The organism is Providencia sp. PROV209 (genome assembly GCF_028479485.1).
Classification (GTDB): domain Bacteria; phylum Pseudomonadota; class Gammaproteobacteria; order Enterobacterales; family Enterobacteriaceae; genus Providencia; species Providencia alcalifaciens.
On sequence record NZ_JAMPNR010000017.1, the window covers coordinates 57,672 to 113,967 of the forward strand.

Sequence of the window (56,296 nt, forward strand, 5' to 3'; positions counted from 1 at the left end):
TCTCTTTACCCACTTCTTGACCCGCTACACCTTCAACAGGTGGTAAGCGGATCATGATGTCACGGCTGCTACCAAAGTTTTGGATTAATGGATCTTTATGATTCGAGTTAGATAGGCTATCACGAATTTTATCCAAATCAGCAGGCTGGCTAAGGTTGATTTCAATGACGGTACCGCCCGTAAAATCAAGTCCCCAGTTAAAGCCTTTAACACCGATAATCACACAAGAAGCGATCAGTAAAATGATAGAAATACTAAAGGCAACGTTGTCCCAGCGCATAAAGTCATAAACTTTACGACCATAGTTCAATTGTTCAACAGTATAATCCTGTGCCACAACGTGCTCCTTAAATTGACAGCTTATTAATACGTTTACCACCGTATAGAAGGTTCACGATTGCACGTGTACCAACAATAGCTGTAAACATAGAGGTTGCGACACCAATCGCTGTCGTAATCGCAAAGCCTTTAATCGACCCTGTACCCACTGCGTACAAAATAATTGCCGTGATCAGCGTCGTTAAGTTTGCATCGGTAATACTTGAGAAGGCGCCTTTATACCCTTCGTGGATCGCTTGCTGTACCGAGCGCCCATTACGCAGTTCTTCTTTGATACGTTCATTTATAAGAACGTTAGCATCGACGGCAACCGCAAGGGTTAAGACGATACCTGCAATACCTGGCATAGTCAGTGTTGCCCCTGGTAACAGAGACATAATACCCACGATCATCACCAAGTTTGCCATCAAAGCACTACTCGCGATCAAACCAAATTTACGATAGTAAATAATCATAAACAGGATAGAGGCTAACAGACCTGCGATACACGCTTTCAGACCTTGCTCAATGTTTTGCATACCCAATGTTGGACCGATTGTACGTTCTTCAACAATTTGGATTGGTGCAATCAGTGCACCTGCACGCAACAGCAAGGATAATTGACGCGCTTCGTTTGCGTTATCAATTCCTGTAATACGGAACTTACTACCGAAACGAGCTTGAATACGTGCAGCGTTAATCACTTTCTCATCTTTGACTAAAATCGCACGACCCGCAGCATCTTTTTTACCACTGTCTTTGTACTCAACGAACAGGGTTGCCATCAGCTTGTCTTGGTTGTCACGGGTAAAGTCAGACATGATAGAGCCACCTGCACTATCAAGACTAATGCTGACCTGAGGGTAACCATTTTCATCCGTTTCAGACGTTGAGTCAGTGATGTGGTCACCCGTTAAAACAACACGCTTATACAGAACATAAGGCACGCCATTACGGTCAGATTTGAGTTCTGAATCACCCGGAATACGTCCACTTTCTGCAGCTGAGCTATCCACACTTGTATTGACTAAACGGAATTCTAAGGTTGCAGTTGCACCTAAAATTTCTTTTGCACGCGCAGTATCTTGGATACCTGGCAATTCAACAACAATGCGATCCGCACCTTGGCGTTGAACCAATGGTTCAGCAACACCTAATTGGTTAACACGGTTACGGATGATAGTGATGTTTTGAGAGACGGCATAGTTACGTGCTTCACGTAAGCGCTCATCAGTCATAACAGCAATCATGGTGTTATCGCTGCCATCAGAAAACACTAAGTCTGGGTATTTACGCGCCAGTGTTTTCTCAGCAAGACTGCGATCATCAGCGTTACGGAAGCGAACTTCGACGCTATAATCACTGCCTTTACGAATAGAAGAGTACGCAATACCTGCTTGACGCAAGTCATTACGCAAACCATCCATGTTTTGTTCCTGCAATTTACCTAATGCAGTGTCCATATCAACTTCCATCAGGAAGTGAACCCCACCACGTAAGTCCAGACCCAGCTTCATCGGTTCACCACCGAGAGCTTCAAGCCATTTTGGTGTAGCAGGTGCAAGGTTTAATGCAACAACATACTGGTCACCCAACGCGTTCATGATAACTTCACGAGCACGTAACTGAACGTCAGAGTTGTTGAAACGGGCTAAAATCGCCCCATTCTCAAGAGCAACAGATTTGCTCTGAATTTTATCTGTTTCTAAAGCTTTTTGGACTTGGATCAGCGTTTGTTCATTGGCGGCGGTTCCCCGCACGCCAGTGATCTGAACAGCCGGATCCTCACCATATAGGTTTGGAAGTGCATACAGCAAACCGATGAGGATCGCAGTGATCAACATCAGATACTTCCATAAAGGATAACGGTTTAGCACGGCAGTTCCCTTCGGGAAAATTCAGAATTAGATTGCTTTCATTGTGCCTTTAGGTAGAACAGCAGCAACGAAATCACGTTTGATAGTTACTTCAGTGTTTTCACTCAGTTCAAGAACAACATAACCTGTTTCAGACACTTTAGTTACACGACCGATTAAACCACCCGTTGTTAAAACTTCATCGCCTTTAGCGATTGATTCCATCAGTTTACGGTGATCTTTAGCACGTTTTTGCTGTGGACGCAGGATCATGAAATAGAAAATCAGCGCGAAAACAACCAGCATAATAATTAGAGAGTACGGGCTACCTTGAGCGGGTGCGCCTGCTGATGCAGCTGCTTCAGAAATAAAAAAACTCATTCAACTTTCCTCATTGTTATTGAAAGCAATTTCAAACTTACACTTTAACTAATTCAAGTTACATAAAATACATCAAACCATTATGTAACTAGAACTAAAAACTATAATTTGCACTAAATAATTCTTTTGGCTGATGCCAATAACCACAATTCAGCTGCAAGAACGAAGGGTACAGCCCGATATGCTACACAGATCGGGCTAACTTCGCACTTTAAATTCACGCTCTATTTAATGAAGGCTGAGGTTTCCCAATCTTCTGATAGAAATCGGCAGCAAACTGCTCAAAATTGCCAGCTTCAATCGCTTGGCGAATACCTGCCATTAAGCGCTGGTAGTAACGTAAATTATGAATGGTATTGAGACGCGCACCCAAAATTTCATTACAACGGTCAAGATGGTGCAAATAAGCACGGCTATAATGACGACAAGTATAGCAGTCACACTCTTCATCAAGTGATGAAGTATCTGACTTATACTTCGCATTACGAATTTTTACCACGCCGTTAGTGACAAACAAATGCCCATTACGTGCATTTCGAGTTGGCATCACACAGTCAAACATATCAATGCCACGACGCACGCCTTCAACTAAATCCTCAGGTTTACCAACGCCCATTAGGTAACGCGGTTTTTCCGCTGGAATTTGCGGGCATACGTGTTCTAAAATGCGGTGCATATCTTCTTTTGGCTCACCCACTGCTAGGCCGCCTACAGCGTACCCATCAAAGCCGATTTCCACCAGCCCTTTCACGGAGATATCGCGTAAATCTTCGTAAACACTGCCTTGAATAATTCCAAACAGGGCATTTTTATTGTTTAGCTCATCAAAACGTTGGCGGCTACGTGCAGCCCAACGTAATGACATTTCCATTGATGTTTTGGCGTAATCCCAATCGGCTGGATATGGTGTACATTCGTCAAAGATCATGACGATATCAGAACCAAGATCGTACTGAATTTCCATCGATTTTTCAGGACTTAAGAAGACTTTTTCGCCGTTAATTGGATTACGGAAATGAACGCCTTCTTCTTTAATTTTACGCATGGCGCCAAGACTAAAAACTTGGAAACCGCCGGAGTCCGTTAAAATCGGACCTTGCCATTGCATAAAATCGTGCAGGTCACCATGCAATTTCATGATCTCTTGACCCGGACGTAACCATAAATGGAAGGTATTACCCAGTAGAATTTGTGCGCCAGTTTCTTTCACTTCTTCAGGGGTCATCCCCTTCACTGTGCCATAAGTTCCTACTGGCATAAACGCGGGGGTTTCAACCACGCCACGTTCAAAAATTAGGCGACCACGACGCGCATTACCGTCGGTTGTCTGTAATTCATATTTCACGTTTTATCTCCTAGCATCAGAAAAACAGTCTGGTGCTATTGGTTACTGAATCTAAGCGAGCAGCGACGCCGCCACTTATTCTTGTTCTGCCGAGCCGACTTGCTCAAAACGAGCATTCGCATTTGGCGTAATAAACATAGCATCGCCATAACTAAAGAAACGGTATTTTTGCTCAACCGCTTCTTTGTAGGCTCGCATGGTGTTTTGATATCCCGCAAACGCAGAAACCAACATAATCAACGTGGATTCTGGTAGGTGGAAGTTAGTGATCAGGGCATCAATCACTTGATATTCATAACCCGGATAAATAAATATCTGGGTATCATCAAAGAATGGAGCAATTAAAGCATTTTGGCTGGCTTTCGCGGCGCTTTCAAGTGAACGAACAGATGTAGTTCCCACCGCAATCACACGATTTCCACGCGCTTTACATGCCAACACAGCATCGACCACCTCTTGCGGCACCTCTGCATATTCAGAGTGCATAATATGGTCTTCGATGGAATCAACTCGCACAGGTTGGAACGTGCCCGCACCGACATGCAATGTCACGAATGCCATCTCAACGCCTTTTTGACGTAATGCGTCTAATAACGGCTCATCAAAGTGTAAACCCGCTGTTGGTGCAGCAACCGCACCTGGACGTTGGCTATACACCGTTTGATACAACTCTTTATCAGACTCTTCATCTGGACGGTCGATATACGGTGGCAATGGCATGTGCCCAATTTGGTTAAGAATGCTCAACACATCACGGGCATCATCAAAGCGCAATTCAAATAGAGCACCATGACGAGCAACCATTGTTGCGTTCACACTTTCATCTTCACCAAGCAATAATGCCGCACCTTCCTTCGGTGCTTTAGACGCTCTAACATGAGCCAAAACACGGTGCTCATCAAGCATACGCTCAATCAGAACTTCAATTTTACCGCCGCTCGCTTTACGACCGAACAATCTAGCAGGGATCACTCGAGTGTTATTGAACACCAGCAAATCCCCTGGCTCCAATTTTTCAAGAATATCGGTAAACACACCATGCGTAAGCTGTCCCGTGGCACCATCAAGACCAAGTAAGCGACATGAGCTACGCTCAGCCTGAGGATAATGGGCAATAAGTTCTTCTGGTAATTCAAAAGTAAAATCGGATACACGCATTGTATTAACATCAATCTAAAAAAATAAGGCGACTAGTCTAGTGCTGCACTGCCTTTGGCGCAAGAAATAAGCGCCATTTAGTATAAAAAATAAGCAATATTGCGCAAATATTTTCTGAAACCGCACGGAATGTGCCTGCACTCTTTTTTCTTTCATTTTTTCGTTTATAGTACCGACATGAACTACCTTGCTCATCTTCACCTTGCCCATCTCGCCAAAAGCTCTCTATTGGGAAATATGATGGCGGACTACGTACGCGGCAATCCCGCGGGGGAATATTCTGCCGATATTGTCGCAGGGATCCGTATGCACAGGGCTGTTGATAGAACGACCGATACACACCCACTCGTCAAACAAGCACGTCGCCTATTTCGTGAAGAATATCGCCGAGTTGCGCCTATCACATTGGATTTGGTCTGGGATCATTTTCTTTCTCGACATTGGACACGCTTCGTTCCTACCCTTTCACTCTCTGATTTCGTGCGTTTTGCTCGGCAAACCATTGAACCTGATTTGTGTCATACCCCTGAAAAATTTCAGGAGTTAAATGAGTACCTGTGGTCTCAGCAATGGCTGACTCGCTATGCAGAAAAAGAGTATATCGGGAAATCGCTCAATGGCATGGCAAGACGCCGACCGAAGCTGGCTGCCTTGGGTGGCTCTTTTGATGATTTTTTACTTAATTATCCAGAGCTTGAACATATTTTCTTTCAGTTTTATCCATTAATGATTGAGACGGCGGAACAACAGCTTTTTGCCCAAGAGTTCACATTACGTGCATCTGAATAAATTAAAACTTGCACTTTAATGGAATAAAACTATCTTATTGATATTAATTTGCCAAATTGATACCATTGATAGGTAAAAGCTATCATATTGATTGGTTTTAATGCCTTTATTCTCCAAGGATAAATCCTTATCCTTAGGTTATATTTATCCGCATGCCCCATTATGATTGCGGAGATAGAAACCCTTAAAACTCATAGGAGTACATTATGGTTCTGGTAACACGTCAAGCCCCTGACTTTACTGCTGCAGCTGTTCTTGGTAATGGTGAAATCGTTGATAACTTTAACCTGAAAAACCACCTGAACGGTCGTCCAGCTGTGATCTTCTTCTGGCCAATGGACTTCACTTTCGTTTGTCCTTCAGAACTGATTGCATTTGATCATCGTTATGAAGAATTCAAAAAACGCGGCGTAGAAATCGTTGGTGTTTCTTTTGACTCTGAGTTCGTCCATAACGCATGGCGTAAAACGCCTGTTGATAACGGCGGTATCGGTGAAGTTAAATATCCGATGGTTGCTGATATCAAACGTGAAATCATGAAAGCATACGGCATCGAGCACCCAGAAGCGGGCGTTGCTCTGCGCGGTTCTTTCTTAGTTGACAAAAACGGTATTGTTCGTCACCAAGTGGTTAACGACCTGCCATTAGGTCGTAACATCGACGAAATGCTGCGTATGGTTGACGCGCTGCAATTCCACGAAGAGCACGGTGATGTTTGCCCAGCTCAGTGGGAAAAAGGTAAAGAAGGCATGAACGCATCACCAAAAGGCGTTGCTGCTTACCTGACTAAAAACGCAACTGGTCTGTAATTCTACCGATTAAGTTTTCAGATGCCGGCTCAATGCCGGCATTTTTACATCTCTTATCTGCAATTTTTCCTACCTCGTTAACACTTTTCTACTTTTGCTGTTCAGCCCCCTAAATAATTCATGCTATATCTTAACGATACAAATATTTAACAAATTATTTATTTGTATTACATCTAAGCGTTACTTCCTTCATTTAATCGGGAGATACCAATGATAAAAAATGCATGGCGCCCTTCTTTACTACTGATTTCTTTGCTGACATCAAGTCAACTTTACGCCGCTTCCGAACCCGCTGTTGAAGCGACAAAAGGTATGGTTGTCTCCTCTCAACACCTCGCATCCCAAATTGGAGCTGATATTTTAAAAGCTGGAGGCAATGCGGTGGATGCTGCGGTTGCAGTCGGTTACGCGCAAGCCGTTGTTAACCCGTGCTGTGGTAATATCGGCGGCGGTGGGTTTATGACACTTCACCTTGCTGATGGCAAAGATATCTTCATTAACTTTCGAGAAACCGCACCAAAAGCCGCCAGTGCCGACATGTATTTAGATAAAGATGGCAAGCTTATCAAAGATGCCAGCTTATACGGCTACCTCGCCTCAGGCGTTCCAGGCACAGTCAAAGGTTTAGATTATGCCCTTGAAAAATATGGCACGATGAGCCGCCAACAAGTCATGGCGCCTGCAATTAAACTCGCAAGAGAAGGTTTTGTACTCACCCGTGGAGATACGGATGTACTCGACACCACAACTGAACGCTTTAAACAAGATCCTGAAGTCGCTCGTATCTTCTTAAAACCAGATGGAAGTACTTACCAACCTGGAGACTTGCTCGTTCAAACCGACTTAGCTAACACCTTAGAAAAAATCGCTAATAACGGTCCTGTCGCCTTCTATGAAGGGGATATACCTAAAATTGTAGAGGCAGCCTCGAAGAAAAACGGTGGGATCCTGACGGCTCAAGACTTTGCAGATTACACCATCGCAGACACAACGCCTGTTAGCTGTACATATCGCGGCTACAAATTTATCTCTGCCCCACCACCAAGCTCCGGCGGTGTGACTATCTGTGAAACCCTCAATATCTTAGAAGGTTATGACCTAAAAGAAATGGGCTTCAACTCAGCAGAATATATTCATACACTGACCGAAGCGATGCGCCATGCTTACATGGATCGCAATACATTCCTAGGTGATCCTGCATTTGTCGATAACCCGACAGGCAAATTACTCAGTAAACAGTATGCGGCAGATCTGCGAAAAGAAATTGTTCCGAACAAAGCGACGCCGTCTACCGAAGTCCAGCCTGGTATAGGACCACATGAAAAACCAGAAACCACCCATTATTCGGTGGTAGATGATAAAGGCAATGCTGTTTCAACCACTTATACGATTAATGGTCGATTTGGCTCCGTCGTTATTCCACCGGGTACAGGCTTCTTCTTGAATGATGAAATGGATGATTTCACCACCAAAGTCGGCGAAAAAAATCTGTATGGATTAGTACAAGGAGAAAGAAACTCCATTGCCCCCGGTAAGCGCCCACTATCATCCATGAGCCCAACAATTGTCACCAAAGATGGCAAAGTGTTCTTAGTTCTCGGCTCACCGGGTGGCTCTCGTATTATTTCGATTACCTTACAAACCGCGTTAAATATTATTGACCATGGTATGCCTCCACAAGAAGCGGTAAATGCCCCTCGAATTCACCATCAATGGCTCCCAGACGAGGTTTACTATGAACAGCGTGGCGTGTCTAAAGATACGTTAGCTCTACTAGATAAAATGGGATATAAGATGGTTGAACAGACGCCATGGGGCGCTGCGGAGCTGATTATGATTGGTATTCCTGATGGTGCAGGTGTCAGTGCAAAATCCTCAGGTAACGATTCTGCCGTTTCCGGTAAAGTTCGCGAAGGCTTTATCTATGGCTCTAACGATGTCCGCCGCCCTGCGGGTAGTGCTGTGGGTGTGAATTAATTCAGTCATCATGATAACGAAAAATGCCAGTGGGATTATCCTCCACTGGCATTTTTATTGCGTATTTACAAAATACTACGCGTGCTTATGATGTTCGCTAGATGGTGAAATGAATCTATCACACACAATAGCAACAACCAGCACAGCGACGGATGGTAACACCCAAGCTAAATCTTGTTGGTATAATGGGATAGACGTCATCCAATCTGGAATGTAGATCTTCAAACTATCCGATGCTTTCACTGCGCCAATCAAGCCAACCACAAAACTTGTTAACATCGTCGGTGCAATTACGATGGTTGGATTACGCCACCATTTCAATGTAAAGCTCATCAAAATCAAAACAATACAAGGCGGATAGATCGATACTAAAACAGGCAGTGAGAATGCGATCAGCTTACTGAGCCCAAGGTTTGAAATCACCATGGAGAACAGACCCAAAATTAGCACTAACTTACGGTAAGAAATTGCGACATAACGGCTGAAAAATTCAGCACATGCACAGGTTAAACCAACAGCAGTTACCATACAGGCAACAAAAATCAGCACCGCTAAGAAGAAGCTACCGTAGTTCCCAAAAGTGTACTGAACATATTCATGCAGAATATCAGCACCATCGGCAGGATTTGGAATTAATGAACCGCTATTCTCGCCCAGTTTAAACAGCGATAAATAAACCAGCGTTAATAAAACCCCTGCAATTAAGCCCGCCCACATAGTATAACGAGTTAATAATGAGGAGTTTTCGATACCTCGTGAGCGCGCCGCATTCACAATGACGATACCAAACACCATCGCACCTAATGTATCCATCGTTAAGTAACCATTGATGAAACCATTAGAGAATGCCATATTTTGATATTCTGGCGTTGCCACAATTGGTTGCCCTGCGGGCCACATCACCGCCGCAATACCCAATATAGCCAGTGCCAACATTTTTACTGGCGCCAGAATATGCCCCACGCTATCAAGTAACTTACCTGGATATAACGAAATTCCGATGACCAGTACAAAATAGATTGCACTATAAACCAATAGGGAGATTTCCGATTCACCACCAAGCAATGGCGCAATACCCACTTTATACGAAACGGTTGCTGTTCTTGGTGTCGCGAAAAGAGGTCCTACTGATAAGTAAGCAACGACAGCTAATAATAAACCAGCAGTTTTACCAATCGGCGTGCTGAGCGCTTCAATACCGCCCCCCACTTTTGCTAGTGCAACAACAGTAAGAACAGGAAGACCGACGCCAGTGACTAAGAAACCAAGTGCAGCAGTCCAAACCTGCTCACCTGCTTGTAAACCGACCATTGGCGGGAAAATGATATTTCCAGCACCAACAAATAGCGCAAAGGTCATAAAACCTAAGGCGAGGATATCTCTGGATGATAAACGATGAGCCATATTATGTTAATTTTTAGTAAATTATGAATTAAAAACAGGCTATCTCATAGATAACCTATTGGAACATATATGACGAAATAGAGTTCTGATTAACATGACTTTAACACTATAAAATGCATGCCTTGGTTAGCTTTGTAATACTAAACATCAAAAAACAGTAAAAATCGCCAATAACTGGCGACAAGTAAAACTTTTATAGGGAAAAAAGGCAAGAGCAAACCTGAAAACAAGAATAAAGTACCAAACTAAATTTAAGAACCAGTGATTACTGTCAGTAAATTTGCAATATCCCGTATATATTCAGGCTAAAAAAACAGCAACAAAACATTATTTAACCACTCATAATGTATTTTGGCAGGATAAGATGAAGAAAATTGCGGGATAACAATGAAAATATAGCGCGGCGATTAAAAATAACGTCAAAAAGGAAGAAATAGCAAAACAAAAAACCTTGCTAATGCAATGATTTTATTAGCAAGGTTTCATTTTTAGCGATTATTTGGCACACCTATTTTTTATCTGACACAATAAAAACAGGCGGTAACGTAAAGGAAAATTCACTGCCCTTACCAATCTGACTGGTGACCGATAATTGGCTGCTATGATGCTGAACAGCATGCTTAACAATCGCTAAACCTAGGCCCGTTCCCCCACCACCTTGTCGAGAGCGCGCCTTATCCACACGATAAAAACGTTCCGTTAAGCGAGGAATGTGCTCAGCAGGAATTCCAGGACCATTGTCACTCACGCTAAATTGTGCGCCGTTATTGGTTTTCTGCCATTTTACCTTAATTTTCGTCCCTTCCGGTGTATGGTTTATCGCATTATAAACCAAGTTAGCAACCGCACTGCGTAACTGTTCTTCATTACCATGCACTCGCAGTTTTTCATCAATCACGAATTCAAACTCATGTCGCCCTTGGCTTAAGCCAATGGCTTCTTGTTCAATCATTTTAAGAATGACCGGCATATTAATCTGTTCATCAAGATTAATTTGAGGGGCAACCTCAATTCGTGATAGTTGCAGCAATTGCTTCACTAAATTATCCATCCGATGGGTCTGCTCTTGCATCACCGATAAGGCTTTTTTATTCATCGGTGATGTTCCTTCTTGGTCATCCATCACCTCGAGATAACCTTGAATGACGGTCAGTGGTGTACGTAATTCATGGCTAACGTTGGCAAAAAAGTCTCTGCGTGCTTTTTCCAATCTGCGCTTTTCAGTCACATCTCGAGCCACCATCAATAACTGGTCACTGGTGTATGGCAAAATGCGAAACTCCACAATTTCACCGCTGTTCAATTCAATCGTCAGCGCTTGGTCATAACTCTTCACCGTGAAATAACGGCTAAAATCAGGATAACGTAATAAATTAAAAATATGCTGCCCGTTATCCTCTGGCCAGCGAAAGCCAAGAAGCTGTTGAGCGTGGCGGTTACACCAAAAAATATTGCCTTCCGTGGTCATCATAACGACCGCATCGGGTAGAGACTCAGCTCCACTGCGAAACCGTTTAATAAGTTGTCCTAATTCGCGGCGGCGCTTACGGTTACGCTGCTGCATTTGATAAATACCGTAAAATATTGGCTCCCAGCCCCCTTTACCATCTGGTGGCAACATACTTCTATCTAGCCACAACCAGTCTGAAAGTTTTAGCAGGTTATATCCATGCCAAATTAACGCAGCTAGTAATGAAATAACCAATAGCCACGGCAGGTGGCCAATAAAAATAGATAATATTAGTGCGGGTAAAATAAATAAAAACAGCCCCCAGATCAGCTGTTTTAAGGATAAGCGTTCAAGCACCCCTGTTTCTCCCTAATGGTTTCTCAATAACGCACAGAGAAGCGGTAGCCAGTACCACGAACCGTTTGCACCATTTTATCATGCCCATCTAGCTCTAACGCTTTTCTTAAACGACGAATATGCACATCCACCGTCCTATCTTCGACATACACGTTTGCACCCCAAACATAATTAAGTAACTGCTCGCGGCTATAGACTCGCTCTGGATGGGTCATAAAAAAGTGAAGTAACTTATATTCGGTAGGTCCCATATCGATGGGAATCTCATTACTCGTAACACGATGGGAAGTCGGATCAAGCACTAACCCATTCATTTCAATAATATCTTCTGTCGACATTGGCGAGATGCGCCGCAAAATTGCTTTAACACGGGCTATCAATTCTTTTGGTGAGAACGGCTTAATTAAATAATCGTCCGCGCCAACTTCTAACCCTTTCACACGATCTTCTTCTTCCCCTCTCGCGGTTAGCATCATTACGGGGACATCACGCGTAGCACTATCTCGTTTCATATGTTTGATCACTTGGATGCCTGAACCTCCGGGGATCATCCAATCCAGCAACACTAAATCAGGTAATGGATCAACCAATTGTGCTATTGCAGAATCATAATCATCAGCTTCTGTAGGCTGAAAACCATTCTGTTCCAATACAAAACAAACCATTTCTCGGATGGGCGCTTCATCTTCAACAACTAGAATGCGTCTTGCCATGATTGTTCCTGTAAATAAGAAGAGATTTTTAATGTGACCGCATTATGCGTCAGTTTTGTGACAGAATTATGAATATCTCAACGTAAGGCTACGATCCATCATTAGATTAACAGTTTACTGTCATGTAAGTGAAACATAAAAGCCATATCAGCCAAGCTTCCTACTTTCATTGCGAAGCGCTTCTCAACTATTTTTCATGCGCTTCCCTTCATATGGCACCGATGCGGTATACTGTGATACAGCAAACTATAGGGTTTGAATATTAGTATAGTAAAAGCGTCATAATCATAGGAATAGGTAGCTCATGCGCATCATCCACACCTCAGACTGGCATTTAGGTCAATATTTTTTCACCAAAAATCGAGCATCTGAGCATCAGCACTTTTTACTCTGGTTAATTGAACAAATCAAACTGCACCAAGTGGATGCACTGATAGTGGCAGGTGATGTCTTTGATACTGGGGCACCACCTAGCTATGCCCGTGAACTATACAATCAATTTATTGTTGATTTACAACGAACTAACTGCCAATTAGTCATTTTAAGCGGCAACCATGATTCGGTTTCTGTTCTAAACGAATCCAGTGCGCTATTACGTTATTTAAACACCCATGTCATCACCTCAAGCAGTGAATCTCATGTCATTACGCTAAAAGATAAACAAGGAAATCCGACTGGGCTAGTTTGCGCCATCCCGTTTTTACGCCCAAGGGATGTTCAAATCAGTATGGCAGGGCAAAGTAGTGAAGAAAAACAACTTTCATTGCAAAATGCCATCCGTGATTACTATCAAACCTGTTACCAAAAAGCCGTTAAGCAGCGCGAAGCTCTTGGCTTAGATATTCCTATCATCGCGACAGGACATCTCACTGTGATCGGTGCTGAACTCACCGATTCCGTCCGCGAAATTTATATCGGTACATTGGATGCATTTCCGTCCGGAGCCTTTCCTCCAGCAGATTATATTGCACTCGGGCATATCCACCGCCCGCAATTAATTGGTGGGAAAGAATATATTCGTTATAGCGGCTCCCCCATTGCACTCAGCTTTGACGAATCACAACAACAAAAAAGTGTGTGTTTAGTGGAATTTAAGGGTCATCAATTTTCCAATGTTACATTGCTACCAATCCCTGTTTCTCAACCACTGTATAGTCTTAAGGGCACCTTAAAAGAGCTGCAACAACAGCTTATGACGTTACCCACCACCACTGAAAACCGCCCAACTTGGTTAGATATTGAAGTCGCATCCCAAGATTATCTTGGCGATATTCAGCAACGAATTGAAGCGCTCACCCAAGATCGCTGTGTCGAAGTGGTTCGCCTACGCCGTGCTCGTCGAGCCCAAACAGGCCAAAACCTTACACAGCCCAATGAAACATTGAGTGAATTAACGGCTGAAGAAGTCTTCTCTCGAAGGCTTGCTGAAGAATCATTAGAAGACAAAGCGTTAGAGCAGCGTTTATTACAACTGTTCAAGCAATCCTACGCCACCTTACGCACTGAACAAGGGGAATAAGCGTGAAAATTTTAAGCTTACGTCTCAAAAATATTAATTCCCTTAAAGGTGAATGGAAAATTGATTTCACTGAAGAACCGTTTGCCAGCAATGGGTTATTTGCCATCACTGGTGCTACGGGAGCAGGAAAAACCACCTTATTAGATGCTATCTGCCTCGCGCTATACCATCAAACCCCACGTTTAGGGCAAATATCAAAAAGTAAAAATGAACTGATGACTCGCCATACGGGCGAATGCTTAGCGGAAGTAGAATTTGAAGTTAAAGGTATCGCTTATCGTGCATTCTGGAGCCAACGCCGCGCAAATAATAAAGCCGATGGCAACCTCCAAGATCCTAAAGCAGAGCTAGCAACCGTCGCTGATGGACAAATTATCGCAGAAAAAGTCAGTGAAATTCGTGAAAAAATTGTGCAAATCACGGGATTGGATTTTGGACGTTTCACCAAATCTATTTTACTTTCCCAAGGTGATTTTGCTGCTTTTCTCAATGCCACAGAAAAAGAACGCGCTGACTTATTGGAAGAGATCACTGGCACCGAAATTTATAGTCAAATTTCGGTCTATATCTTTAATCAGCATAAACAAGCCAAAACTGATCTCGATCTCCTTCGAGCACAAGCCAGTAGCATCAATCTGCTTACGGAAGTCGAATATCAAGAGCTTGTTGACAAGCAGCAACAATATTCAGCCCAAGAACAGCAGCTGAGTCAAAGTAAACTTCGCCATCAACAAGCCGTGACTTGGCACCAACAGTATCAACAGCTCGCACAAAATACCCAGCGCTTACAGCTAGCGCAACAGCAAGCTCAACAACGCTATCAAGCGGCAGAGCCCCAATTACACAAGCTCGCTCAAAGCTCTCCTGCGGAAGCCTTACGCCCGGATTGGCTGGCAGTGCAAAGCTTGCAAACTCAACTTGATGAACAGACTCAAAAACAGCAACGCATAACCCAACACTTAGAAGAGGCTCAAAAGCAACGTTTACCTTTAGTGACCCAACATGCCCAAGCGCAGCTTGAACAAAATCAATACAATGAATGGGTACAGAAAACGACGGTCATGATCGATAACGAAGTGCGCCCATTAGACAATCGACTTTCCCAGCTCAATCAACAAAAATTGCAACTCTCAGAGCAATTAAGTCAGCTAAACAGTGAGTATTTACAGAAAAAAGCAAGTGTAGAGAACGCTCAGCAGCAAATTGATCATGCAAAGAGTGGGCTGAATAAAACGCAATTATTTCTCCAAGAACACGCAAATGACGCCCAAATTATTACCCAATTAGGACGCTGGCAGCAGCAAGGTCAATTTGTTTATGAACTGACTGAACAACTCACTAAAAATCAGCAAAAACAACACGCAATCAAGCTAGAATGGCAAACATTACAACAAGCTCAATTGCAAAAACTGAAAGAACATCAAAAAGCTCAGCTCAGTCTTGAAGCGTCTCACTCCCGCTTTAATCTGCTTGAAAAACAATTTCAAGAATACAAAGAAAAACACGATATGAGTGCAATTAACGCTCTCATTATTCAACTGCAAGCACAGTTACAGCATGCTCAAATACTGCCACTTTTACTCTCGCAACATGAGGAAAAACACCAGCAAGTACAGCTACACATTCAGCAACAAAACCAGCTCGCAGAATCTATCCAGCAAGTGGAAAAACTGATTGCAATTACACAAGATAGAGTGACTCAATTGGAGCCTCAACGCCAAGTTTTAGAACAAAAACTTCAACTAGAACAAAAAATTGTCAGCTTGGAACATGAACGCCAACAACTCATTGAAGGAACACCGTGCCCCCTTTGTGGCTCATTAAAGCATCCTGCTTTAGAGGCATACCATGCTGTTACGCCAAACGAAACCCAGCAACAATTGGTTGCGCTCAACACACAGATAGAATCCGAAAAACAACAACTCACCGAACACCAAGCATTATTACTAGCGGATAAACGTCGCCAACAAGATAATGAAGCAACACAAAAACAGTTACAGGCCCAATTAGATGCTCTCAATACCCAATGGCGACAAACTTGTAAGCAAGCACTTACACCGGAATTAGCGAAAACACATCTCGCAGTAGAGCAATGCCTTTTAGATTTGCGCAATCAACTCACGGTTCAGCAAACCATCACCAGTGAATTTACACAGCTGGAACGCCAACACCAAGAGGCAAAAAACCACTATTACGAACAGCAAGCTCAAACTAAGCAACTGCTCTCCGAGCTATCGCTTCTTGATGAAAAACTTAAATACCATTCCCAGCAATTAGACGAAAACCTAGCGGAACAACACGCTTTGAAACAACGCGTTGAGCAGCAAACACTGCAGCTAGCCACCTCGCTCTCGCCATTTAACCTAACGCTACCAAGCCAAGAACAGTTTTCCTCTTGGCTAAAAGAAATTGAACAACGGGGGCAATACTATGAGGCGCAAAAAACAGCCGCTCAACAGTTCGCTAAAAGTATTGAGGTTCATGCCGCTACTCTCGCAGCGGAAACAACCTATGCACAACAAATTGAGCAACAACTCGCGTCACAACAGCAACATTTTGAGCAGCTAAATCAGCAAATTGGACATGCGAATACCCAACGTCAAAATATGCTAGACGGTCAAGCTATCACTGTTTTTACCCAAAATATGCAGGTGCAGCAGGCTCAATGTGCTCGTAAAGTCGATGAACTTACTCTGCAAATCAGTGAGATAGACAAACACATCGCCGCACTCACAGGAAGTGCCCAAGAACTCGATGAGCAACTCAAACAACTCAATCAACGGCAATCTGTTGCACAAGCTCAGTTTATTGATGCGCTTAAGAACAGCCCGTTTGACACCCAAGAGCAATTCCTGAATGCCCTCCTTCCTGCCGAAGAAAAAATTCAGCTTGAGCAACTTAAACAACAAGTGACTCAGCAGCAGCTTGAAGCGGAAACCCGCTATCAAGAAAGCCTCTTATCTCTCGCCAATCATGAACAACAACGTTTAGTTGAATTTGCGGAGTTGTCATTGGAGCACATTCAACATGCATTGACTGAGTTAGATAATAAAATCAAGGAATTAAACCAACAACAAGGGCAGATTATTAACCAACTCGAGCGCGATCAACAGCAACGTCACCAACAGCGCGAGTTATTGAATAAAATTGAACAGAGCCAATTAAGCTACGATGATTGGAGTTACCTCAACAGCTTAATAGGCTCCGCTGAAGGGGATAAATTTCGCCGTTATGCTCAGGGGTTAACCTTAGACTGCTTAGTCTCTTTAGCTAACCAACAACTCGATAAATTGCATGGTCGCTATTTGCTGCAAAGAAGCCATTTAGCCAACCTTGAATTACAAGTTATTGATGGCTGGCAAGCGGATAGTATTCGCGATATTAAAACACTGTCTGGAGGGGAAAGCTTCTTAGTCAGTTTGTCGCTAGCCCTTGCACTCTCTGACATGGTGAGTCATCGAACCCAACTGGAATCGCTCTTTCTTGATGAAGGTTTCGGTACATTGGATGCCGAAACCTTAGACATTGCTTTAGATGCATTAGAGAGCCTCAACGCTTCAGGAAAAACCATTGGTGTTATTAGCCACGTTGAAGCCATGAAAGAACGAATTCCGGTACAAATTACCGTGAAAAAAGCAAATGGTCTTGGCTATAGTGAACTCCCAAGCCACTATCGTGTCAGTTAATCTCAAAAAGCCTAAAATAAAGCTACTGATATGATTTTTATGGATTTTTAACTACATGCAAAAATTTGAATGTTTAGGTTAAATTTTTTTTCTATGATTTTAAAGGGATACCTTTATAGTTATTCACATCGAAACAAGTTACGGCTTCTGAGGTTGTTCAATAAATTGCCGTGCTCTAAACAAAAGCAAGGGGACAAACATGTCTAACGCATTTATCGAAATGATTAAAAATCGTCGCACTATTTATAACTTAGGCGACTCATTACCTATCTCGGAAGAGAAAGTTGCTGGATTGATCAAAGAAGCCGTTAAGCACTCACCATCTGCATTTAATTCACAGACTTCACGTGTTGTCGTGTTATTTGGTGCACAACATAAAAAACTGTGGAACATCACCAAAGATGCTTTACGCGCTATCGTTCCTGAAGCAGCTTTTGCTGGTACTGAGCAAAAAATCAATAGCTTTGCCGCAGGCGCTGGTACTGTGCTGTTCTTTGAAGATAAAAATGTAGTCACTGGCTTACAAGAACAATTCCCATTATACGCAGATAATTTCCCTATCTGGTCTGAACAAGCGAGCGGTATGGCGCAACTGGCAGTATGGACAACATTATCTCAGGAAAATGTGGGCGCATCACTGCAGCACTACAACCCATTAATTGATAATCAAGTTCAAAAAGAATGGGATATTCCAGCAAATTGGGTTTTACGTGCTCAAATGGTATTTGGCTCAATTGAGCAACCAGCGGCTGATAAAGACTTTATGGACGACGACGTTCGTTTCAAAGTATTCAAATAATTCATCACTAACCGTTATTATATTAAAGCCTCTACAATTGCTTGTAGGGGCTTTATTTTATTTATTCATTCCAATCATTATGTATTCCATTATATAGCACACTTCAATTTCATTAATTTCTTAACAATATAAAACTCCAATCTATCGCAAATTATTACATATAAAATTAGAACAGAAGATATTACTCATTTTCAATCACTGCTTATTTAAAAATAATATTTAGTTTTTATAGATAAGTCGCATTTTTATAAGAAAATGTCTTTTTAATCGCTCATATGAAACTGAAAAATAACTTTAATTTGATTGACATCAATATGTTATATTCCCATGATAATAGTATTTACTTATAGACTAAATTTTTATTTCTGCATTATCGGTATTTGAACTACACTAAAAATAAGAGCACAAAAGCAGTATTGGATGGTGGTCAGTGTTATTAAAGGGGGTGGACTATGAAACGTTTATCTTTATTAACTACTGTAGTGACAATCTTCATTTCAAGTTGTTCTTTCGCGAGTAATCTTAACCCATCGTCAGGAGGTACAATCTCATTTGGTGGTTATATCTATGAACCTCAGTGTGAAGTCAATATCGCAAATCAAACTCATGTGAATATTGATTGTTATCGTAATGGTAAAACCGTTACCGCTTCAGGCTCATTGAAAAATGGCAAAAAAGTTGAATCCGAGTATGTCAAAGTTGAATATGACAAATACAGTAAATTACCTATGTTGAACGTAACTTATGAATAAGTTAATTGAAGATTTAATAAGCATCATCATTCGGGGAGCTGCTATTTACTCTCAAGTTTAAACTCCCCGAATATTATTCCCAGCTCTCACTTCGCTATCGCTTGCCACATTATTGCCAAGTTCAACCATCTCAATATTTTCTTCATTTATTTTTTCATATAAATGTCACCCCAAAATACACGGTAATGAAAAAAGCCTGACACAAGTGACAGGCTTCAGATAATTACCGCTTTTATTACTGCTGAAATTACTTAGCAGTTAAATCAACTTGGTAAATTGCAAATCCAATATCATCAGTACCTACTTTCTTCATTGGATACTGAGCGTGCTGCTGAATAAACTCAGCTGCTTTTTCACTTGGTGAAGTTTCAAAACGAACATCAAGCTTTTTATCGGTTTTGATTGGAGTGAATGACCAGTTATTATCGGCCTTCGAAACGACTTCACCTTTCTCTTTAGAAACTTTAGCAATATACGCCGCTAAAATCGCACGGTTTTCATCTGGCGATGCAAACGCAATATGCGCATCACCCGTACCTGCGAACTTACCGCCATAACCACGATAGTTATTGGTCGCGATTAAGAATGCCGCTTTAGGGTTGATTGGTTTGCCTTGGTAAGTCACATTTTTGATACGATTAGCATCTTTATTAACCACTTGACAGTCAGTGTCATACTTAGCAGGCTGAGTCAGGTCAATCTGATAATTCACACCACTAATAGTGTCAAAGTTATAGGTTCTAAAACCATCCCAGTTAATCAGGCTTTGTGGCTTAGTTGATTGTGCATCGATTTGGTTGAACATGCCCGCAGAGCACTCTAACCATTCAACCACATCCGCACCTGTTGCTTTTACTACCACTAAGGTATTTGGATAGAGATATAAGTCAGCAGCATTACGGAAAGTTAAATCCCCTTTTTCCACTTCAACAAACTCAGAAGGTGCATTTTTACGTCCACCGGCTTTGAATGGTGCCGCTGCCGCTAATACTGGTAAGTCAGCTAAGTCTGGGTCCCCTTGGATAAAGTTACGGGTGTAATCCATCTGAGCATCATTCACAATCTGAACCGTTGGATCGCTTTGAACTAATGCCAAGTAGCTGTACATGTTTTCAGAGGCTTTACCAATCAATTTACCCACGAAATCACGAGTACCTTGATGCTGCTCTTGGATGATTTTTACGAGTGATTCATCGCGCTCAACCAGTGCTTTCTTGGTGGCTTTATCATAAACAGGGCGGGCATGAGCTTGAGCATCAACCACTTTCCAATCGCCGCTGTCATTGTTAACCACCAAATCAACTACACCTAAATGGTCACCCCACTGTCCTGGCATAACTGCTGGAATGCCATTAACCGTGCCTTTTGCCACATCGACGCCTTTAATATCGGCGAATTCTTTGCTTGGGAACACACCGTGAGAGTGACCAAACATAATGGCGTTAATACCCGGTACTTCGCTGAGATAGTACACAGAGTTTTCTGCCATCGCTTTGTATGGCTCTTGTGAGAATCCTGAGTGAGGAATTGCCACAATCAGGTCTGCACCCTCTTTCTTCATTTGCGGCACAAACTTTTTAGCGGTTTCAGTGATGTCATTCACCTTCACTTTGCCTTCTAAGTTTGGTTTATCCCAAATCATGATTTGTGGTGGCACAAATCCAATGTAGCCCACTTTGATTGTATGGGTTTTGCCATCACGATCTTTTACTGGGGTATCAACAATAATGTAAGGCTTGAAGTAGTTTTCACCCGTTTTGGCATCAACGATATTCGCGTTGACGTAAGGGAATTTTGCGCCTGCAATGGCTTTTTTCAGATAATCTAAACCAAAGTTGAATTCATGGTTACCGAAGTTTCCAACTGTGTAACCCATGGTGTTCATTAGGCTATGAGCTGGATGAGATTCACCGTCTTTTAAGCCTTTATTTGCCATGTAGTCAGCCAGAGGGCTGCCTTGAATTAAGTCACCGTTATCCACCAAAATCGCGTTGGTCGCTTCATTTTTAGCAGCTTTAATCAGTGTCGCTGTGCGTACCAGACCAAATTGCTCTGTGGGTTTATCTTTGTAGTAATCGAAGTCAATTAGGTTACTGTGAACATCGGATGTTTCCATGACACGTAAGTCAACCGTGACAGCATGGGCATTAAATGCCACCAGCAGAGCCAAAGATGAAAGTTTTAGAGCCTTTTTCACGTTAAATCCCCTTTGTTGCCTTTTGAAGGAACGCCCTTCATAAAATCTAGATTCATTTCATGGTTATTGAGTAAAAATCCAACAATACCCGAAATAAAGCCTATCACTGTGTGTTAGATATCATGTTTTAATGATAATGCCTGCAAACAGTAACCATTTTTTGTGACTAAATCACGGTTTTAGTCCATTTATGAATCCCGACTTTTATATAGCTCACAAAAATAGATTTATCCGGTAAAAATCACCGCTATTATTTGAGTTATCGATAAAATCCGCTATTCCCCAAACAACTCACCAACACTCACTTTATAAGTAGCTAAATCCACCAGCTCAATTTTTGTACTTTCATCCTTGCCTTTCTTTTACTTTTGCTTTTGCTTTTGCTTTTGAACTTTTCGCTCTTCCCCTCACCCTATGCTCTAAATAATTCGCGTTGTAGCAAGGCGGCAAGTGAAGCTAATCCCTAGGAGCATACATAAGTATGTGACTAGGGTTAGTGAGCGTAGCCAACGCAGCTACAGCGTGAAGTATGACGAGCATTAATCCCTAGGGGCATCCATGAATATGTGACTAGGGTTAGTGAGCGTAGCCAACGCAGCTACGGCGTGAAGTATGACGAGCATTAATCCCTAGGAGCATACATAATATGTGACTAGGGTTAGTGAGCGTGGCCAACGCAGCTACAGCGTGAAGTATGACGAGTATTAATTTTCAGAGCATAACCAAGCTGCCCCTCGCACCCCACTCGAATCCCCATGCTCCGCTTTCCTGATTGGCGTATCAAACTCTCTACCGAACACCCATTGACGTATTTTCTCTGGCAGTTTTTCATATAGCTCATCAACATTACTCATTCCACCACCTAACACGATGACATCGGGATCGAGCATGTTGACGGCTTGAGCAAGTGCTTTGGCAAGGCGATTTTGGTAATTTTCGAAGGCTTTTATCGCATGCTTGTTGCCATTTTGCGCCAATTGAATAATTTCTGTTCCCGTCTTAGATTCTCCGGCTCGCTTTTTATAGTCCGCCATAAAACCTGTTCCAGAAACAAACTGTTCTGTGCAGCCATTGAGCCCGCAATAACATTTTTCCCCTGCAAGAAACAGCCTATCTTGGTCATCTTGCCACGGTAAAGGATTGTGTCCCCATTCCCCCGCGACCCCATTACCGCCAGAATGAACTTGACCATTGATGGCGATCCCTGCACCGCATCCAGTTCCAATGATTACGGCAAACACCACTTTAGCACCAGCTCCAGCACCATCCACCGCCTCTGAAACCGCAAGACAGTTCGCGTCATTGGCCATTTTGACAGGACGACCTAAGCAGTGAGCTAAATCCTTATCGAAAGGTTGTCCATTTAACCATGTTGAGTTAGCGTTTTTCACTTTTCCCGTAATCGGAGAAAGTGTTCCGGGGATCCCTAAACCAACGCTGCCAGTTTGCCCTGTTGCCGCTTCTGCATCATTCACTAAACGCTTAATCGCATCGAGTGTTCCTTGGTAATCACCACGTGGTGTGGGTGTACGCTGGCGAAATAAGATATTGCCGCCATCATCCAACGCAACCACTTCAATTTTTGTACCACCTAAATCAATACCTATTCTCATCATGGCACTCACTTATTATCCATTTGTCATTTAATTACCTGTCTACATTATTAGACTCCCTTTATAGAAAGTAAAACCTGTAAAGCATCCGGCATTTTTTTTCGCTTAATAACAGACAATTCGCTATCATGTCCGCCTTGCTAAACATGTTTTTAATGACAAAGGTAGGTTTTTCATGTGGTTCAAGAATATATTGGTCTATCGCCTGAATCGGGATTTGGCACTCTCCGCGGATGATCTGGAAAGACAACTTGCGCCGCTCGCTTATACCCCTTGTGGAAGCCAAGACATGATGAAAACGGGTTGGGTACCTCCAATGCGTGGTGCCGATGCTCTCACCCATGCTGCTAATAACCAAATTCTCATTTGTGCTAAAAAAGAAGACAAAATGCTGCCATCTCCAGTGATTAAGCAAGCATTACAAGAGAAAATTGAAAAATTAGAGGCAGATCAAGGTCGCCAACTGAAAAAAACCGAAAAAGCATCTTTGAAAGATGAAGTCGTGCATGACTTACTGCCGCGAGCCTTCAGTAAATTCAGCAAAACCTACATTTGGATTGATACCGTTAATCAACTCATTATCGTCGATGCTGCCAGTGCTAAACGTGCCGAAGATAATTTAGCATTATTACGTAAAAGCCTAGGTTCGCTTCCTGTTGTACCGCTCACATTTAAAGACCCAATTGAACTCACATTAACTGAATGGGTACGCTCAGGTGCATTACCTCAAGGCTTTGCAGCTATGGATGAAGCTGAGTTAAAAGCGATTTTAGAAGAAGGCGGGATTATTCGTTGTAAGAAGCAAGACCTGATTTCTGACGAAATTGCTACACACATCGAAGCGGGTAAGTTAGTCACAAAACTCTCATTGGATTGGGAAGAGCGCGTACAATTTATGTTGTCCGATGACGGCTCCCTGAAAAAATTAAAATTCAGTGACAAACTTAAAGAACAAAATGACGATATTCCAAAAGACGATTTTGCTCAAAAATTTGATGCCGATTATATTTTAATGACAGGCGAGCTCAGTGCCTTGATTGCTCGTCTCATTGACGTTCTCGGCGGTGAAGCCGAACATTAATATTATTTAGCTTTTCGTCCTGACCTCACGATGGCAACACACATTCTCGCATGTTGCCATTTTCTTTTTAGACCCTGCTTGCAGAGCCACAATTAAGTCATTGACTGCCTCCCTAATCTCTGGTTGATTAAATTACATCCTTGCAACAAATCAGTAGCAATCTTGATTATTTAATAACAACAACTAATGCAGCTTCTCAATGAAGTTTTGGTCAATATTCGAGCGAAGGAATGGTTATGATAGAATTCATCGAGCCAGAAGTGGATGAAAACTCAGTCGTCTCCTTACAGAAAGTGACGGCAGAAAATTTTTCAGAAATTTGTTTACTGAGTCATACACTCAGTGAGGCACAACGTAGCATGGTGGCAGACAATGCCTATTCAATGGTCGAAGCCCAATTCTCAGATTGTGCTTGGTACAGAGGCATTTATGCGGATGATATCCCTGTAGGATTCATTATGCTGCATTCAGGCTTAGATGATGATGAACTTGAATATGATGGCATTATGTTATGGCGATTTATGATTGCAGAACCTTACCAAAAATTAGGTTTTGGTCGCGAAGCATTGATTCAAGTGATCCGTTATTTAAAAAAGAAAGGCTACCCTCGACTGTATAATAGCTGTGGCGAAGGTGAAGAAAGCCCCTTTGAGTTTTACCAAAAACTCGGTTTTATCCCAACGGGTGGCTATATTGACGATGAATGCGAACTGGTGCTCGATATTGCCAGCTGGCAAGATACGGAAGAGTAAATAACATGAAGGCGGGTTAACCCCGCCTTACCTATCACTATTTTTGAATTAAATAGCGAATTGTTGGTCCATCTTGCTGAATATCCAATACTTTATAGCCATAGTTTTTAGCATCTAACGGGATATTATTGATAGATTGAGGGCAATCACTCACCACTTCTAATATCTCTCCAGGTTTTAACGATGGCATAGCTTCAAGCGTTGCAACCGCAGGATATGGGCAAGGTTCACCCACCATATCTAATCGATAATCCGGCACTATTTCTTTATGGCTCATGCAGCCTCCACGGAAGTATTCGCAAGTTTTTGCGCGCGTTTACGGAAGAAATGTTTTTCCCATACCAGCATCAAAATAAATGCAATAGCTAATAAAACGTATGTGACAAGCAACCCGCCCTGTGGCCCAAATGTTTCCAGCAGGTTCACTTTGTCAAAGTCAGTTGCTAACCATGGACCTAAATCATCCCAGTAGTAAGCCAAGATAGTCGCACCGATAATATTACCGAAACCAACCCACCAGTAATGAACTTGACCTTCTACTGCACGATACATCCAACCGGTTTCACAGCCACCAGCCAGCACAATACCAAAGCCAAACAGTAACCCACCAATCACGGCATTCGGACCTGCCCACATGATTTTTGGTGTAGCCCCCAGTTGAACATAGCTGAAGATACCAATTGCACTCACCGCCATCCCAATAATAATCGCTTTCGCCATATGGGTACGACCCGTGATCCATAAATCACGAAATGCCGATGTGAAGCAGATTTGAGCTCGTTCAATCAATAAACCAAAACCGATCCCACAGAGGATTGCAAAGCCCATTACAGGTGCATCTAGAAGCGTATAAAAGCCCCATGCCATCGCAATAGCAAAGATAGCCATACCGAGTTTAAAACGTTTTTTAGCGGTATTAGGATTTTGAGTTAATGGGGATGCCGTTGACACTTTTTTTAGTTTTACCGCAATACGAAACATCGGTAACAGCGTAAATTTGGCACCAAAATATGATCCGGCCGCCGTTGCGACAGCAAAGAACCATGCATGCAACGAGAATTGAGGGATACCAGTAAAGAAAGCCGCTAAGTTACATCCCATCGCTAGACGGGCGCCAAATCCAGCGATAATACCGCCAAGGATAGCTTGGAATATACGGATGCGATGTTGTGGCATGCGAATTTTCACGTTATTTGCCCAGAGCGCCGCGGCAAAACAACCTGCAAACATACCGATAATCATCACGCCATCAATTCTATCTAGGGGTGAACCTTGGAAACCAATAACTTTGAAGTAACCCCACTCTTCTGGATGAGCACCAAATAACTGCATGATGTGTCCACCCCAGCGAGTAAATTCACCAGTTACCGCCCAAAATGTTCCCGTTAAGCCAAAATAATACGTCGATAAAATACCTGCTGCGATCACCGCAGGCAACGGTTTCCAAAAACCGATGAGATAGTGAGATTTAAACTCAGACCAAGTCATTTTTACTTCCAAAGTGATTCAAGCCAGTACCTGGCAAAGAATTCCGCCGTTGTATGATATGTTGATAAAAGCCCCACAGCGAAGAGGTGCACATCATACTCTGTTACTTTTTATCATTAAATAACAAACTGTGAATATTCTTAGAAAAATTGATTTAGATTCAAGCTTTACTCTGAGTCTATTGCGTATTTTTTCACATGAAATCTGATCACATACTCAGCATTTTTCTAGTAAAAAAACTAAAAAAAACGCCATCTTAAGGATGGCGCATGGAAATGTAGTCTTATATTATTTATAGAGGAGTATAATATGAAATTATTTTTTATTACATCTTTGCTGTGTAGTCTAAAGTCAGCCCATTTGACTTCAGTAATAACATTCAAAATCCACTTCTAACAACTTAATACGATACATTCGAGTCTGACTGGTTATATTTATTTTTAATATAAAGCTTAATCAAACATCAATTATAACTTTATTTATTCCCTAGCATTAGTAAATTTAAAAAATAAAAAACTCGAAGTAAAAAATTATTAAAAAGTATTTCAAAATGTTATTGCCTGCATTATAGCGCCCATGAAATGTTGCGCAAGTGTTTTTTTATCTTATTTAAGCAAAACCAAAAAATAAACAAAAAATAGTTAAATAACAATTAGATAAGATTTTTGCTGATAATGAAATCATCAAGGTGATATTTATAACAGCAATTACATATTTATATTTCATTATTTAAGGTGATTTAACATTGTTTTATTAATAACACTTATATTAATAAAATAAACTCGTTAATTTACTCTCTTTTTTATCCTTTCAATTCAGGTGAAATATATTAATTATTTTTTACCTTTTGTAAGCTAGGCTTTAGCTGGTTAACTATACATCTGTTTTGAATAGAGTGTATACATTTCTTATACTTCACTCTAATAATCAGTAAGTTCCACTGAAACCCACATTGCTCCCCGCCGAATCAATACCCTTAATTGGCGTATTTACTACTCTTACTCCCCTCATGAATAATCCCATACAATATAAATGGTTTATTTTCAATTAACCTTCTTCATTTCTTATTTGATAAGAATTTTATCTCGGCAGGATTTAAAATCACTCTAACTTAAATAAAATTTTAAGAAATACAGAATAAAATTGAACGTTTTATTTATGAAACTATAAGGATAAACAACAGTTTTTATCAGAAATATTGCAAAGATATGCAAGAAGCTTGGCGTGAAAAAAGTATTGATATGAAAATACGTTTTATCTCAAAACATCAGTGTCATGATGCCCACACGTGCTACTGAGATAAAACGCATGATTACGAGCCGCTATTTAGCGCTAGCGGCTGTTGCTTCCATCCCGACTAGGCCAATCTTGAGATATCCTGATTGACGTAATGCGTTCATCACATCCATCATCGTCTCATAATCTACGCTCTTGTCTGCTTGGAAAAAGATGGTAGTTTCTTTATTGGTATTCGTCGCTTGATCTAGCGTTGAGCCCAATTGCTCTTTCGTAACTGCTTGTTCACCAATAAATAACTGACTATCTGACTTCACCGTTAAGAATACTGGCTTTTCAGGTCGAGGCTGAGGCTTCGCCGTGGAAGCAGGTAAATCAACTTTAATATCAACGGTAGCCAGTGGCGCTGCAACCATAAAGATAATCAGCAGAACCAACATAACATCGATAAACGGTGTTACGTTGATTTCATGCATTTCACCGCTATCGTCTTGTTCGTCACCTAAACGCATTGCCATAATGATTACCTTGCTTTGCTGTTTGCCAGATCGAGGTCACGCCCCAGTAACAACGCTGCCTGAGCAGCAACATCGCCCACTTGACCACGGTAGTTATTGATCATCCGAGCAAAAATATTGTAAATCACGACCGCAGGAATCGCCGCGATCAAACCAATTGCTGTCGCAAGTAGCGCTTCTGCAATTCCTGGAGCAACAACCGCTAAGTTTGTCGTTTGAGAATGGGCGATACCGATAAAGCTGTTCATGATCCCCCACACTGTACCGAACAGACCCACAAATGGAGAAATCGCACCGATTGTCGCTAAATAACCATTACCACGCCCCATATAGCGACTGATTGCAGCGACCGAGCGCTCTAAGCGAAAGGCAGTACGATCTTTGATTCCTGACAGATCTTGGCTACTCGCAGAAAGTGCTCTTTCTGTTGTCGCTTCCGCTAATAACATACGTGTAATACTGTTCGCTTTAAATCCATCAGCGATCGAAACCGCTTCATCAAGGGATTTTACTTCGGCGATTGCTTTGGCTTCGTCTTTTAAACGACGACGCGCAACTAAAATTTCGCTTCCCTTAGATAAGAATAATGCCCATGTGATCACTGATGCGAGTAACAGACCGATCATAACCGTTTTCACAACGACGTCTGCGTTCTGGTACATACCCCAAACAGATAAATCTTGGTCAAAACCACCGCCATGAGCTTCTGTAGCAATTTCCACGTTTTCAGTGACTGCGGTATTCGTAATGACAGTCTCAGTTGCTACCACTGGTGTAGACGCTGATTCAGGTGTGGAAGTCGTATTGACAGGGGTTGCTGTTGAACCTTGGCTTGCTACTGGTGTACTAGGAGTGACAGCGGGTGTTGTTTCCGCGGATGCTGTGCCCATTAAGCCGATCGCCAATAGAATAGAAGCTGTTAATTTACGCATCAGTTGGCCTTTACTCTCTTATTTGTGTTGTATAAAAAAATTTATATCGATGATTGTGCCATTCATCGACTAACCATTAAAAGCGAAATTTGACTCGCGAATTCATCTCTTTTCGTCAAGATGTGCAGATAATATCAAACACAGCGCGAATTGATAGTAATTATCATTAGTATTCACAATTTTTTGTGACCTATCAACGTTGTCATTAATAGCGGTCACGCAATGCCATCATGATTTTGCTGGTTATAATGAAGAAAATTCAGCTAGCAACTTTTGTTCTTGCGTTAAGCAACTGAAATCATTTAACGTCAGGTGATAACTTAACCAATCATTTGGATTTTCTATCGGTAAATAAGGCATCGCTCAATGACAAAAATTAGACCCGAAACCCAGCTCGTACACCTTGGTAGAAACCCTAAATTCACGCAAAAAGGGGTCAATCCCGTCATTCAACGTACCTCTTCCGTGATTTTTGATTCAGTCGAAGATAAAAAACATGCCGTACGTAACCGTGCTAATGGTGTTTTAATGTATGGTCGCCGAGGCACACAAACCCATTTTGCATTCCAAGAAGCCATGACTGAATTAGAGTGTGGTGCTGGCTGTGTCCTTTATCCTTCCGGTGCAGCGGCGATCACCAATGCCATCATGTCATTCATCAACGCAGGGGATCATATTCTCGTTACAGGCTCCGCGTATGATCCGACCCAAAATTTTTGTGACAAAATTCTAACTGGTCTCAATGTCGAGACAAACTACTTTGACCCACTGATTGGTGACAAAATTGCCGATCTAATTCGCCCTAACACTAAAATCGTCTTTCTAGAGTCACCAGGGTCTATTACGATGGAGGTCCACGACCTTCCCGCCATTGTGAAAGCGGTTCGTCAGAAATCCCCTGAAATCATTATCATGATCGACAATACATGGGCTGCAGGCGTTTTACTCAAACCGCTTCTGTTTGATGTGGATATCTCGATTCAATCAGCGACTAAGTATATTAATGGGCATTCGGATGGCATGCTAGGATTGGCAGTTGCCAACCAGCGATGCATTGAAACATTGCGTGAAAACTCCTATCTATTGGGGCAAACCGCCGATCCAGATACCGTGTATATGGCTGGTCGAGGGCTTCACACCCTACCAACTCGCCTTAAACAACATGAATCAAATAGCTTAACCGTCGCAAATTGGTTAGTAGAGCACCCATCCGTTGCTCACGTTTTTCATCCTGCGCTTCCAAGTCATCCCAGTCATGCCGTTTTTAAACGCGACTTTAGCGGCTGCAATGGATTGTTTTCATTCCAGTTAATATCCCGTTTATCACCTAAACAATTCAGTGATTTTCTCGATCATTTCAGTCATTTTAAAATGGGCTATTCATGGGGAGGATTTGAATCTCTGATTTTAGGTTATCAAACAGAAGATTTGCTCAATATGCGTCAATATGATTACCAACCAGATTCAGGGTCATTCTTCCGCCTACATGTTGGGTTAGAACATCCACAAGATCTTATCGATGATTTACAGCGTGCATTTGAACGTATTTAAGCGTCAACATTTCATCATGATTATTAGGCAGTTAATCACTGCCTTTTAATTAATTCCCTAAACAAATCAAACTAGGCTGAAATTTTTCCTGTAAGATAGACCCCAATGATTCGCTTTATGCAGATACAGGAACGGTTATGGAAGTCATACGCGAAATCGTACTGGCACTTTGGCAACACGATTTTATGAAGCTCTCCAACCCAGAGGTGCTTTGGGTTATTTACACCATTCTCTTCATGGTGATTGTCTTAGAAAATGGAGTGCTCCCCGCTGCATTTTTACCGGGTGATACCCTTTTACTGCTTTCTGGCGCGTTGATCGCTAAAGGCGTTTTACACTTTATCCCCACTATTTTGCTATTAGCAACTGCCGCCAGCTTAGGGTGTTGGCTTGGATTTATTCAAGGTCGCTGGCTAAGCGAAACCAAAGTTGTTAAACGCTGGCTTTCTCAACTCCCTGAGGAATATCATAAAAAAGCCAATGATATGTTTAACCGCCAAGGCTTATATGCCCTCCTCATTGGGCGTTTCCTGGCATTCGTCAGAACGCTGTTACCACTGTTAGCGGGATTATCCGACCTTAGTCACCGCCGTTTTCAGTTATTTAACTGGCTTAGCGGATTATTGTGGGTCGGTATTATTGTGACTTTGGGTTATGCAATTAATCAAATTCCCTTTGTCAAAGAACACGAACAAATCGTCATTACCGCTCTGATGATCATCCCTGTTATCCTGTTGGTCAGCGGCTTAATTGGTTCCATTATCGTTTACTGGAAACACCGTAAGGCCCTAAAAGGCAGTAAAGAAAGCCAATAGTAAATCTATAAAATATAGCGACCAGTGTAGACCTAACTACTTGGTCGCCTTAGTAAACCTACATTTTCACCCTCCACTAAATACCTAATAATAAGGTAGGCGCGTTTTATTACCTTGGAGTCACCATGTCATACGAGACCACACACGCATCAGAGTATGAAATCAACGTTTATCTTGTAAACTCATTTACCCGTGATAACACAGGTGGTAATCCCGCAGGAGTCATACTCAACCCGCCAGAACTCAGCGATACACAGAAAATAGAGATTGCTCGACAAGTAGGATTTTCCGAAACGGCTTTTGTCTATACCGGTGAAAGTGCAGGTGAAGAAACGGATTATAAAGTGGATTTCTTCACCCCTGAAAGTGAAGTCGACTTTTGTGGACATGCAACATTGGCTGTCTTTTTTACCCTATTTTCATTGAACCAGTTAGGCGCTGGCACCTACTCCCAAAAAACCAAAGCAGGTATTTTAAATGTTACGGTCAGTGCTGATGGCGTTATTATGGAGCAAGCACTCCCCATTACCCGCCAAGGACCCGATGTGAATGCCGTTGCTGCTGCATTAGGTATTCCAACCGAAACAATCACGAAAACGGGTTTGCCTATTGAAATTATCTCTACTGGATTACCTGATATTTTAGTTCCAGTGCAACCCAGTCAATTAGATAACTTAAAACCCAATTATGATGCTATCGCACAACTGAGCCGTGAATTCGATTCGATTGGTTTTCATGTGTTTGAGTTGAGCCGAGAGCTACCTTTCACCGCTCATTGTCGGAATTTCGCACCGCTGTATGGTATTAATGAAGAATCCGCAACAGGCAGTGCTAGCGGTGCATTAGGGTGCTATTTGGTCAAGCATGTTTTCCCTACTGAAAATCATTTTTTGTTAGAGCAAGGGCGGGCAATGGGATGCTCCTCGCAAATTCAAGTGGAAATTTCTCATCAAGATCAGGCTATCAGCCGAGTTTGTGTGGGTGGACAAGCCGCAACAATCGGTATCCAAACCGTCCATTTTTAGTCCCCCTAAAAACTGAAAAGTCGCAACGTGTTTTGCCCGCAGTCTTTTGCTGTGACTATTTTCCCTTTATTTCATTTTCAATAACTCATAAAAAAACCCCAGTGGCAATAACGCCGCTGGGGTTAATAATTATCGAATCAATAATTATTTGATTAACGCATGCATCTCTTGCACAGAAATCACTTTATCAGTTGGATCTGCGCTGAGTGATAATGCCGTCGCGAAGCCGCCGTTTAGGGTTGTATCATAGTGAACTTTGTAACGTAGCGCGCTACCACGAATGAGTTTTGAATCTTCAATCGCTTGTCGACCTGCTGTTGTATTCACAATGTAGTTATACTCACCATTCTTAATGCGGTCTTGAATGTGCGGACGACCTTCGTGCACTTTGTTGACCAGACGAGGGTTAATACCCGCTTCTCCCAGAACAATCGCAGTTCCGTGAGTTGCGTCTAACTCAAAGCCGTGCTTCAGCAATTTGGCAGCTAAATCTACAACGCGAGTTTTATCACCTTCACGAACTGATAGTAGTGCGCGACCTGATTTTTTCATAGTTGAGTTGCTGCCTAACATCGCTTTAGCAAACGCTTCAGCAAATGTGCGTCCCACCCCCATCACTTCACCTGTTGAGCGCATTTCAGGTCCAAGAATTGGGTCAACACCTTGGAATTTGTTAAACGGCAGAACAACTTCTTTCACCGAGTAGTAAGGTGGAATAACTTCTTGAGTCACGCCTTGCTGGGTCAATGTTTGCCCCGCCATCACGCGCGCGGCAACTTTCGCTAACTGCACACCTGTTGCTTTCGAGACGAATGGTACCGTTCTTGCTGCACGTGGGTTTACTTCAATCAGGTAAACTTCGTTATTCTTCACCGCGAACTGGACGTTCATCAGACCGCGAACGCGCAGTTCAAATGCAAGGCTACACACTTGCTCACGCATGACATCCTGAATTTCTTGGCTTAATGTATAAGCTGGCAGTGAACACGCGGAGTCACCAGAGTGAACACCCGCTTGCTCGATGTGCTCCATAATTCCGCCGATTAGCACCATTTCACCGTCGCAGATGGCATCCACGTCAACTTCAATTGCATCATCTAGGAAGCGGTCTAACAATACTGGCGCGTCGTTAGAAACACTGACTGCGGTTTGGAAGTAGCGACGCAGGTCGATTTCATCGTATACGATTTCCATTGCACGACCACCCAGAACATAAGATGGACGCACCACCAGCGGGTAACCAATCCCCGCAGCTTTTTCGACGGCTTGTTCGATAGTCGCAACCGTCGCGTTTTGTGGCTGTTTCAGGTTTAAGCGGTTAACAGCTTGTTGGAAACGCTCACGGTCTTCTGCACGGTCAATCGCATCTGGGCTAGTACCAATCACCGGTACACCTGCGGCTTCTAACGCACGCGCTAATTTCAGTGGCGTTTGACCACCGTACTGAACAATGACGCCTTTCGGCTGTTCAATGCGCACGATTTCCAGCACATCTTCCAGTGTGACAGGTTCAAAATAGAGGCGGTCTGAAGTATCGTAGTCCGTTGAAACGGTTTCTGGGTTACAGTTCACCATGATGGTTTCATAACCATCTTCACGCAGCGCTAATGACGCGTGTACACAACAGTAGTCGAATTCAATACCTTGACCGATACGGTTTGGACCACCACCTAATACCATGATTTTTGGCTTGTCGCTGTTCGGGTTAGATTCGCATTCGTCTTCATAAGTGGAGTACATGTATGCAGTGTCGGTTGCAAACTCTGCCGCACAGGTATCTACACGCTTATAAACTGGGTGTAAATCATAACCTTGGCGTAATTTACGCAACTCCGCTTCAGAAACACCCACTAAGCTTGCCAGACGCGCATCCGCAAAACCTTTACGCTTCAGGTGGCGTAAGAAATCTTTCGTCAGACCATTGATACCTAATTCTGCCACTTCGTTTTCTAAACGTACCAGCTCTTCAATTTGCACTAAAAACCAGCGGTCGATATTGGTCAGGTTGAAGATACCATCGATAGATAGGCCTGCGCGGAATGCATCAGCGATGTACCAAATACGGTCAGAGCCCGCATCTTTCAATTCTCGACGAATACGAGTTAACGATTCTGGGTCGTCCTGGCTCACTTTCGGGTCGAAGCCTGTTGCGCCCACTTCCAGACCACGCAGTGCTTTTTGCATAGATTCTTGGAATGTGCGACCGATAGCCATCACCTCACCCACTGATTTCATTTGGGTGGTCAAACGGTCGTTGCTACCTGCGAATTTTTCGAAGTTAAAGCGTGGAATTTTGGTCACAACGTAGTCGATGGACGGTTCAAATGAAGCCGGTGTGCGACCACCAGTAATGTCATTCATCAATTCATCAAGGGTGTAACCTACCGCAAGTTTTGCGGCAATTTTTGCAATTGGAAAGCCGGTTGCTTTTGACGCTAATGCTGATGAACGAGAAACACGTGGGTTCATTTCGATAACGATTAAACGACCGTCTTTAGGGTTAACAGCGAACTGAACGTTAGAGCCCCCCGTTTCAACACCGATTTCACGCAATACTGCCATCGAGGCGTCACGCATGATTTGGTATTCTTTATCGGTCAGTGTTTGTGCAGGAGCCACAGTGATGGAATCACCTGTGTGGATCCCCATTGCATCAAAGTTTTCAATCGAGCAGACGATAATACAGTTATCTTTCTTATCGCGTACGACTTCCATTTCATACTCTTTCCAGCCAATTAACGACTCATCAATTAAGAGTTCGTTAGTTGGGGATAAATCTAAGCCACGAGTACAGATTTCTTCAAATTCTTCACGGTTATATGCGATACCACCACCAGACCCACCCATGGTGAATGATGGACGGATAATGCATGGGAAGCCGACATCATCAGCAACTGCATTCGCTTCTTCCATCGTATGGGCGATACCTGAACGAGCAGTACCTAAACCAATTTTTTTCATCGCTTTATCAAAGCGCTGGCGATCTTCTGCCTTATCAATTGCATCCGCAGTCGCACCAATCATGGTCACGCCAAATTCAGCGAGTACGCCTTGACGCTCAAGCTCTAGAGCACAGTTCAGCGCGGTTTGCCCACCCATGGTTGGTAATACTGCATCTGGGCGCTCTTTTTCAATAATTTTGCGGACCACTTCCCAGTGAATTGGCTCGATATATGTCGCATCAGCCATCTCTGGGTCGGTCATGATTGTCGCTGGGTTAGAGTTCACCAGAATAACGCGGTAGCCTTCTTCTCTTAGCGCTTTACACGCTTGTGCACCTGAATAGTCAAACTCACATGCTTGTCCGATAACAATCGGGCCCGCTCCAAGAATCAAAATGCTTTTAATATCTGTACGTTTTGCCATTGTCTTGCTCCCGATTATTTTGCGTTTGAACGTGGTGTGTTTTGACGATATTCATTAATTAAGTCAATGAAGTGGTCAAAAAGACCGGCAGCATCATGAGGACCAGAACTGGCTTCTGGGTGACCTTGGAAACTGAATGCTGGTTTATCTGTGCGATGAATACCTTGTAAGGTGCCATCAAACAGAGATTTGTGTGTCACACGCAATGTGTCGGGTAATGTGGATTCATCAACCGCAAAACCGTGGTTTTGAGCCGTAATCATCACAACATCTTTATCTAAATCTTTGACTGGGTGGTTAGCACCGTGATGACCAAACTTCATTTTCACGGTATTGGCACCGCTCGCTAATGCTAATAGTTGGTGACCTAAGCAAATTCCAAAGACTGGAATATCGGTTTTCAAAAATTCTTGAATTGCGTTGATAGCATAGTCACAAGGTGCAGGGTCGCCAGGTCCGTTTGATAAGAAGATGCCATCTGGATTCATCGCTAAGACTGTTTCTGCTGGCGTTGTTGCAGGCACAACGGTTAATCGGCAGCCACGGTCAACCAACATACGTAGAATGTTGCGTTTCGCACCAAAGTCGTAAGCAACAACGTGTAATGGCAACTCGTCTTCTTTACTCGCAGCGGGTTGCCCTTCATCTAAGTTCCAAGAGCGTTGAGTCCAGCTGTAAATCTCTTTGGTGCAAACTTCTTTTGCTAAATCTAAACCATTTAAACCTGAGAAGCTGCGGGCTTTTTCTAAAGCCAGCGCCGCATCTGGGTTATCCCCTGCGATAATGCAGCCGTTTTGCGCACCTTTTTCTCTTAACAGGCGGGTTAATTTACGCGTGTCGATATCAGCGATAGCCACCACATTGTGGCGTTTTAGATATTCAGACAAGCCTTCCTGACCACGAAAGTTACTGTAGATTAATGGTAAGTCGCGAATGATAAGGCCTTGAGCGTGTACGTTAGGAGATTCTTCGTCATCAGCATTAGTGCCGACATTACCAATATGGGGATAAGTGAGAGTAACAATTTGGCGGGAATAGGAAGGGTCAGTAATTATTTCTTGATATCCGGTCATTGAAGTATTGAAAACGACTTCTCCAATAGCGGCCCCTTCAGCACCAATGGCGCGCCCGTGGAATTGGGTTCCGTCTTCCAGAACCAATATAGCTGAGTTAATCAAAACATCCTCCGGAGAATAATCAATCATATTTTTTGCATATTAATTCAGATTTTGCGATCTAAATCAATGCCAAAATGAGTTTTTAAGCAAATTTTTGGCAAATTGCGCGCATTCTAATGATGGGATAGAGTCTTGTCTAGAAAAAAATGCATTTTTTTCACTTTTAGCTTACTTTTTTGCATTCTTACCTATTTTTTCTATAGAAGGCTAATGAAATAACTATTCATGGGTAAAAAAGCAAACGATTAATAGCGAAGAAAAGTGCAAAATGGATAATAGCGCAGACAATGGGGGATCTAAAGTGCAATTTTTAAGTAAAAAAGAGACAAAACAACACAAAGATAACAAAAAACAAGAGTTACAATTATATTAAATAAATAGACATCAATAAATCAGAGACTTCAAATGAAGCCATCTGATTTTAAACAATAAATTATTTTATAAAAAACTACAAATCATCAAGATTAAGGACATCTTTCATATTGTATAGACCATCTTTTTTACCATTAACCCAAGATGATGCTCTTATCGCACCTTTAGCAAAGGTCATACGACTGGAAGCCTTGTGGCTTATTTCTACACGCTCGCCAATATCAGCAAACATTGCAGTATGCTCACCAACAATATCGCCAGCACGTACAGTAGCAAAACCAATCGTGCCCGGTTCACGCTCTCCGGTATAGCCTTCACGTGCATACACCGCGCACTCTTTCAGATCTTTGCCTAATGCATCCGCGATAGATTCACCCATCGCCAGCGCAGTACCTGAAGGTGCATCGACTTTATGACGATGATGAGCTTCAATAATTTCAATATCGGTGTAATCTCCCATCACTTTCGCCGCTTTTTCCAGTAATTTCAGCACCAGATTCACACCAACGCTAAAGTTAGCAGCGAAGACAATTGGGATAGATTTTGAGGCTTCAGCAATAGCCAATTTTCCTTGTTCATCAAACCCTGTGGTTCCAATGACCATACCTTTTTGGTGAGATTGACAGAATGCTAAGTATTGCAAGGTGCCTTCAGGGCGAGTGAAATCAATCAGTACATCAAAATCATTAACGACAGAATCTAAGTGACCAACGACTTTCACTCCAATTTGCCCAATTCCCGCCAGTTCACCCGCATCGATGCCAATAAGTGAAGAGCCTTCTCGCTCAATAGCTGCGCCAAGTTGAATTCCGTCTTGTTCTTGTGCTGCTTGAATTAATTGGCGCCCCATGCGCCCACCCGCACCGACAATCGCAACGCGTACAGTTGAATCTGCCATTTTTGATCCTTTCGTAAATATTGAGGCGAAAACCAAAATAAAATCTTGGCTATACCTTAAAGAAACTTGAATCGGGACGCCAGCACTAATCTGGAGATATTAATAAAAGCGTAGAAAGAGGCGTGATTATCAGAAAAAATTGTATTGAGGGAGGAAAAATAAATAAAAATAGAAAATGATAGCCACTCATAAAGTCGCTATCATTATAATAAATTCAGTATGTTAGTTAATTTCTTTTACTTCAACGCGCAATTCTTTTGGGACTTCAAAAACAATGTTTTCTTCTCGTCCTTGTAACTCAACGACGGAATCTGCACCTAACTCTTTTAGTCTATCAATCACTTGGCGGACTAAAATATCGGGGGCTGAAGCTCCAGCGGTTAACCCAATAATACTCTTACCTTTTAACCACTCAGTTTGGATATCTTCCGCGCCATCAATCAGAAACGCAGCTTTACCCATTCTCGACGCTAACTCAGCTAAGCGGTTTGAGTTAGATGAATTTTTTGAGCCAACAACCAGCACGATATCCGCTTTCTCAGCCAATTCACGCGCCGCTTCTTGACGGTTAGTCGTTGCATAACAAATATCATCTTTACGAGGGCCCACAATATTTGGGAATCGACGAGTTAATGCATCAATCACATCAGACGTATCATCTACAGACAGCGTAGTCTGAGTCATAAAGCTCAGGTTATTTTCATCTTTGACCTGTAATTTCCATACATCTTCAGGGCTTTCAACAAGGTACATACCCCCTTCAGGGTTATTGTACTGCCCCATTGTGCCTTCCACTTCAGGATGCCCAGCATGACCAATTAAAATAGCTTCTTTGCCTTTACGGCTCGCTCTCGCCACTTCCATATGAACTTTGGTGACTAATGGGCAGGTTGCATCAAATAACATGGTTAAATCACGTGAGCGAGCCTCTTGACGGATCGCTTGTGAAACGCCATGGGCTGAGAAAATCAAAATAGAGCCGTCAGGAACCTCTGAGATTTCCTCAATAAAAATAGCGCCACGCTGGCGTAAATCATCAACCACATAGCGGTTATGCACCACTTCATGGCGGACATAGATTGGTGCGCCATAAATTTCTAAAGCACGCTCAACAATACTGATTGCACGGTCAACACCCGCACAAAATCCACGAGGATTAGCCATTAATATTTGCATGGTGACTCTCCAATTGTGGGTCTATTTCAAGAACTTCAATTTCAAAAGTGATTTGTTGCTCAGCAAGCGGGTGATTAAAATCAACAGTGATTGACTCACCCTCAATAGCTTTTACAACGCCTGGCATTTCGCTGCCATTCATTGCTGTAAACAGCATGATGGTACCAATTTCAGGGGTCCCCGTTTCCATAAAATCACGTAATGAAAAGTATTGCACTAAATCTGGATTATGCTTCCCAAATACCGTATCCCCCGCGAGTGAAAATGTTTTCTTTTCACCTTCAGATAACCCAATCAGTTGAGCTTCTAATTCCGGTGATAGCGAGTCATTTCCAAGGGCAAACAACGCAGGCTTTCCTTGTGCCTGAGAAGAATCCGCCGTTGAACCATCTTCTAATTTCAGAGTGAAATTCAGTAAAACAGAACTCTGCGCCTGTATTTGAGTAGACATAACCTAAACCTGTTTTCCGTCATAAAGTACAGCCCGGTGCTTACCGGGCTGAAGTTATTTGTATGCAATATAGGGCTTTATTTACCTATCGTGCTATCTGTTCTATTTGGCATCTTGCTGTTTGGGTTTATCTGGCAAAAAGCCTTCAAAAATCACCAATGCCGCACCAATACAAATCGCCATGTCAGCCAAATTAAAGGTTGGCCAATGCCAGTTGCCAACATAAAAATCGATGTAGTCAACCACAAAGCCATGTACTAATCGGTCAAATAAGTTACCGATCGCACCACCAATAATTAATGCATAAGCAATATTACTCAGGCGTTTCTTCACACTTTGGCGATACATCATCACCATGAGAATAATAGAGATGGCGATAGCTATGCCAGCAAAGAACCAGCGCTGCCAGCCGCCTTTATCCGCCAGAAAACTAAATGCCGCACCAAAGTTTTGGGCGTACATAATGTTAAAGTACGGAATTACAGGATGTGGTTCGTACAGAGTCAGCTCTTTTAAGACCAATTGCTTAATAGCTAAATCCGCGACGATAATCACAACCGTTAGCCACAGCCAACGCAAACCAGTAGAACAAATAGGTGTCTTCATTAAGCAAACTTACGTAATTCACCGTTTCCGGCTACGTTAGTCACACAGCGACCACAGATTTCAGGTTGTTCTGCCACTGCACCAATATCACTTGCGTAATGCCAGCAACGAGGACATTTTTCCCCAGCCGCTTTACTGAAGGTAATTTTCAGGCCTTTCAGCTCACTGTCTTTTGCATCTTCAGGAGCAGTAGCAATATCCGCTACACTTGCTTGAGATGTTAACAGTGCGAAGCGTAGTTCATCACCTAAGCTATTCAGCTTAGCCGCTAATGCGCTATCAGCATATAAAGTTACTGATGCTTCCAGTGAACCACCAATCAGCTTGTCGGTACGCGCTTGTTCTAATACTTTATTGACTTCGCCACGTACGGCTAACAAATCTGCCCAGAAGTTATCATTCATCGCTTCAGATGAATCTAAGCCAAATAAACCGTTGTACCACTCTTCTGTCAGAACAAACTGAGCACGCTCACCCGGTAACTCGTTCCAGATTTCATCAGACGTGAAGGACAGTACTGGTGCAATCCAGCGAACCAAGGCTTCCACAATATGGAACAACGCAGTTTGGCAACTACGGCGCGCAAGGCTATCACTTTTCGCGGTATACTGGCGGTCTTTGATAATATCCAGATAGAATGAACCCATCTCGATAGAGCAGAAATGCATTAAGCGTTGAATAACACCTAAGAAATCATACTCATCGTACGCTTTTGTAATCTCTTTTTGTGCTTCTAATGCACGACCTACTGCCCAGCGGTCTAACACCACCATATCTTCGGGTTTCACCATATCTGTTTCTGGATTGAAACCATTTAAGTTCGCCAGTAAGAAGCGAGCGGTATTACGAATACGACGATAAGAATCTGCTGCGCGTTTTAAAATTTCATCAGAGACCGCAATTTCACCCGTGTAGTCTGTTGATGCAACCCAAAGACGCAGAATATCAGCACCGAGCTTATTCATTACATCTTGTGGGCTAACTGTATTACCTAACGATTTAGACATCTTACGACCTTGACCATCAACGGTGAAACCGTGAGTCAATACTTGGCGATAAGGTGCTTTACCTTTCATCGAGGTAGACAGCATCAGAGAAGACATGAACCAACCACGATGTTGGTCAGAACCTTCCAAATACATATCCGCAGAGTTACCGTGGAATTCAGGGCGAGCATCAACCACGGCAAAGTGGGTCGATCCTGAATCAAACCAAACGTCTAAGGTGTCTGGAACTTTACGATAAGTGTCAGCATCAGCGCCTAGCAAATCAGCCGGATCTAAATCCCACCATGCTTGAATACCATCGACTTCAACACGTTTAGCGACTTCTTCCATCAACTCTAAGGTACGCGGATGCAGTTCTTCGGTGTCTTTATGCACGAATAACGACATTGGAGTACCCCAAGTACGTTGACGCGAAATACACCAGTCAGGACGATTTTCGACCATTGATTCGATACGTGCACGACCCCAACCTGGGATCCACTGAACAATGTCGATCTCTTTCAGCGATTGTTCACGCAGACCATTTTTATCCATGCCGATAAACCATTGTGGTGTCGCACGGAAAATAACAGGGGTCTTATGACGCCAGCAACATGGATAGCTGTGAGAAATCGCTTTTTTGTACATCAGCAAGCCTTTCTCGCTCAGGATTTCCAGTACCACATCGTTAGCTTTAAAAATAAATAAGCCATCTAAGCTAGGGTAAGTATTTGGTAAGAAGCAGCCATCTGGACCGACTGGGTTCGCGGTTTCTAAGCCATATTTTTGACCCACAACATAGTCTTCAGGACCATGACCTGGTGCTGTATGGACTGCACCAGTACCGGCATCCAGAGTCACGTGGTCACCTAAAATTGCGGGAACATCGAAGCCCATAAATGGATGTTCAAATCGCAGCAACTCGAGTGCACTGCCGTCACATTCACCTAATACCGTCCATGACTCAATGCCTACCGTTTTCATGACATCTTCGACTAGATCAGTTGCCAGAATAACTAAATCGCCATTCGCGTCTACTAATGAATATTTGAATTCCGGATTCAGAGAAATCGCACGGTTAGCTGGCAATGTCCAAGGTGTAGTCGTCCAGATCACTAAAGATGGGACTTTGTCGCTGGACACACCAAATTTTTCGCAAACAGCTTTGCTATCTACCGCAGGGAAGCGAACGTAGATAGATGGGGAAGTTTTATCGTAATATTCAACTTCAGCTTCAGCCAATGAAGAACCACACGCTGTACACCAATGAACAGGCTTAGCACCCTTCACTAAGTGACCATTCGCGATAGTTTTTGCCAGAGCTCGGATGATGTTCGCTTCGGTTTTAAAATCCATTGTCAGATAAGGTTTGTCCCACTCACCTAACACACCTAAACGCATAAAATCAGCTTTTTGCCCTTCAATTTGCTCTTTAGCATATTCACGGCATTTTGCACGAAATTCAGCGGCGGAAACTTTTTCCCCTGGTTTACCTACAATTTGTTCAACTTTGTGTTCAATAGGTAAGCCGTGGCAGTCCCAACCAGGGATGTATGGGGAATCAAAGCCCGCCAACCCTTTGGATTTAATAATAATATCTTTGAGAATTTTGTTTACTGAGTGACCAATATGAATACTACCGTTAGCATACGGAGGACCATCGTGCAGAATAAACGTTTTCTTGCCCGATTTTGCTTTACGGATTGCTTGATACAAACCTTCTTTGTACCAGCGTTCTAACATCTGTGGTTCGCGTTTAGCGAGATCGCCACGCATTGGGAACCCTGTTTCTGGTAGATTCAGGGTATTTTTATAGTCACTCATCGATTCTCAGTTCCAATTTTCCGCTAAATTATCTGATTCCAATTGCAGCGAGGTATTCTCTTGCTGCAACTACATCATTAGCAATTTGCTCCTTCAGCGCGTCCAACGAAGCAAACCGCTGTTCATCACGTAACTTTTTACGCAACACAACATCAATATGACGCCCATATAAATCCATATGTGCATCAATCAGATGGACTTCTAACTGGGTACCTTTTCCAGATACCGTTGGGCGTGTACCAATATTTGCCACACCCGGCACAGGCTTATCACCCAAGCCATGAACTTCTACAGCATACACACCTGTAACAGGCGTGACTAAACGTTTTAACGGTAGGTTTGCCGTCGGAAAACCTATTGTTCGACCTAGCTGATTACCATGAACCACTCGCCCGCTGATACGGTAAGTGTGCCCGAGTAAATTTTCAGCTAATGGCAGATCATTGTTTTGAATCGCTTTACGGATTGCTGTGCTGCTGACACGCACACCTGAATCACAAAAGCTTTCCGTGTCGGCAACTTCAAAACCAAACTTTTGACCCGCTTGCTGTAAAAAAGCAAAATCTCCCATGCGATTTTTTCCAAATCGGAAATCATCACCAATGGCGAGATATTTCACACCGAGTTTATCGACCAACAAGTCAGATACAAAAGCATCAGGTGTTAATGAGGCAAAATGCTGGTTAAATTCCACACATAACAGATAATCGACCCCGCTATCTGCAAGGTACTTCACTTTATCTCTTAGGCGTGTCAAACGCGCAGGCGCCTTGTCACCCGTAAAAAACTCAAGGGGCTGTGGTTCAAAAATCATCACAACAGTTGGTAAACCTAACTGCTTACCCTTAAGCTTCAAATTTTGAAGTAACACTTGGTGCCCACGATGAACACCATCAAAATTACCAATAGTCAGTACGCAACCATGATGGTACGACCGGATATTTTGTATACCGCGAATTAGCTCCATAACTGGCTCAATACCGAGGAAATTGCAGGATTATACCTTGTACGACGCATAAGGTTAACCTAAGTTCGTAAAAGCTTTCATTAAACCCTATTTTTTTGATCTCTACACTATTTAATCCGATGATTTTACACTGCGAAGCATCTTTCTGCACGACACTGCGCCATTGAATCTCATCCTTGTGGGTAAACAAATCAAAAAAGTTTGGATAACCAATAGATTATCAATACAACAAATTTACTCGGAGATCTCTAAAAATATTTAATTTTTATAGTTTTCTTATCATCCATTTTGGATCGCAAACCAAACTGTATAAAAAACAACCTACTGGCAGCCAAATTTTCTCTTGATGAATGATGGATATCACTAAAATATTTTTTTCTGCAAAATGATTTAAAATATCTTCCATCAATTATGCTTTTTTTCACGCTCAGATCTGTATTCTTCTGATATTTACTGATAGAATCTTGCACCATTCACAACGCATTGGCATCGAAGTACACGATGTTTATTTGCACAAATCCATTGACAAATGAAGGGCGAAAGGGCATATTCCTTGACCTTTAAATTGTCCTCAATAGAATACATTTGGGAGTTGGACCTTGGCTAATATCAAATCAGCTAAGAAACGTGCCGTTCAATCAGAGAAACGTCGCCAGCACAACGCTAGCCGTCGCTCTATGGTACGTACTTTTATTAAGAAAGTTTACCTTGCTATCGCTGCAGGCGATAAAGAAGCTGCTCAGAAAGCATTCAATGACATGCAACCTATTGTTGATCGCCACGCTAGCAAAGGCCTGATCCACAAAAACAAAGCAGCACGTCATAAAGCTAACTTAGTTGCTCAAATCAAAGCAATGTAATTTCGCTTCTTGATTATTAAAAAAACCGGCTTAGGCCGGTTTTTTTGTCTGCAAAATTTATCGCTCTACACTTTCTGTTCTAAATTATTGAATGGCGCTGAGAATAACTCAGAAAAATCTTTGTTGCAGACCCGTTGCACTGCTGGATGTTGGATCATCCGTTCCGCAAAAATTACGTAATATTCTTCTTTAACGCTATCTAAACACCCAATCTCTTGCACTTCATCATCAGCAAAAATATCTTTTGCATACAAAGAAGGTGCCACAAAAATAGCATTGTGATACATCCCAAATGCTTTCATTAAAGCTGCATCATCAAATTCACCTAGCACTTCCACTTGCAGGTTTTTATTGCGAATCCATGTTAATAAATGACGACCTAACATAGAGCGACGCCCAGGAATTAATAACCGACGCTCCTCAAGACATTCAGGGAATGGTTTCTTCGGTACAGGCTGACGACAGAAAAAACTGACGCTGCATTCACCTAATTTTACGGAAAATAGCCCCTCTTGCTGTGAAGAGTCCACCGGACAATCAGACAAAATCATATCCAGTTTATGTTGGCTTAATTGCTCTAATAACAATTCATGCGTAGATTCAAAACAGCGTAAATGAATTTGTTCATGTTCCACAACTGCCGTTTCTAGTACTCGACTTACCAAACGTTTCGATAATGCATCAGCCACACCCACATCAAATAGCAGATTTGATTCTCTGCTGTAGTTGACAATATCCAGCATTTCTTGGCTGAGCATGAACATTTTGTCTGCATAACGGAAAATAAGCTGTCCCAATTCCGAAGGAACTAATCCTCGACCTTGACGCTTAAATAATTTGCCACCTAAACGCTCTTCTAGCGCCTTAATTTGCCCAGTAATTGTTTGTGGAGTCAGGTAAAGAGCTTCAGCAGCCCCGACAACAGAGCCTTCCTTACAAACATGCCAGAAATAGTAAAGGTGGTTAAAATTAAGATGTGAAACCCGCATATCGATTCCTTTTGTATCGCCAATAATTATCGTAGTACATACTGACCATACGCTTTACCCGTACCCCGTAATCGGGAGTTATAAGTTAAAATACCCGCAGTATGCAACTCATACCGCGGGCATATCATAGAAGATTAACTCGAAAATTCTTACTAATAATTACGTCTATTATGTTTATTCTTCACTACTGAGTGCGTTTTTTGGTTTCGGTAACACGACTCTTAACATAAAGTACCCAAGCACTGCTGCTGTTGTCGAACCGATTAAAATACCCAACCTAGAGTAGGTACTATACACCTCATCAAGTCCTTCAAAGGCAAGACCAGTGATGAAGATAGACATAGTAAAACCGATCCCACAAAGCACTGAAACCGCAAATACTTGCTTCAAGTTAATCGATGCTGGCAGTTTCGCCAACCCTACTTTTACCGAAATCCAGCTAAATAAGAAAATACCGACTGGTTTGCCTAATATTAACCCCGCCGCGACACCAAGTGGTAATGAACTCATTAACCCATCAAAAGTGACGCCATTGAGCTGTACCCCTGAGTTTGCAAACGCAAAAATTGGCAAAATTAAATAAACAACCCAAGGGTGTAGCACATGCTCCAACTCTTCTGAGGGTTTTGTATTGTTTGTGCCTCTTAATGGAATTAAGAAACCGACAATCACCCCAGCCAGCGTGGCATGAACTCCTGATTTTAAAATACAGACCCATAAAATAAGGCCGATCACTAAGTAAGCCGCTGTATTCTCTACTCGACGCCAGTTCATCATACAAAGAATCGCCACACACAACGCCGCTAAACTCAATGCGATGACAGACACTGAACTTGTGTAAAAGAAGGCGATAATCACAATAACACCCAGGTCATCAATGATAGCTAACGCCAACAAGAATACTTTCAGTTCCGTAGGAACTCGCTTACCCAGCAGCGCCATCACGCCTAACGCAAACGCGATATCTGTTGCGGCAGGGATAGCCCATCCTTGACGAGTAATATCGTCTGCACCATTAAACGCTAGATAAACTAACGCGGGTGCAATCATTCCACCCACAGCAGCGATTGCTGGAAATATTGCTTTATCGCGCCCCGCGAGGGATCCTTCCAATAATTCACGCTTTACCTCTAAACCTACAACAAGGAAAAAGATCGCCATTAAAAAATCATTAATCCATAGAATCAGAGGTTTATCTAATCCAAATGAGGAAATTTTAATGGATACCGGAATATCTAAAAATTGCTGGTAAGCTCCCTGTAATGGCGTGTTAGCCATTATTAAAGCGACGATGGCAGCAATAATTAGGAGTAGCCCTCCTGCTGCTTCTAACTTTAAAAATTTACGAATAATTGCTGTCATATGAATAACCTCAAAAAATATTTTTGAATGTTAATATTATGATAATCATTAATTCGTAAAAAATCGTTTATTTATCCATTAATAATCGTAATTTCCGAGCATTTGATAATTGAGATCACAACGAATGATAATAAATCGTTAATTTAACTATAGGCAACTATTCTAAAAACCAACAATAAATTTATTAAGTTAAGCACTTTAAAAATTCAAATTTTTTAGAGACTAAGGAAAAATAATTGTTCTGGAAAGCCTAAAAAATCATTTATTTTTTGATTTTCGAAGCCCTTCGCAAAAATAAAAGCCCCTTTCCGCTATTCCTTGTGAGTCCCTTCATAAAAAAGCCACTTTATGTGATACTCAGGCATCCCTTGGGCAATCATTATTTCTCTATATTATGTCTCTATACGTTCTGCTTTCTGTGCTGTTTGCCGCGTTTTGTCATGCCAGTTGGAACGCTCTCGTGAAATTTGGTAATGACCGTTTCTTCGGTCTAGTGATGATTGCCGTTTTTTCAGGTATTTTAACCATTCCCGCGCTATTTTGGTTTGGGCTCCCGACACCTGAAGCGGTGCCATGGTTAATTTTGTCGGTATTCTTTCATATCGGTTATATCTACTTTCTCAGCCAAGCATACAACCATGGCGATCTCAGCCAGATTTACCCTATTTCTCGGGGTTCTGCTCCGTTAATTACTGCGTTATTAAGTATTGTTTTATTTAATGAATCCCTACCATTCATGAGTTTTGTTGGAATTATATTTATCATTTCAGGGGTGATCGCCATCGCTTTTGCAGGGCGAAAATTTTCATTGAATATCAAAGGAAAGGCTCTAATTTTTGCATTATCCACCGCCTTTTTTACTGCCTGCTATACCCTCTCTGATGGCTATGGTTCAAGAGCCAGCCAAGATCCGATTGTCTATACCTTATGGCTATTCTTACTTAATGGCGCAGTACTCGCGATCCCCGGAGTAATGAAATATAAAAGTTCACTCCTACACGGATTTCAACAATATTGGCGTTCGGGATTACTCGGTGGGTTAATGCAACTAATTAGTTATGGCATCGCAATCTGGGCTATGAGCCAAGCGCCTATCGTTATTGTTGCTGCCATCCGTGAAACCAGCGTTCTCTTCGCTATGTTTCTCTCAATTGTATTTCTCAAGGAAAAATTTAATGCCATGCGAGTACTTGCTTGTATTGTCATTTTACTTGGGGTGTTACTTGCAAAACTATCCAGTTAAGATAGTGATGTTATGAATGTGTTTTTCACATCCTATTTTCAACACCAATAATATTTAGCGTTAATTTTTCATTTAGTCATGAGGTAAAAATGACCTTACTCCGATCTTTAGTTGCCATGTCAATGATAGCAGCGCCAATAGCGGTACTTGCCGCCACGCCAGCGGATTTAATGATTGTTGATGGAACCATTTTGACGATGGATGCCCACAATAAAGTTATTGAAAATGGCACTGTCGTTATTGATAAAAACAAAATTGTGGCGGTGGGTGGTCCTGAACTCACCAAGCAATATACTGCCAAAAAACAACTTAATGTTGATGGTGATATTGTCATGCCAGGATTAATCAATACCCACACTCATGCATCAATGACAGTATTTCGCTCCCTTGCTGATGATGTACCAGATCGATTACACCGCTACATTTTTCCATTAGAAAGTAAGATGGTTTCCCGAGAAATGGTGCGGGTAGGCGCTAACTTAGCCAATGTCGAGATGCTAAAAGGGGGCGTTACCACATACGTAGATATGTACTATTTTGAAGATGAAGTAGCAAAAACTGTCGATAAAATTGGTATGCGTGCAATCCTTGGTGAATCTGTTATTAAATTCCCAGTTGCTGATGCCCAAAATGCGGATGAAGGCATCGCCTATGCAGTGAATTTTATCAATCAATACAAAGATCATCCTCGCATTACGCCAGCTTTTGCACCTCATGCCCCTTATACCAATACTACCGAGCATTTACAGAAAATTTCCAAACTTTCTCAAGAGCTTGATGTCCCCGTTATGATCCACTTAGCGGAAACCGACCGAGAACAAGAAGAAATTGCCAAACGTACTGGAGGCAAAAGCCCAGTGCAATACATGGCAGATATTGGTGCATTAAACAGTAAAGTGATCGCAGCTCATGCCATTATGGTCAATGACAGCGATATCGACCTCCTCAAGCAATACGATGTCGGAGTCGCGCATAATGTCAGCGCGAATACGAAATCAGCCAAGGGCGTTGCCCCTGTCACTGCTATGTTAGCGAAAGGGGTTCGCGTGGGCTTAGGAACTGATGGTCCTATGTCGAGCAATACCTTAACAACCATGAATGAACTTAATTTAGTCGGTAAAATTCATAAGCTTGAGAATAAAGATAGAGCCGCGATGCCACCGATAACCGTGGTTGAACTAGCGACTAAAGGCTCCGCGAAAGCGATTCATATGGAAGATAAATTAGGGTCTCTTGAAGCAGGGAAGTTGGCGGATATCATTGTTGTTGATACTAAATCACCTAATATGGTACCGATGTACAGCCCTTATGCCGCTCTCGTTTATGGTGCTAATGCATCCAATGTACGTCATTCTATCGTTGATGGAAGCCTACTAATGGAAGATCGTAAAGTGCTCACAGTAGATGAAAGTGCCATTGTGAAAGAAGCTCTGCAATTTGCGGATCAAGTTCGAAAAACTGTCATTGATAGTGGCGAGGTCGTCAAATAAAAAAATGGCTGATTCAGTATTTCACTGGATCAGCCATTATTTTTTACTGAGAGATCAAACCATTATTTGTTGGTGAGATCATCAAAGAATTTCTTCACGCCATCTAAAAAACGTTTTGAACGTGGGCTATTTTTTTCGCCCCCAGAGCCACCTAACGATTCACCAAACTCTCTAAGCAACTCTTTTTGTTTCTCATTCAGTTTCACTGGCGTTTCAACAACAATGTGACACATTAAGTCACCTTGCATTCCACCACGCACTGATTTCACGCCCTTACCTTTCATACGGAATGTTTTACCCGTTTGGGTTTCCGCAGGAATTTTCAGTTTAACGCGCCCATCAAGTGTTGGCACTTCGATTTCGCCACCCAGTGCTGCCGTTGCAAAGTTGATTGGTACTTCGCAATGTAAGTTATTACCATCACGCTCAAAAATATCGTGAGGTAAAACGTGCATTTGAACGAATAAATCACCTGCTGGTGCGCCATTTGCTCCGGCTTCACCCTCTCCTGATAAACGAACGCGGTCACCAGTATCAACCCCAGCAGGGATCTTAACGGATAAGGTTTTGTATTTCTCTACGCGACCTTGACCATGACATTTATTGCATGGGTCTTTGATAATTTTTCCGCGACCGTGACAGGTTGGACAAGCTTGTTGCACTGAGAAGAAACCTTGGCGCATATGGACTTGCCCCATACCATGACAGGTTTGGCAAGTTTCCGCACTCGTCCCCGGTTTCGCACCACTACCGTGGCACACATCACAACTTTCAAGTGTTGGGATACGGATCTCTTTGGTCACTCCACGGACTGCTTCTTCAAGAGTCAGTTCCATGTTGTATTGCAGATCAGAACCACGGCTTGGGCGCTGTTGGCGTCGACCTCCACCAAAAATGTCACCGAAGATGTCACCAAAAATATCACTATTGAAGTCGCCGCCACCAAAGCCGCCGAATCCACCGCCACCGCCGCCCATACCGCCTTGTTCAAACGCGGCATGACCATATTGATCATAAGCTGCACGTTTTTGCTCGTCGGATAGGACTTCGTAAGCTTCTTTTATCTCTTTAAATTTCTCTTCCGCTTCATCTTTTTTCTCCTGATTACGGTCAGGATGGTGCTTCATCGCTAAGCGCTTATACGCTCGCTTGATGTCTTTGTCTGAAGCATTTTTTTCGAGGCCTAAAACCTCATAAAAATCTCTTTTCGCCATTTATTTTTCCCTTAACATGCAGACACGGGCGCAGAGTTCCCTCAACGCCCGTGTCCGGTATCAGTCACTATGTCACATTCTTGCTATAGTCACTGCGCCCGCTAAGGGCCTTATTTTTTGTCTTTGTCGTTAACTTCTTCGAATTCAGCATCAACAACGTCGTCATCTTTCTTCGCTTCTGCACCTGCACCCGCAGCGCCCGCTTGAGCTTGTTGCTGTGCAATTTCCAGAAGTTTCGCAGATGCCGTTACCAGCGCTTGGATTTTCGCTTCGATGTCAGCTTTATCTTCACCTTTAGAAGCGACTTCTAATTCTGAAGTTGCTTTTTCGATGTTAGCTTTATCTTCTGCTGGTAATTTATCGCCCGCTTCTTCGATTTGTTTACGAGTACCGTGGATCAGTTGGTCAGCTTGGTTACGAACCTGTACTAACTCTTCAAATTTACGGTCTGCTTCAGCGTTTGCTTCTGCATCACGTACCATTTTTTCGATTTCTTCATCATTCAGACCAGAAGAAGCCTTAATGGTAATGTTTTGCTCACGACCGCTGTTTTTGTCTTTCGCAGAAACATGCAAGATACCATCCGCATCGATGTCAAAAGTCACTTCGATTTGTGGCATACCGCGTGGTGCTGCTTGAATCCCATCTAAATTAAACTGACCCAGTGATTTGTTATCACTTGCACGTTTACGTTCACCTTGCAGCACGTGAATAGTCACGGCAGCTTGGTTATCTTCAGCAGTTGAGAACACTTGGCTGTGTTTAGTTGGGATAGTGGTGTTTTTCGAAATTAACGAAGTCATCACGCCACCCATGGTTTCGATACCTAAAGACAGTGGTGTTACATCAAGTAACAGAACGTCTTTAACATCACCTGCTAATACACCACCTTGTACTGCTGCACCGATTGCAACGGCTTCATCTGGGTTCACATCTTTACGTGGTTCTTTACCGAAGAAATCAGCAACCACTTTTTGAACCATTGGCATACGAGTCTGACCACCAACTAAGATAACGTCGTTGATGTCACCTACGCTTAAGCCAGCGTCTTGCAGAGCAACTTTGACTGGCTCCATAGAACGTTTAACTAAATCTTCTACCAGTGACTCCAGTTTTGCACGAGTCACTTTGATGTTCATGTGTTTTGGACCAGTTGCATCCGCAGTGATGTATGGCAGATTAACGTCAGTTTGTTGAGCGGAAGACAGCTCAATTTTTGCTTTTTCAGCAGATTCTTTTAGACGTTGCATTGCCAGCGGATCATTGCGCAGGTCAACACCTTGTTCTTTCTTAAACTCATCAACTAAGTAGTTGATTAAACGAGTATCGAAGTCTTCACCACCTAAGTGAGTATCACCGTTGGTTGCCAGAACTTCATAGGTTTTTTCGCCATCAACTTCATCGATTTCGATGATAGATAAGTCGAATGTACCACCACCTAAGTCATATACCGCGATAGTACGGTTGCCGACTTCTCTATCCAAACCGTACGCCAGCGCTGCTGCTGTTGGTTCGTTGATGATACGTTTTACGTCTAAACCAGCGATACGACCCGCATCTTTGGTTGCTTGACGCTGAGCATCGTTAAAGTATGCTGGTACAGTGATAACCGCTTCAGTTACTGGCTCACCCAGATAATCTTCCGCAGTTTTCTTCATTTTTTTCAATACTTCAGCAGAGACTTGTGGTGGAGCCATTTTTTGGCCTTTCACATCTAACCACGCATCACCGTTATCAGCCGCAATAATTTTGTATGGCATGATAGACACGTCGCGCTGAACTTCTTCGTCTTGGAAACGACGACCGATCAAACGTTTGATCGCAAATAATGTGTTTTCTGGGTTAGTTACAGCCTGACGTTTTGCTGGCTGACCAACTAAAATTTCACCATCTTGTGTATACGCAATGATGGAAGGAGTAGTTCTATCACCTTCGCTGTTCTCAAGAACACGCGCAGTAGTGCCATCCATAATTGCAACGCATGAGTTAGTTGTACCTAAGTCGATACCAATAATTTTACCCATTTAAAACGCCTCCAAAGGAATTCTTTTCATTTAATTTCGATATCAATCTATATAAGGTTCAATATTTCATTTTCAAGGGAGTTTTTACTCCAACCTTAACTTTTTTTTGCAACTCGCAATAATTTAGATTGATAACTGTTGATGTCTTAAAGATGGGGTCACAAATTCATTCATCAAGGGGGAAAACTAAAAAAATTTTACATTTAATGTAAATAAACCCGTCTCTTGATCATTGTTTCGACAATTAAAACTGCGTATTATGCGCCTCCCCTTCCTATAGGGGAATAATCATTCATTATATCTATTTGATTTTTAAATATTTTACCAGAGGTTATATGCAATCTAGTTCGCTTGCCAATCCAGGCCCACTCGGTTTATTGGGCTTTGGTATGACAACAATCCTGCTGAATATTCATAATGCAGGTTTTTTTCCTCTCTCATCGGTTATTTTAAGCATGGGAATTTTCTACGGTGGTATCGCGCAAGTGATTGCTGGAATTATTGAATATAAGAAAGGCAATACTTTCGGTGCAACTGCATTTACCTCTTACGGCTTTTTTTGGCTTGCATTAGTCGGTTTGCTGTTTTTACCTACTATGGGATTAGCAGAAGCCACTGATCCTGCATTTTTAGGGATGTTCCTGCTGTTGTGGGGAATTTTTACATTCTTTATGTTCTTAGGCACCTTCAAAACAAACTTTGTGCTGCAATTTATCTTCGGCAGCTTAACCGTACTGTTCGCCATGTTAGCAATAGGCAATCTCACGAACAATGCCACTTTACTTCAGTTCGCTGGCTATGAAGGGATTATCTGTGGCGCAAGCGCCTTTTATCTAGCAATGGCTGAAGTCTTGAATGAGCAGTATGGCAAAACAATTCTGCCAATTGGTCAGCGTAGTTAGTTTTACGACGTAGCTAATTTCGAATATTAATAGAAGCTGTAATCAGAATTATCAGGCAGGCATGACGCTCTGCCTGATTTTTTAGAAGAGATCACTCAGCTACACGAATGGCGGATTTTGGTCTGAATGCTTTAACGATAGTCTCATCCGTTTCAATGTATGGACCATCAAGTAGTTGAATACAATAAGGAACGCTGGCAAAAATACCCGATACTAATACATTCCCTTCTTTATCTTTCAGGCCTTCCAAGGTTTCAGCAATCGCTTTTGGCTGCCCCGGTAAATTTAGAATCAATGACTGATTACGGATCACGCCGACTTGACGAGATAAAATCGCTGTTGGTACGAATTTCAAGCTGATTTGGCGCATCTGCTCTCCAAATCCTGGCATTTCACGATCAGCAATGGCGAGAGTCGCATCTGGCGTGACATCGCGGCGAGCAGGTCCTGTCCCACCCGTTGTCAAAACTAAATGGCAAGAAAACTCGTCCACCAGCTCACACAGCGTCTGCTCTATCATGACTTGCTCATCAGGGATCAAACGAGTTTCTACACGAAAAGGTGTGGTGATTGTTTTCGTTAGCCACTCCTCGAGTGCTGGGATCCCTTTATCTTCGTAGATACCGCCTGAAGCACGATCAGAAACCGACACCAGACCTATGCGCAACTCATTCATACAAACCTCAAAAATTAATCATTTAAATTCGTTCACTTGGCGAGAAAATACCACACCAACAATAATAAACATGCTGCATCATACCATGAGCATGAATCGCTGACAGCGTCGTGTTTGTGCCGAAATATGGAATTGCGAGTTTAATCAATGAAAAAACGACATAAAAAAACCCAGCCAATTTGACTGGGTTTTCTAAGAAAAAGGAAATTACAGCAGAGCTGCGATCATTTTTTCCAGTTTTTCTTGGTCAACAGCGAACTTACGGATACCGTCAGACAGTTTATCAACCGCCATTGGATCTTGGTTATGCTGCCAGTAGAACTCAGCTTCTGTCAATTTAGCGCCCGGCTCTTGAGTTTTGCCAGCATCTTTCAGCTTACAAACTAATTCACCTTGTGATTCAGACAGCTCTTTCAGTAATGCTGGAGAGATTGTCAGACGGTCGCAACCCGCTAGCTCAATGATTTCACCAACGTTACGGAAGCTTGCGCCCATTACGACAGTTTTATAACCATGCGCTTTATAGAAGTTGTAAATTTCAGTCACTGAAACCACGCCTGGATCTTCGTGTGCAGCAAACTCTTTCTTATCGGTGTTTGCTTTGTACCAGTCAAGGATTCGACCCACGAATGGGGAGATCAGGTAAACACCCGCTTCCGCACAAGCACGCGCTTGAGCAAAAGAGAATAATAAGGTTAAGTTACAGTTGATGCCTTCTTTTTCCAGTTTTTCCGCAGCGCGGATACCCTGCCAAGTAGAGGCTAATTTGATCAAAATACGATCGTTGCTGATACCAGCTTCGTTGTACATTTTCATCAGACGGCGAGCTTTAGTAATACACGCTTCTTCATCATAAGAAAGACGCGCATCAACTTCTGTTGAGATACGACCCGGTACTAATTTCAGAATTTCCAGACCGATATTAACAGCCAGTTTGTCACATGCATCGACAATTTGTTGCTCACGGTTGTTACTTTGCTTACGAGCCCATTCTACCGCTTCATCAATTAATTTACGGTATTCAGGAATTTGTGCAGCATTTAAAATCAGCGATGGGTTAGTCGTCGCATCTTGTGGTTTGTACAGCTTCATCGCTTCGATGTCGCCAGTGTCGGCAACAACAGTTGTCAGACTACGTAAGGAGGTTAGTTTGTCGGTCATTTCTTTAATCTCGTTGTTATACCCGTCATA

Annotated in this window: 44 protein-coding genes (1 of these 44 running past the window's edge); 16 read left to right on the plus strand and 28 right to left on the minus strand. The window is 42.5% G+C overall.

The window, feature by feature from the left end; translation table 11 throughout:
* The 5 genes from secF to queA all read right to left on the minus strand — a co-directional run.
* Positions 1-337: the start of a protein translocase subunit SecF gene (gene secF / locus PR795_RS13270; RefSeq protein WP_006662793.1), read on the minus strand. It extends 632 nt beyond the left edge of the window; 337 of the gene's 969 nt are visible here — the first part of the coding sequence; it begins with the start codon at positions 335-337; its stop codon lies beyond the left edge, outside the window.
* Between the two features lie 10 nt (positions 338-347).
* Entirely contained in the window at positions 348-2,195 is a 1,848-nt protein-coding gene (gene secD, locus PR795_RS13275; protein ID WP_006662794.1) for a protein translocase subunit SecD, read from the minus strand.
* A gap of 27 nt (positions 2,196-2,222) precedes the next feature.
* Entirely contained in the window at positions 2,223-2,555 is a 333-nt protein-coding gene (yajC, locus tag PR795_RS13280; RefSeq protein WP_006657183.1) for a preprotein translocase subunit YajC, read from the minus strand.
* A gap of 217 nt (positions 2,556-2,772) precedes the next feature.
* The gene (gene tgt / locus PR795_RS13285; RefSeq protein WP_006657182.1) at positions 2,773-3,900 is read right to left on the minus strand and encodes a tRNA guanosine(34) transglycosylase Tgt; all 1,128 of its coding nucleotides are present in this window, start codon (positions 3,898-3,900) and stop codon (positions 2,773-2,775) included.
* 75 nt (positions 3,901-3,975) lie between these two features.
* Positions 3,976-5,058, minus strand: a complete 1,083-nt coding sequence (queA, locus tag PR795_RS13290) for a tRNA preQ1(34) S-adenosylmethionine ribosyltransferase-isomerase QueA (RefSeq protein WP_006657181.1) — start codon at positions 5,056-5,058, stop codon at positions 3,976-3,978.
* A 177-nt stretch (positions 5,059-5,235) separates the two neighbouring features.
* Here queA and PR795_RS13295 point away from each other — a divergent pair, with 177 nt between their 5' ends.
* The 3 genes from PR795_RS13295 to ggt all read left to right on the plus strand — a co-directional run bounded on the left by PR795_RS13295 (position 5,236) and on the right by ggt (position 8,633).
* Entirely contained in the window at positions 5,236-5,847 is a 612-nt protein-coding gene (locus PR795_RS13295; RefSeq protein ID WP_179896798.1) for an acyl carrier protein phosphodiesterase, read from the plus strand.
* Positions 5,848-6,053: 206 nt separating this feature from the next.
* Positions 6,054-6,656, plus strand: coding sequence for a peroxiredoxin C (locus PR795_RS13300; RefSeq protein WP_006662798.1), 603 nt, complete (start codon positions 6,054-6,056; stop codon positions 6,654-6,656).
* A 210-nt stretch (positions 6,657-6,866) separates the two neighbouring features.
* Positions 6,867-8,633, plus strand: a complete 1,767-nt coding sequence (gene ggt / locus PR795_RS13305; protein ID WP_036963033.1) for a gamma-glutamyltransferase — start codon at positions 6,867-6,869, stop codon at positions 8,631-8,633.
* Positions 8,634-8,708: 75 nt separating this feature from the next.
* Here the strand turns inward: ggt and brnQ are convergent, their stop codons facing one another.
* The 3 genes from brnQ to phoB all read right to left on the minus strand — a co-directional run bounded on the left by brnQ (position 8,709) and on the right by phoB (position 12,557).
* Positions 8,709-10,037 carry a branched-chain amino acid transport system II carrier protein gene (gene brnQ, locus PR795_RS13310; RefSeq protein ID WP_181480594.1) on the minus strand — a complete coding sequence of 443 codons (1,329 nt, stop codon included), beginning with the start codon at positions 10,035-10,037 and terminating at the stop codon, positions 8,709-8,711.
* 508 nt (positions 10,038-10,545) lie between these two features.
* Positions 10,546-11,844: a phosphate regulon sensor histidine kinase PhoR gene (phoR, locus tag PR795_RS13315; protein WP_006657175.1), complete on the minus strand. Its 1,299-nt coding sequence runs from the start codon at positions 11,842-11,844 to the stop codon at positions 10,546-10,548.
* Positions 11,845-11,867: 23 nt separating this feature from the next.
* Complete coding sequence (gene phoB / locus PR795_RS13320) at positions 11,868-12,557, minus strand: phosphate regulon transcriptional regulator PhoB (protein ID WP_006657174.1); 690 nt, start codon at positions 12,555-12,557, stop codon at positions 11,868-11,870.
* A 304-nt stretch (positions 12,558-12,861) separates the two neighbouring features.
* Between phoB and sbcD the strand changes: the two genes are divergently transcribed.
* The 4 genes from sbcD (at position 12,862) to PR795_RS13340 (ending at position 19,313) form a co-directional block, all read left to right on the plus strand.
* Complete coding sequence (gene sbcD / locus PR795_RS13325) at positions 12,862-14,076, plus strand: exonuclease subunit SbcD (protein ID WP_036963029.1); 1,215 nt, start codon at positions 12,862-12,864, stop codon at positions 14,074-14,076.
* Positions 14,077-14,078: 2 nt separating this feature from the next.
* Positions 14,079-17,762 carry an SbcC/MukB-like Walker B domain-containing protein gene (locus tag PR795_RS13330; protein WP_181480593.1) on the plus strand — a complete coding sequence of 1,228 codons (3,684 nt, stop codon included), beginning with the start codon at positions 14,079-14,081 and terminating at the stop codon, positions 17,760-17,762.
* 199 nt (positions 17,763-17,961) lie between these two features.
* Positions 17,962-18,561: a nitroreductase family protein gene (locus tag PR795_RS13335; RefSeq protein WP_006662801.1), complete on the plus strand. Its 600-nt coding sequence runs from the start codon at positions 17,962-17,964 to the stop codon at positions 18,559-18,561.
* Between the two features lie 452 nt (positions 18,562-19,013).
* A complete protein-coding gene (locus tag PR795_RS13340) occupies positions 19,014-19,313 on the plus strand; it encodes a hypothetical protein (protein WP_036963025.1) in 300 nt (99 codons plus the stop codon).
* Positions 19,314-19,560: 247 nt separating this feature from the next.
* On the opposite strand, the gene PR795_RS13345 is transcribed toward PR795_RS13340, so the two are convergent.
* A complete protein-coding gene (locus PR795_RS13345; protein ID WP_272516867.1) occupies positions 19,561-21,510 on the minus strand; it encodes a bifunctional 2',3'-cyclic-nucleotide 2'-phosphodiesterase/3'-nucleotidase in 1,950 nt (649 codons plus the stop codon).
* Positions 21,511-22,214: 704 nt separating this feature from the next.
* Positions 22,215-23,123, minus strand: a complete 909-nt coding sequence (gene mak / locus PR795_RS13350) for a fructokinase (protein WP_006662804.1) — start codon at positions 23,121-23,123, stop codon at positions 22,215-22,217.
* Between the two features lie 175 nt (positions 23,124-23,298).
* On the opposite strand from mak, the gene rdgC reads away from it, so the two are divergent.
* A complete protein-coding gene (rdgC, locus tag PR795_RS13355) occupies positions 23,299-24,204 on the plus strand; it encodes a recombination-associated protein RdgC (protein ID WP_006657167.1) in 906 nt (301 codons plus the stop codon).
* Positions 24,205-24,440: 236 nt separating this feature from the next.
* On the plus strand, positions 24,441-24,956 hold the full coding sequence (locus PR795_RS13360) for a GNAT family N-acetyltransferase (protein WP_006662805.1): 516 nt from the start codon (positions 24,441-24,443) through the stop codon (positions 24,954-24,956).
* Positions 24,957-24,993: 37 nt separating this feature from the next.
* Here PR795_RS13360 and yedF read toward each other — a convergent pair whose 3' ends face one another.
* The 4 genes from yedF to exbB all read right to left on the minus strand — a co-directional run bounded on the left by yedF (position 24,994) and on the right by exbB (position 29,130).
* Positions 24,994-25,233, minus strand: a complete 240-nt coding sequence (yedF, locus tag PR795_RS13365) for a sulfurtransferase-like selenium metabolism protein YedF (RefSeq protein ID WP_006657165.1) — start codon at positions 25,231-25,233, stop codon at positions 24,994-24,996.
* The gene (gene yedE / locus PR795_RS13370; RefSeq protein WP_006657164.1) at positions 25,230-26,444 is read right to left on the minus strand and encodes a selenium metabolism membrane protein YedE/FdhT; all 1,215 of its coding nucleotides are present in this window, start codon (positions 26,442-26,444) and stop codon (positions 25,230-25,232) included. Before yedE ends, yedF begins: the two co-directional genes overlap by 4 nt.
* Before the next feature lie 1,322 nt (positions 26,445-27,766).
* Entirely contained in the window at positions 27,767-28,198 is a 432-nt protein-coding gene (gene exbD, locus PR795_RS13375; protein ID WP_006657163.1) for a TonB system transport protein ExbD, read from the minus strand.
* 5 nt (positions 28,199-28,203) lie between these two features.
* Positions 28,204-29,130 (minus strand): tonB-system energizer ExbB, encoded by a 927-nt coding sequence (gene exbB, locus PR795_RS13380; RefSeq protein WP_154601800.1) that lies wholly within the window; start codon positions 29,128-29,130, stop codon positions 28,204-28,206.
* Positions 29,131-29,496: 366 nt separating this feature from the next.
* On the opposite strand from exbB, the gene metC reads away from it, so the two are divergent.
* From metC to PR795_RS13395, 3 genes are all read left to right on the plus strand, one after another.
* Positions 29,497-30,681: a cystathionine beta-lyase gene (metC, locus tag PR795_RS13385; protein WP_179896786.1), complete on the plus strand. Its 1,185-nt coding sequence runs from the start codon at positions 29,497-29,499 to the stop codon at positions 30,679-30,681.
* A 137-nt stretch (positions 30,682-30,818) separates the two neighbouring features.
* Positions 30,819-31,496, plus strand: coding sequence for a DedA family protein (locus tag PR795_RS13390; protein WP_036963016.1), 678 nt, complete (start codon positions 30,819-30,821; stop codon positions 31,494-31,496).
* Positions 31,497-31,621: 125 nt separating this feature from the next.
* Positions 31,622-32,521, plus strand: coding sequence for a PhzF family phenazine biosynthesis protein (locus tag PR795_RS13395; RefSeq protein ID WP_006657158.1), 900 nt, complete (start codon positions 31,622-31,624; stop codon positions 32,519-32,521).
* A 144-nt stretch (positions 32,522-32,665) separates the two neighbouring features.
* Here PR795_RS13395 and carB read toward each other — a convergent pair whose 3' ends face one another.
* The 8 genes from carB to ribF all read right to left on the minus strand — a co-directional run bounded on the left by carB (position 32,666) and on the right by ribF (position 44,345).
* Positions 32,666-35,887 carry a carbamoyl-phosphate synthase large subunit gene (gene carB, locus PR795_RS13400; protein ID WP_181480591.1) on the minus strand — a complete coding sequence of 1,074 codons (3,222 nt, stop codon included), beginning with the start codon at positions 35,885-35,887 and terminating at the stop codon, positions 32,666-32,668.
* A 14-nt stretch (positions 35,888-35,901) separates the two neighbouring features.
* Positions 35,902-37,065 (minus strand): glutamine-hydrolyzing carbamoyl-phosphate synthase small subunit, encoded by a 1,164-nt coding sequence (gene carA / locus PR795_RS13405; RefSeq protein ID WP_096759666.1) that lies wholly within the window; start codon positions 37,063-37,065, stop codon positions 35,902-35,904.
* 448 nt (positions 37,066-37,513) lie between these two features.
* Positions 37,514-38,335: a 4-hydroxy-tetrahydrodipicolinate reductase gene (gene dapB, locus PR795_RS13410; protein WP_006657155.1), complete on the minus strand. Its 822-nt coding sequence runs from the start codon at positions 38,333-38,335 to the stop codon at positions 37,514-37,516.
* 222 nt (positions 38,336-38,557) lie between these two features.
* Positions 38,558-39,511: a 4-hydroxy-3-methylbut-2-enyl diphosphate reductase gene (gene ispH / locus PR795_RS13415; RefSeq protein WP_006657154.1), complete on the minus strand. Its 954-nt coding sequence runs from the start codon at positions 39,509-39,511 to the stop codon at positions 38,558-38,560.
* Complete coding sequence (fkpB, locus tag PR795_RS13420) at positions 39,492-39,962, minus strand: FKBP-type peptidyl-prolyl cis-trans isomerase (protein ID WP_006657153.1); 471 nt, start codon at positions 39,960-39,962, stop codon at positions 39,492-39,494. Before fkpB ends, ispH begins: the two co-directional genes overlap by 20 nt.
* Positions 39,963-40,064: 102 nt before the next feature.
* A complete protein-coding gene (lspA, locus tag PR795_RS13425) occupies positions 40,065-40,568 on the minus strand; it encodes a signal peptidase II (RefSeq protein WP_006657152.1) in 504 nt (167 codons plus the stop codon).
* Positions 40,568-43,378, minus strand: coding sequence for an isoleucine--tRNA ligase (gene ileS / locus PR795_RS13430; RefSeq protein ID WP_154636320.1), 2,811 nt, complete (start codon positions 43,376-43,378; stop codon positions 40,568-40,570). Before ileS ends, lspA begins: the two co-directional genes overlap by 1 nt.
* 28 nt (positions 43,379-43,406) lie before the next feature.
* A complete protein-coding gene (gene ribF, locus PR795_RS13435) occupies positions 43,407-44,345 on the minus strand; it encodes a bifunctional riboflavin kinase/FAD synthetase (protein WP_006657150.1) in 939 nt (312 codons plus the stop codon).
* Between the two features lie 599 nt (positions 44,346-44,944).
* Between ribF and rpsT the strand changes: the two genes are divergently transcribed.
* Positions 44,945-45,205 carry a 30S ribosomal protein S20 gene (rpsT, locus tag PR795_RS13440; protein WP_006662810.1) on the plus strand — a complete coding sequence of 87 codons (261 nt, stop codon included), beginning with the start codon at positions 44,945-44,947 and terminating at the stop codon, positions 45,203-45,205.
* A gap of 65 nt (positions 45,206-45,270) precedes the next feature.
* Here rpsT and nhaR read toward each other — a convergent pair whose 3' ends face one another.
* Positions 45,271-46,194: a transcriptional activator NhaR gene (gene nhaR / locus PR795_RS13445; protein WP_006657147.1), complete on the minus strand. Its 924-nt coding sequence runs from the start codon at positions 46,192-46,194 to the stop codon at positions 45,271-45,273.
* A 174-nt stretch (positions 46,195-46,368) separates the two neighbouring features.
* The gene (gene nhaA, locus PR795_RS13450) at positions 46,369-47,556 is read right to left on the minus strand and encodes a Na+/H+ antiporter NhaA (protein ID WP_006657146.1); all 1,188 of its coding nucleotides are present in this window, start codon (positions 47,554-47,556) and stop codon (positions 46,369-46,371) included.
* Positions 47,557-47,950: 394 nt separating this feature from the next.
* Here nhaA and PR795_RS13455 point away from each other — a divergent pair, with 394 nt between their 5' ends.
* Positions 47,951-48,799: an EamA family transporter gene (locus tag PR795_RS13455; protein WP_006657145.1), complete on the plus strand. Its 849-nt coding sequence runs from the start codon at positions 47,951-47,953 to the stop codon at positions 48,797-48,799.
* Positions 48,800-48,888: 89 nt separating this feature from the next.
* A complete protein-coding gene (locus PR795_RS13460) occupies positions 48,889-50,289 on the plus strand; it encodes an amidohydrolase (RefSeq protein WP_039861380.1) in 1,401 nt (466 codons plus the stop codon).
* A 62-nt stretch (positions 50,290-50,351) separates the two neighbouring features.
* On the opposite strand, the gene dnaJ is transcribed toward PR795_RS13460, so the two are convergent.
* The gene (dnaJ, locus tag PR795_RS13465) at positions 50,352-51,503 is read right to left on the minus strand and encodes a molecular chaperone DnaJ (protein WP_006662812.1); all 1,152 of its coding nucleotides are present in this window, start codon (positions 51,501-51,503) and stop codon (positions 50,352-50,354) included.
* Between the two features lie 110 nt (positions 51,504-51,613).
* A complete protein-coding gene (gene dnaK / locus PR795_RS13470; protein ID WP_006657142.1) occupies positions 51,614-53,527 on the minus strand; it encodes a molecular chaperone DnaK in 1,914 nt (637 codons plus the stop codon).
* A gap of 335 nt (positions 53,528-53,862) precedes the next feature.
* Between dnaK and satP the strand changes: the two genes are divergently transcribed.
* The gene (gene satP / locus PR795_RS13475) at positions 53,863-54,429 is read left to right on the plus strand and encodes an acetate uptake transporter (RefSeq protein ID WP_036963007.1); all 567 of its coding nucleotides are present in this window, start codon (positions 53,863-53,865) and stop codon (positions 54,427-54,429) included.
* Between the two features lie 91 nt (positions 54,430-54,520).
* Here satP and mog read toward each other — a convergent pair whose 3' ends face one another.
* Together mog and tal are read right to left on the minus strand one after the other, a co-directional pair.
* Entirely contained in the window at positions 54,521-55,105 is a 585-nt protein-coding gene (gene mog / locus PR795_RS13480) for a molybdopterin adenylyltransferase (RefSeq protein WP_036967375.1), read from the minus strand.
* Between the two features lie 207 nt (positions 55,106-55,312).
* On the minus strand, positions 55,313-56,266 hold the full coding sequence (tal, locus tag PR795_RS13485; RefSeq protein ID WP_006662814.1) for a transaldolase: 954 nt from the start codon (positions 56,264-56,266) through the stop codon (positions 55,313-55,315).
* Positions 56,267-56,296: the final 30 nt, after the last annotated feature.

Bases quoted from the DNA above. Each gene is read 5' to 3' on its own strand.
- queA (WP_006657181.1), bottom strand. From the start codon at position 5,058: ATGCGTGTATCCGATTTTACTTTTGAATTACCAGAAGAACTTATTGCC.
- PR795_RS13395 (WP_006657158.1), top strand. From the start codon at position 31,622: ATGTCATACGAGACCACACACGCATCAGAGTATGAAATCAACGTTTAT.
- carB (WP_181480591.1), bottom strand. From the start codon at position 35,887: ATGGCAAAACGTACAGATATTAAAAGCATTTTGATTCTTGGAGCGGGC.
- mog (WP_036967375.1), bottom strand. From the start codon at position 55,105: ATGAATGAGTTGCGCATAGGTCTGGTGTCGGTTTCTGATCGTGCTTCA.
- PR795_RS13455 (WP_006657145.1), top strand. From the start codon at position 47,951: ATGTCTCTATACGTTCTGCTTTCTGTGCTGTTTGCCGCGTTTTGTCAT.
- fkpB (WP_006657153.1), bottom strand. From the start codon at position 39,962: ATGTCTACTCAAATACAGGCGCAGAGTTCTGTTTTACTGAATTTCACT.
- nhaA (WP_006657146.1), bottom strand. From the start codon at position 47,556: ATGACAGCAATTATTCGTAAATTTTTAAAGTTAGAAGCAGCAGGAGGG.
- brnQ (WP_181480594.1), bottom strand. From the start codon at position 10,037: ATGGCTCATCGTTTATCATCCAGAGATATCCTCGCCTTAGGTTTTATG.
- PR795_RS13360 (WP_006662805.1), top strand. From the start codon at position 24,441: ATGATAGAATTCATCGAGCCAGAAGTGGATGAAAACTCAGTCGTCTCC.
- tal (WP_006662814.1), bottom strand. From the start codon at position 56,266: ATGACCGACAAACTAACCTCCTTACGTAGTCTGACAACTGTTGTTGCC.
- satP (WP_036963007.1), top strand. From the start codon at position 53,863: ATGCAATCTAGTTCGCTTGCCAATCCAGGCCCACTCGGTTTATTGGGC.
- ggt (WP_036963033.1), top strand. From the start codon at position 6,867: ATGATAAAAAATGCATGGCGCCCTTCTTTACTACTGATTTCTTTGCTG.
- sbcD (WP_036963029.1), top strand. From the start codon at position 12,862: ATGCGCATCATCCACACCTCAGACTGGCATTTAGGTCAATATTTTTTC.
- yedF (WP_006657165.1), bottom strand. From the start codon at position 25,233: ATGAGCCATAAAGAAATAGTGCCGGATTATCGATTAGATATGGTGGGT.
- PR795_RS13335 (WP_006662801.1), top strand. From the start codon at position 17,962: ATGTCTAACGCATTTATCGAAATGATTAAAAATCGTCGCACTATTTAT.
- PR795_RS13340 (WP_036963025.1), top strand. From the start codon at position 19,014: ATGAAACGTTTATCTTTATTAACTACTGTAGTGACAATCTTCATTTCA.
- yajC (WP_006657183.1), bottom strand. From the start codon at position 2,555: ATGAGTTTTTTTATTTCTGAAGCAGCTGCATCAGCAGGCGCACCCGCT.
- PR795_RS13390 (WP_036963016.1), top strand. From the start codon at position 30,819: ATGGAAGTCATACGCGAAATCGTACTGGCACTTTGGCAACACGATTTT.
- PR795_RS13295 (WP_179896798.1), top strand. From the start codon at position 5,236: ATGAACTACCTTGCTCATCTTCACCTTGCCCATCTCGCCAAAAGCTCT.
- exbB (WP_154601800.1), bottom strand. From the start codon at position 29,130: ATGCGTAAATTAACAGCTTCTATTCTATTGGCGATCGGCTTAATGGGC.
- dnaJ (WP_006662812.1), bottom strand. From the start codon at position 51,503: ATGGCGAAAAGAGATTTTTATGAGGTTTTAGGCCTCGAAAAAAATGCT.
- dnaK (WP_006657142.1), bottom strand. From the start codon at position 53,527: ATGGGTAAAATTATTGGTATCGACTTAGGTACAACTAACTCATGCGTT.
- metC (WP_179896786.1), top strand. From the start codon at position 29,497: ATGACAAAAATTAGACCCGAAACCCAGCTCGTACACCTTGGTAGAAAC.
- ispH (WP_006657154.1), bottom strand. From the start codon at position 39,511: ATGCAAATATTAATGGCTAATCCTCGTGGATTTTGTGCGGGTGTTGAC.
- phoB (WP_006657174.1), bottom strand. From the start codon at position 12,557: ATGGCAAGACGCATTCTAGTTGTTGAAGATGAAGCGCCCATCCGAGAA.
- rdgC (WP_006657167.1), top strand. From the start codon at position 23,299: ATGTGGTTCAAGAATATATTGGTCTATCGCCTGAATCGGGATTTGGCA.
- exbD (WP_006657163.1), bottom strand. From the start codon at position 28,198: ATGGCAATGCGTTTAGGTGACGAACAAGACGATAGCGGTGAAATGCAT.
- nhaR (WP_006657147.1), bottom strand. From the start codon at position 46,194: ATGCGGGTTTCACATCTTAATTTTAACCACCTTTACTATTTCTGGCAT.
- lspA (WP_006657152.1), bottom strand. From the start codon at position 40,568: ATGAAGACACCTATTTGTTCTACTGGTTTGCGTTGGCTGTGGCTAACG.
- ribF (WP_006657150.1), bottom strand. From the start codon at position 44,345: ATGGAGCTAATTCGCGGTATACAAAATATCCGGTCGTACCATCATGGT.
- PR795_RS13300 (WP_006662798.1), top strand. From the start codon at position 6,054: ATGGTTCTGGTAACACGTCAAGCCCCTGACTTTACTGCTGCAGCTGTT.
- PR795_RS13460 (WP_039861380.1), top strand. From the start codon at position 48,889: ATGACCTTACTCCGATCTTTAGTTGCCATGTCAATGATAGCAGCGCCA.
- yedE (WP_006657164.1), bottom strand. From the start codon at position 26,444: ATGACTTGGTCTGAGTTTAAATCTCACTATCTCATCGGTTTTTGGAAA.
- ileS (WP_154636320.1), bottom strand. From the start codon at position 43,378: ATGAGTGACTATAAAAATACCCTGAATCTACCAGAAACAGGGTTCCCA.
- mak (WP_006662804.1), bottom strand. From the start codon at position 23,123: ATGAGAATAGGTATTGATTTAGGTGGTACAAAAATTGAAGTGGTTGCG.
- dapB (WP_006657155.1), bottom strand. From the start codon at position 38,335: ATGGCAGATTCAACTGTACGCGTTGCGATTGTCGGTGCGGGTGGGCGC.